General features: G+C 72.5%; 46 protein-coding genes and 2 pseudogenes (1 of these 48 cut by a window edge). 29 read left to right on the plus strand and 19 right to left on the minus strand.

Annotated elements, in window-relative coordinates:
• The 3 genes and pseudogenes from ACILR4_RS14110 to ACILR4_RS14120 all read right to left on the minus strand — a co-directional run.
• A pseudogene (locus ACILR4_RS14110) lies at positions 1–279 on the minus strand (hypothetical protein); the annotation flags it as partial.
• Positions 280–310: 31 nt separating this feature from the next.
• On the minus strand, positions 311–1,069 hold the full coding sequence (locus ACILR4_RS14115; RefSeq protein ID WP_395701501.1) for a hypothetical protein: 759 nt from the start codon (positions 1,067–1,069) through the stop codon (positions 311–313).
• Entirely contained in the window at positions 1,069–1,455 is a 387-nt protein-coding gene (locus ACILR4_RS14120) for a hypothetical protein (RefSeq protein WP_395701502.1), read from the minus strand. Before ACILR4_RS14120 ends, ACILR4_RS14115 begins: the two co-directional genes overlap by 1 nt.
• A 211-nt stretch (positions 1,456–1,666) precedes the next feature.
• Between ACILR4_RS14120 and ACILR4_RS14125 the strand changes: the two genes are divergently transcribed.
• Both ACILR4_RS14125 and ACILR4_RS14130 read left to right on the plus strand, forming a co-directional pair.
• Positions 1,667–2,092 (plus strand): hypothetical protein, encoded by a 426-nt coding sequence (locus ACILR4_RS14125; protein WP_395701503.1) that lies wholly within the window; start codon positions 1,667–1,669, stop codon positions 2,090–2,092.
• A gap of 51 nt (positions 2,093–2,143) precedes the next feature.
• Complete coding sequence (locus ACILR4_RS14130; RefSeq protein ID WP_395701504.1) at positions 2,144–3,688, plus strand: glycine betaine ABC transporter substrate-binding protein; 1,545 nt, start codon at positions 2,144–2,146, stop codon at positions 3,686–3,688.
• A gap of 15 nt (positions 3,689–3,703) precedes the next feature.
• Here ACILR4_RS14130 and ACILR4_RS14135 read toward each other — a convergent pair whose 3' ends face one another.
• Positions 3,704–5,818 (minus strand): ATP-binding protein, encoded by a 2,115-nt coding sequence (locus ACILR4_RS14135; protein ID WP_395701505.1) that lies wholly within the window; start codon positions 5,816–5,818, stop codon positions 3,704–3,706.
• Between the two features lie 21 nt (positions 5,819–5,839).
• Positions 5,840–6,589, minus strand: a complete 750-nt coding sequence (locus ACILR4_RS14140) for a winged helix-turn-helix domain-containing protein (protein WP_395701506.1) — start codon at positions 6,587–6,589, stop codon at positions 5,840–5,842.
• A gap of 174 nt (positions 6,590–6,763) precedes the next feature.
• Here ACILR4_RS14140 and ACILR4_RS14145 point away from each other — a divergent pair, with 174 nt between their 5' ends.
• From ACILR4_RS14145 to ACILR4_RS14170, 6 genes are read left to right on the plus strand one after another with little or no spacing between them, the layout of a single operon-like run.
• Positions 6,764–8,146, plus strand: coding sequence for an FAD-containing oxidoreductase (locus tag ACILR4_RS14145; RefSeq protein WP_395701507.1), 1,383 nt, complete (start codon positions 6,764–6,766; stop codon positions 8,144–8,146).
• A gap of 15 nt (positions 8,147–8,161) precedes the next feature.
• Positions 8,162–9,130 (plus strand): L-histidine N(alpha)-methyltransferase, encoded by a 969-nt coding sequence (egtD, locus tag ACILR4_RS14150; RefSeq protein WP_395701508.1) that lies wholly within the window; start codon positions 8,162–8,164, stop codon positions 9,128–9,130.
• A gap of 59 nt (positions 9,131–9,189) precedes the next feature.
• Entirely contained in the window at positions 9,190–9,720 is a 531-nt protein-coding gene (locus ACILR4_RS14155; protein WP_395701509.1) for a DoxX family protein, read from the plus strand.
• Between the two features lie 53 nt (positions 9,721–9,773).
• Positions 9,774–10,403, plus strand: a complete 630-nt coding sequence (locus ACILR4_RS14160; protein ID WP_395701510.1) for a class I SAM-dependent methyltransferase — start codon at positions 9,774–9,776, stop codon at positions 10,401–10,403.
• The gene (locus ACILR4_RS14165; protein ID WP_395701511.1) at positions 10,400–11,605 is read left to right on the plus strand and encodes a sensor histidine kinase; all 1,206 of its coding nucleotides are present in this window, start codon (positions 10,400–10,402) and stop codon (positions 11,603–11,605) included. The genes ACILR4_RS14160 and ACILR4_RS14165 overlap by 4 nt, the downstream gene beginning before the upstream one ends.
• Positions 11,606–11,615: 10 nt before the next feature.
• Positions 11,616–12,239, plus strand: a complete 624-nt coding sequence (locus ACILR4_RS14170) for a response regulator transcription factor (RefSeq protein WP_395701512.1) — start codon at positions 11,616–11,618, stop codon at positions 12,237–12,239.
• A 22-nt stretch (positions 12,240–12,261) separates the two neighbouring features.
• On the opposite strand, the gene ACILR4_RS14175 is transcribed toward ACILR4_RS14170, so the two are convergent.
• Positions 12,262–13,506, minus strand: coding sequence for a lactonase family protein (locus tag ACILR4_RS14175; protein ID WP_395701513.1), 1,245 nt, complete (start codon positions 13,504–13,506; stop codon positions 12,262–12,264).
• A 433-nt stretch (positions 13,507–13,939) separates the two neighbouring features.
• Positions 13,940–14,464: a MarR family winged helix-turn-helix transcriptional regulator gene (locus ACILR4_RS14180; RefSeq protein ID WP_395701514.1), complete on the minus strand. Its 525-nt coding sequence runs from the start codon at positions 14,462–14,464 to the stop codon at positions 13,940–13,942.
• A 76-nt stretch (positions 14,465–14,540) separates the two neighbouring features.
• On the opposite strand from ACILR4_RS14180, the gene ACILR4_RS14185 reads away from it, so the two are divergent.
• The 3 genes from ACILR4_RS14185 to ACILR4_RS14195 all read left to right on the plus strand — a co-directional run bounded on the left by ACILR4_RS14185 (position 14,541) and on the right by ACILR4_RS14195 (position 17,162).
• Positions 14,541–15,878, plus strand: coding sequence for a chloride channel protein (locus ACILR4_RS14185; protein ID WP_395701515.1), 1,338 nt, complete (start codon positions 14,541–14,543; stop codon positions 15,876–15,878).
• A 247-nt stretch (positions 15,879–16,125) separates the two neighbouring features.
• Positions 16,126–16,659 carry a peptidoglycan-associated lipoprotein Pal gene (gene pal / locus ACILR4_RS14190; protein WP_395701516.1) on the plus strand — a complete coding sequence of 178 codons (534 nt, stop codon included), beginning with the start codon at positions 16,126–16,128 and terminating at the stop codon, positions 16,657–16,659.
• Positions 16,660–16,859: 200 nt separating this feature from the next.
• Positions 16,860–17,162 (plus strand): hypothetical protein, encoded by a 303-nt coding sequence (locus tag ACILR4_RS14195; protein ID WP_395701517.1) that lies wholly within the window; start codon positions 16,860–16,862, stop codon positions 17,160–17,162.
• Positions 17,163–17,181: 19 nt separating this feature from the next.
• On the opposite strand, the gene ACILR4_RS14200 is transcribed toward ACILR4_RS14195, so the two are convergent.
• Positions 17,182–17,952 carry an SDR family NAD(P)-dependent oxidoreductase gene (locus tag ACILR4_RS14200; RefSeq protein WP_395701518.1) on the minus strand — a complete coding sequence of 257 codons (771 nt, stop codon included), beginning with the start codon at positions 17,950–17,952 and terminating at the stop codon, positions 17,182–17,184.
• 100 nt (positions 17,953–18,052) lie between these two features.
• On the opposite strand from ACILR4_RS14200, the gene ACILR4_RS14205 reads away from it, so the two are divergent.
• Complete coding sequence (locus tag ACILR4_RS14205; RefSeq protein ID WP_395701519.1) at positions 18,053–19,483, plus strand: aldehyde dehydrogenase family protein; 1,431 nt, start codon at positions 18,053–18,055, stop codon at positions 19,481–19,483.
• Here the strand turns inward: ACILR4_RS14205 and ACILR4_RS14210 are convergent.
• Complete coding sequence (locus tag ACILR4_RS14210) at positions 19,465–20,529, minus strand: mechanosensitive ion channel family protein (RefSeq protein ID WP_395701520.1); 1,065 nt, start codon at positions 20,527–20,529, stop codon at positions 19,465–19,467. The two genes, ACILR4_RS14205 and ACILR4_RS14210, sit on opposite strands and share 19 nt — an antisense overlap.
• Positions 20,526–22,361, minus strand: coding sequence for a glycoside hydrolase family 15 protein (locus ACILR4_RS14215; RefSeq protein ID WP_395701521.1), 1,836 nt, complete (start codon positions 22,359–22,361; stop codon positions 20,526–20,528). Before ACILR4_RS14215 ends, ACILR4_RS14210 begins: the two co-directional genes overlap by 4 nt.
• A 98-nt stretch (positions 22,362–22,459) precedes the next feature.
• On the opposite strand from ACILR4_RS14215, the gene ACILR4_RS14220 reads away from it, so the two are divergent.
• The 6 genes from ACILR4_RS14220 to modC all read left to right on the plus strand — a co-directional run bounded on the left by ACILR4_RS14220 (position 22,460) and on the right by modC (position 31,040).
• Positions 22,460–24,847, plus strand: a complete 2,388-nt coding sequence (locus ACILR4_RS14220) for a trehalose-6-phosphate synthase (protein ID WP_395701522.1) — start codon at positions 22,460–22,462, stop codon at positions 24,845–24,847.
• The gene (gene otsB / locus ACILR4_RS14225; RefSeq protein ID WP_395701523.1) at positions 24,837–25,631 is read left to right on the plus strand and encodes a trehalose-phosphatase; all 795 of its coding nucleotides are present in this window, start codon (positions 24,837–24,839) and stop codon (positions 25,629–25,631) included. The genes ACILR4_RS14220 and otsB overlap by 11 nt, the downstream gene beginning before the upstream one ends.
• 42 nt (positions 25,632–25,673) lie before the next feature.
• Positions 25,674–28,340 (plus strand): bifunctional acetate--CoA ligase family protein/GNAT family N-acetyltransferase, encoded by a 2,667-nt coding sequence (locus ACILR4_RS14230; protein ID WP_395701524.1) that lies wholly within the window; start codon positions 25,674–25,676, stop codon positions 28,338–28,340.
• Positions 28,341–28,511: 171 nt separating this feature from the next.
• Complete coding sequence (modA, locus tag ACILR4_RS14235; RefSeq protein WP_395701525.1) at positions 28,512–29,273, plus strand: molybdate ABC transporter substrate-binding protein; 762 nt, start codon at positions 28,512–28,514, stop codon at positions 29,271–29,273.
• 7 nt (positions 29,274–29,280) lie between these two features.
• On the plus strand, positions 29,281–29,961 hold the full coding sequence (gene modB / locus ACILR4_RS14240; protein ID WP_395701526.1) for a molybdate ABC transporter permease subunit: 681 nt from the start codon (positions 29,281–29,283) through the stop codon (positions 29,959–29,961).
• Complete coding sequence (gene modC / locus ACILR4_RS14245) at positions 29,958–31,040, plus strand: molybdenum ABC transporter ATP-binding protein (protein WP_395701527.1); 1,083 nt, start codon at positions 29,958–29,960, stop codon at positions 31,038–31,040. The genes modB and modC overlap by 4 nt, the downstream gene beginning before the upstream one ends.
• A gap of 18 nt (positions 31,041–31,058) precedes the next feature.
• Here modC and ACILR4_RS14250 read toward each other — a convergent pair whose 3' ends face one another.
• The gene (locus ACILR4_RS14250) at positions 31,059–34,049 is read right to left on the minus strand and encodes an ATP-binding protein (protein ID WP_395701528.1); all 2,991 of its coding nucleotides are present in this window, start codon (positions 34,047–34,049) and stop codon (positions 31,059–31,061) included.
• A 217-nt stretch (positions 34,050–34,266) separates the two neighbouring features.
• Between ACILR4_RS14250 and ACILR4_RS14255 the strand changes: the two genes are divergently transcribed.
• Genes ACILR4_RS14255 through ACILR4_RS14265 form a run of 3 tightly spaced genes read left to right on the plus strand, consistent with a single transcriptional unit; the run spans position 34,267 to position 36,921 of the window.
• Positions 34,267–35,109: a class I SAM-dependent methyltransferase gene (locus ACILR4_RS14255; RefSeq protein ID WP_395701529.1), complete on the plus strand. Its 843-nt coding sequence runs from the start codon at positions 34,267–34,269 to the stop codon at positions 35,107–35,109.
• A gap of 11 nt (positions 35,110–35,120) precedes the next feature.
• A complete protein-coding gene (locus ACILR4_RS14260) occupies positions 35,121–35,660 on the plus strand; it encodes a DUF3455 domain-containing protein (RefSeq protein ID WP_395701530.1) in 540 nt (179 codons plus the stop codon).
• Positions 35,661–35,685: 25 nt separating this feature from the next.
• On the plus strand, positions 35,686–36,921 hold the full coding sequence (locus ACILR4_RS14265; protein ID WP_395701531.1) for a vanadium-dependent haloperoxidase: 1,236 nt from the start codon (positions 35,686–35,688) through the stop codon (positions 36,919–36,921).
• Between the two features lie 20 nt (positions 36,922–36,941).
• Here the strand turns inward: ACILR4_RS14265 and ACILR4_RS14270 are convergent, their stop codons facing one another.
• The gene (locus tag ACILR4_RS14270; RefSeq protein WP_395701532.1) at positions 36,942–37,946 is read right to left on the minus strand and encodes an AraC family transcriptional regulator ligand-binding domain-containing protein; all 1,005 of its coding nucleotides are present in this window, start codon (positions 37,944–37,946) and stop codon (positions 36,942–36,944) included.
• Positions 37,947–38,068: 122 nt separating this feature from the next.
• On the opposite strand from ACILR4_RS14270, the gene ACILR4_RS14275 reads away from it, so the two are divergent.
• Genes ACILR4_RS14275 through ACILR4_RS14290 form a run of 4 tightly spaced genes read left to right on the plus strand, consistent with a single transcriptional unit; the run spans position 38,069 to position 41,573 of the window.
• Entirely contained in the window at positions 38,069–38,470 is a 402-nt protein-coding gene (locus tag ACILR4_RS14275) for a carboxymuconolactone decarboxylase family protein (RefSeq protein ID WP_395701533.1), read from the plus strand.
• Between the two features lie 20 nt (positions 38,471–38,490).
• On the plus strand, positions 38,491–39,546 hold the full coding sequence (locus ACILR4_RS14280) for a 3-keto-5-aminohexanoate cleavage protein (RefSeq protein WP_395701534.1): 1,056 nt from the start codon (positions 38,491–38,493) through the stop codon (positions 39,544–39,546).
• Positions 39,547–39,573: 27 nt separating this feature from the next.
• Complete coding sequence (locus ACILR4_RS14285) at positions 39,574–40,548, plus strand: tripartite tricarboxylate transporter substrate binding protein (protein WP_395701535.1); 975 nt, start codon at positions 39,574–39,576, stop codon at positions 40,546–40,548.
• Positions 40,548–41,573 (plus strand): YeiH family protein, encoded by a 1,026-nt coding sequence (locus ACILR4_RS14290; protein WP_395701536.1) that lies wholly within the window; start codon positions 40,548–40,550, stop codon positions 41,571–41,573. Before ACILR4_RS14285 ends, ACILR4_RS14290 begins: the two co-directional genes overlap by 1 nt.
• Here the strand turns inward: ACILR4_RS14290 and ACILR4_RS14295 are convergent.
• The 5 genes from ACILR4_RS14295 to ACILR4_RS14315 form a co-directional block, all read right to left on the minus strand.
• A complete protein-coding gene (locus ACILR4_RS14295; protein WP_395701537.1) occupies positions 41,563–42,378 on the minus strand; it encodes an alpha/beta fold hydrolase in 816 nt (271 codons plus the stop codon). The two genes, ACILR4_RS14290 and ACILR4_RS14295, sit on opposite strands and share 11 nt — an antisense overlap.
• Positions 42,375–43,730, minus strand: a complete 1,356-nt coding sequence (locus ACILR4_RS14300; protein ID WP_395701538.1) for an MBL fold metallo-hydrolase RNA specificity domain-containing protein — start codon at positions 43,728–43,730, stop codon at positions 42,375–42,377. The genes ACILR4_RS14295 and ACILR4_RS14300 overlap by 4 nt, the downstream gene beginning before the upstream one ends.
• A gap of 29 nt (positions 43,731–43,759) precedes the next feature.
• On the minus strand, positions 43,760–44,959 hold the full coding sequence (locus ACILR4_RS14305) for an efflux RND transporter periplasmic adaptor subunit (protein WP_395701539.1): 1,200 nt from the start codon (positions 44,957–44,959) through the stop codon (positions 43,760–43,762).
• A 286-nt stretch (positions 44,960–45,245) separates the two neighbouring features.
• The gene (locus tag ACILR4_RS14310) at positions 45,246–47,618 is read right to left on the minus strand and encodes an ABC transporter permease (protein ID WP_395701540.1); all 2,373 of its coding nucleotides are present in this window, start codon (positions 47,616–47,618) and stop codon (positions 45,246–45,248) included.
• Positions 47,619–47,628: 10 nt separating this feature from the next.
• Positions 47,629–48,369 carry an ABC transporter ATP-binding protein gene (locus tag ACILR4_RS14315; protein ID WP_395701541.1) on the minus strand — a complete coding sequence of 247 codons (741 nt, stop codon included), beginning with the start codon at positions 48,367–48,369 and terminating at the stop codon, positions 47,629–47,631.
• A gap of 115 nt (positions 48,370–48,484) precedes the next feature.
• On the opposite strand from ACILR4_RS14315, the gene ACILR4_RS14320 reads away from it, so the two are divergent.
• Genes ACILR4_RS14320 through ACILR4_RS14330 form a run of 3 tightly spaced genes read left to right on the plus strand, consistent with a single transcriptional unit; the run spans position 48,485 to position 53,219 of the window.
• Positions 48,485–51,016, plus strand: coding sequence for a cation-translocating P-type ATPase (locus ACILR4_RS14320; RefSeq protein WP_395701542.1), 2,532 nt, complete (start codon positions 48,485–48,487; stop codon positions 51,014–51,016).
• 11 nt (positions 51,017–51,027) lie between these two features.
• Positions 51,028–52,500, plus strand: a complete 1,473-nt coding sequence (locus ACILR4_RS14325) for a CHAD domain-containing protein (RefSeq protein ID WP_395701543.1) — start codon at positions 51,028–51,030, stop codon at positions 52,498–52,500.
• Positions 52,501–52,502: 2 nt separating this feature from the next.
• Entirely contained in the window at positions 52,503–53,219 is a 717-nt protein-coding gene (locus ACILR4_RS14330; protein WP_395701544.1) for a DNA alkylation repair protein, read from the plus strand.
• Between the two features lies 1 nt (position 53,220).
• On the opposite strand, the gene ACILR4_RS14335 is transcribed toward ACILR4_RS14330, so the two are convergent.
• Complete coding sequence (locus tag ACILR4_RS14335; RefSeq protein WP_395701561.1) at positions 53,221–54,039, minus strand: cytochrome P460 family protein; 819 nt, start codon at positions 54,037–54,039, stop codon at positions 53,221–53,223.
• Between the two features lie 105 nt (positions 54,040–54,144).
• Positions 54,145–55,266 (minus strand): annotated as a pseudogene (locus ACILR4_RS14340) (MFS transporter); the annotation flags it as partial.
• Positions 55,267–55,318: 52 nt separating this feature from the next.
• Here ACILR4_RS14340 and ACILR4_RS14345 point away from each other — a divergent pair.
• Positions 55,319–55,654 carry the 5' portion of a DUF4337 domain-containing protein gene (locus ACILR4_RS14345; protein WP_395701545.1) on the plus strand. Its footprint extends 279 nt past the window's final position, so 336 of the gene's 615 nt are visible here — the first part of the coding sequence; it begins with the start codon at positions 55,319–55,321; its stop codon lies off the right edge, out of view.

The following is a 55,654-nucleotide window of genomic DNA, read 5'->3' on the forward strand; positions in this document are numbered from 1 at the left end:
CTGGTACGCGATGGCATGCAGCGTGCCGCCGCCGCCGTGCAGGAACACGATCGCGCGGGACGCGCCCATCGGGCGATAGGCTTCCACCGCATGCGGGTAGCCGGCGATGGTGAAGCTGTCGATCTGGTTCTGGCTGGTCGGCGGTGGCGTGGTCGGCGGGGGTGTGGTCGGCGGTGACGGCGTCGCGTCGGCGTCGCTGCCACCGCCGCAGGCGGCCAGCACCGCCGCGCTCAGCAGCGAAAGGGTCAACGAACGGGAGGAAGCGGCGAGGAAGGGCATGTGACAACTCCTGGTCTCCATGCCAGCCATGCTAGGAAGCGGTGCCCGGCGGCACCGTCGGTCGGCGGTGGCGGTCGAGGTCGGCGGCCGAGGTCTCTTCGGGTAGGGCATCCCGCACAGCCGCCATCGCGTTGAGCAGCCAGCTGCCCAGCAGCGCCTGCGTTGCCGGCTGCGCCAACTGCTGCAGCAGCCAACCACCCAGCTGGCCCGGCCAGGGCGCGCACAGGCGCGAGAACAGCGGCCAGCGCCAGGGCCTGGTGGCCACCAGCGCGGCACCGGCGCCGGCGGCGGCCAGCAGGGTCAGCAGCGGCGCCTGGCGCGTGCTGCGGCGCAGCGCGCGCAACACCGGCCGCAGCGCGCCGGCGGGTAGCGCGGCGCCTGCTGCCGGCGTGGCCGCCAGGCGGCTGCCCTCGTCGGCCAGCCGCTGGCGCAGTTGCGCGAAGGGCGCCTGCACCGGCTGCCGCCACAGCATCAGGGCGCAGGTCAGCGCTGCCAGCAGCGGCACCGCGGGCACCACCGCCAGCAGCCAGGGCTGCGGCATCGCGGACAGCGGCAGCACCGCCACCAGCAGCAGCGCCATGCCGCCCAGGCCGGCGGCCAGCAGCAGGCACAGCACGGTCGCGCCGAGCAGCAGGCTGCGGCGCCGCCAAGCCGCGGCAGCGGCACCGGCATCGGCGGCGGCCAGCTCGGCATAGTCGCTCAAGTGAGCGGCCAGGTCCTGGCGTGGCGCGGCCAGCAGGCGCAGCAGCGGGGCGATCACGGTGGCGGCCGGCGGCAGGGGGTCGGGCATCAGACGCCGGACTGCGAATGGCGCGAGCGCGCCAGCCAGCCGATCAGCGCGGCCAGCGTGGCGCCGGCCGCCGCGGCGATCACCACCGACTTGACCGGCTCGTCGCGGATGTAGGCCACGCTGCGGTCATGCGTGTCGACGACCTTGTCGCGCACCTTCAGCGAGGCCTCGCGCGCACGGTCGATGCCGCGGCGGGTGAGATCTTCCACCTGTGCGCCCGCCTGGCGCCACACCGACGGTGCGGCATCGCGCAGCGCGTCGACGCGCTGGTCCAGCTGGTCGAGCGTGTGGTTGGCCGCGTGGCGGGTCGACTCGATCATCTGCGAGGCCTTGCCGGCGGCCTGTTCGGCGGCCTGTTCCACGGCGGCGGATGCGGTCTTGCTCATCGGAATCTCCTGGGTTGAGTCAAACGACGAGCCAGTCTAGGAAGGCACCCCCGCCCGGGGCCATCAGACAAGCGGCCGTCCGCTTGTAGGGCAGACGGAAGGCGCCGGCCGTGTCAGGCGATGCCGACCGGCGGCCGCGGCGACGGACGATGGCGGCCACCGGCATCGGCGCCTAGGCTGTGGGCATCCAAGCTTTCGTCCGGAGGTCCCGATGAAGATCCATGCCCTCACGCTCGTCTGCCGCGCCGCGCTGCTCACCGCGGCCACCACCGTGCTGCTGCCGGCGCAGGCGGCCACCGCGGGCCGCCCGCACGGCGAACACGCCGCCGACACCGCCGCCATCGAAGCCGTCTACCGCCAGGAGCGCGCGAAGTGCCTCGACGGCCGCTCGCCGCAGGACCGCGCCACCTGCCTGCAGGAGGCCGGCGCCGCGCGCGCCGAGGCCTTGCGCGGGCGGCTGGACAACCACGAGGACGCCGCCACGCTGGCACGCAATGCACTGCAGCGCTGCCAGAGCCAGCCCGAGGCCGACCGTGCCGACTGCGAGCGGCTGGCGCGCGGCGAAGGCGAGCGCAGCGGCTCGGTGGCGGCTGGCGGCGTGTTCAAGCAACTGATCACCCGCACGCCGGCGCGATGAGGCGGCCAGGCCGGCTTGACCCGGCCCGCCGCTTCACCGAAGCTGCGCGCCATGCTGCTGAACCTTCGCTGGCTGCGCCTGTGGTGTGCTGCGCTGTGCCTCGCCTGGCTGCCCGGCGCGATCAGCCCGGCGGCGGCGGCCGATGAGCCGATCCGCATCGGCTCCAAGCGCTTCACCGAGTCCTACATCCTGGCGCAGATCGTCGCGCAGACGGTGCAGCCGCATGCGCCGGTCGAGGTGCTGCAGGGCCTGGGCAACACCGCCATCGTCTACCAGGCGCTGCGGGCCGGCCGCATCGATGCCTATGCCGAGTACACCGGCACCATCGCGCAGGAGATCCTGAAAGACCCGCAGGCCGGCACGCTGGAGGCGATGGGCGCGCGCCTGGCGCCCTTGGGGCTGGGCGTGGCCGTGCGCTTCGGCTTCAACGACGGCTATGCGCTGGCGATGCGGGCCGAGCAGGCCGAGCGCCTGGGCGTTCGCACGCTGTCCGACCTGGCGCGCCAGCCGGCGCTGCGCTTCGGGCTGAGCAACGAATTCATCGGCCGCGCCGACGGCTGGGGCGGGCTGGCCCGGCGCTACGGCCTGCCGCAGCAGCCGCGCGGGCTGGACCATGGCCTGGCCTACGACGCCCTGGCCGGCGGCCAGGTCGACGTGATCGACATCTACACCACCGACGCGAAGATCGGCCACCTGAAGCTGCGGGTGCTGCAGGACGATGCTGCGTACTTTCCGCGGTATGACGCGGTGCTGCTGTACCGGCTGGACCTGCCGCAGCGCCAGCCCGCGGCCTGGGCGGCGCTGCAGAAGCTGGCCGGCAGCGTCGACGAGGCCGCGATGATCGCGATGAATGCGAAGGCCGAGCTGCAAGGCCAGGGCTTCGATGTCATCGCGCGCGATTTCCTGGCCGCGCGGGCCGCCGGCTCGGCGGCCTCGGCACCCGTGGCCTTGTCAGCGGCGGCCTCGGGCGGCACTGGCTTCTGGGCCAGGCTGTGGGGGCCGGACCTGGCGCGGCTGACGCTGCAGCACCTGGCGCTGGTCGCCGCGTCGGTGGCGCTGGCGGTGGCGATCGGTGTGCCGCTGGCCATCGCCGTGGCGCCGCATGCGCGCTGGCGCGCGCTGGTGCTGGGCAGCACCGGGCTGCTGCAGACGGTGCCTTCGCTGGCCCTGCTGGCGGTGCTGATCTCGCTGCTGGGCCGCATCGGCAGCCTGCCGGCGCTGCTGGCGCTGACGCTGTTCGCGCTGCTGCCGGTCATGCGCAACACCTGCACCGGCCTGGCCGAGGTGCCGGCCGGCCTGAAGCTGGCGGCTTCGGCGCTGGGGCTGACGCCGCCGCAGCGCCTGCGCCTGGTCGAGCTGCCGCTGGCGCTGCCGGTCATCGTGGCCGGCGTGCGCACGGCCACCAGCATCGCGGTGGGCACCGCGACGATCGCCGCCTTCGTCGGCGCCGGCGGCTATGGCGAGCGCATCGTCACCGGACTGGCCTTGAACGACCAGGGACTGCTGCTTGCCGGTGCGCTGCCGGCCGCGGCGCTGGCGCTGCTGTGCGAAGCCGGCTTCGAGCTGGCCGAGCGCGCGCTGCGTCGCGGCGGCTGACGCGTCTCTTGCGCGTCATTCGACGCGGATCGCGGTCTCGCGCCGGCGCTGCGCCTGCAGCCATTCGATCTCGGCTGCCGCGCGCGCGGTGAAGATGCGGCACACGGATTCGAGCAGGCGGTCCTCCGCCAGAGCCTGGCCGTGCAGGAAGGCCAGGTGGCCGATCACGCGGCCATCGCGGCTGAACAGCGGCAGGCCCAGGTAGCCTTCGCAGCCCGCCTCGCGTGGGAACTGCCGGCCCAGGCCGCTGCCAATGAAGCTGCGGCGGCCCTGCTGCAGCACCTGCTCGCAGGGCGTGCCGGCCAGCGGGTACTCGCCGCCGGGCCGCCAGCCGCCTCGCTGCCAGGCGGCGAGCGTGCGCGCGTGCCGCGCGCCCGCGTACTCGGTGATGAACACGCTGTCGACCTGCAGGGCCTGCGCGAAGTGCTGCACCAGCGCGCGGAAGAAGCCCTCGCCGCTGCGTGCCGCGGTGCCCTCGGCCAGGGCCTCGACCAGCCGCTCGATGCGCTTGGTGCGGGTGATGTCGGTGTCCACGCCGATCAGCCGGCTCGGCGTGCCGCTGGCATGGCGCACCAGACTGCCGCGCGACAGCACCCAAAGATAGCGACCATCGGCATGCCGCAGCCGCAGCACCTGCTCGTAGCGCTCGCTGCCGTCGGCCAGGACCTGCTGCAGCGCCTGCAGCACCGCGTCGCGGTCGTCCGGATGCACCAGGGCCTGCCAGTCGGCCAGCGCCAGCGTGGCCTCGCCGTCGGCCTGCCGCCCGAGCATGTGCTGCCAGCGCGCGGAGACCTGCAGCTGCCCTGCGCCCGGCGCCAGTTCCCACAGGCCGTCCTGGGCGCCCCGCAGCGCCAGCGCCAGGCGCTGCTCGGCCAGCCGGCGCGCCGCGTCGGCCTGTCGGCACGCCGCTTCGGCCTGCTGCGCCGGGCCCGCCTGCGGGTGCGGTGCACTGCCGGCCGCGCCGGGCGCGGGCCCTGCCGGCAGCGCCGCGGGCCAGCCGGCCGGCGGCCGCAGCGCCAGCGGCGCGTGGCCCGATGCCAGCGGCAGGTCGAAGCTGAACACCGTGCCCTGGCCCAGCGTGCTGTCGACGCGGATGGTGCCGCCATGCAGCGCGACGATGCGCTGCGTGATCGCCAGGCCCAGGCCGGCATGGTGCCGGGCCGCGTCGGCGCTGTCTTCCACGCGCTGCGCCTGGAAGTAGCGGTCGAACACATGCGGCAGGTGCTCGGGTGCAATGCCGCAGCCGGTGTCGCTGACGCTGATGCGCACCCGGCCCGGCGCCTGTGTGGCATCGGGCGCGATGTCGATGCCCACGCTGCCGCCCTCGGGCGTGTGGCGCAAGGCGTTCTCGACCAGGTTCTCCAGCGCACGCTCCACCAGCCCGATGTCGCCGCACACCGGCACCGTGCTGCCGATGAAGCCCTGCAGCCGCGCCTCGATGCGCTGGCCGCGTTCGCCGGCCGGCAGCGCGAACTTCTGCGCGATGTCCTGCGCCAGCTCGCCGAGCGAGAACACCTCCAGCGCCGCCGGGTCGGCCGGCCGCTCCAGCCGGGCCAGCTCGAACAGGTCGTCGACCAGCCGGCCCAGGCGCTCGGCATGGCGCGCGGCCACCTGCAGGCAGCCCTGCACCTCGGGCCGGCCCAGCTCGCCATGGCGCAGCAGCAGCGTGTCGAGGTAGCCGCGCATCAGCGTCAGCGGCGTGCGCAGGTCGTGCGAGACATTGGCCAGCAGCTCGCGTCGCTGCACGTCGTGCTGCTGCAGCTCGGCCAGCTGCTGGCTGATGCGGTCGCACAGCTCGCCGAAATCGTGCGCCAGGCGGTCGATCTCGTCGCCATCGTCACGCGCCCAGTGCAGCCGCCGCGGCTGCGTGAAGCGGCTGGCGCGAAAGGCCGCGATCTCCTGCGCCAGCAGGTGCAGCCGCCTTGTCAGCAGGTGGAACATCAGCAGCGCGGCCAGCAGCGCGAAGGCGATGGCCGCGGCCAGCAGTTCGGCCCCCAGCGTCAGCACCTGGCGCAGTTCGGGCATGTGCTGCGAGGCCGCCACCACCAGGCCGCCGCCCAGCAGGAACAGCAGCGCCAGCATCAAGGCCAGCCTGCGCGGCAGGTGGCTGGACAGCAGGCGTGGTGGCATCGCGGGGCCGATCGGCCTGGCTCAGGCCGCTGCGGCGCGCAGCGGTGCGCCGCGCTCGCGCGCATCGCAGCCGCGGTAGCCCACGCCCCACACGGTCTGGATGATCTCGGGCTGGTTCGGGTCGGCCTCGATCTTGGCGCGCAGCCGGTTGATGTGGGTGTTGACGGTGTGCTCGTAGCCGCTGTGGCCATAGCCCCAGACCTGCTGCAGCAGTTGCAGCCGCGTCATCACCCGGCCCGGACTGCGCGCGAAGTGCAGCAGCAGGTCGAACTCCTTCGCGGTGAGCTCGATCGTGCGCTCGCCCGCGCGCACCTCGCGCCGCGCGACGTCGATCTGCAGCCCGCCGATGGCCAGGCGCTCCTCCGGCGGCTGCACGACCGCGGCCGGCGCGGCGGCCTGCAGCGAGGCCATGCGCCGCAGCAGCGCCTTGGCGCGCGCCACCAGCTCCAGCACCGAGAAGGGCTTGGCCAGGTAGTCGTCGGCGCCCAGCTCCAGGCCGAGCACGCGGTCGAGCTCCGACGAGCGCGCGGTCAGCATCAGGATCGGCACGTGCGCGCGCTGGCGGCGCAGCTCACGGCAGATCTCCAGCCCGTCCAGGCCGGGCAGCGTGAGGTCCAGCACCAGCAGCGCAGGCGGCTGGGCCAGCGCGGCCTGCAGGCCGGCGCGGCCGTCCGCGAGCGTCTGCACCTGCAGGCCCAGGGTCGACAGGTGCAGCGCCGCCAGCCGGGCGATGTCCGGGTTGTCTTCGATGACCAGGATGTGGCGTTCCATCGGGCCGGCCTTTGCAGGGGATGACGTGACGATGGCCGGCGAGCATAGTGAGCGGACCTCGCCGCGCCCATTCGGAGCACTGCGCAGCCGGTTGCGGGGACTACGGAGGGCGCGATCTGTCAGGAACGGCCGGGCGGCACGACCAACGCCCAAGCCCTCGTCAAGGAGCCCCGCATGTCCCGCTCGTTCGATGCGATCGTCATCGGTGCCGGCCAGTCCGGCCCGTTTCTGGCAGCCCGCCTGGTGGCGGCCGGCCAGCGCGTGGCGCTGATCGAGCGCGAGCACCTGGGCGGCACCTGCGTCAACGACGGCTGCATGCCCACCAAGACGCTGGTGGCCAGTGCCCGCGCCGCGCACATCGCGCGCCGCGCGGCCGACTTTGGCGTGGTGATCCCGGGCCCGGTGACGATCGACATGGCGCGCGTGAAGGCGCGGGTCGACAACGTGGTGCACACCGCGCGCGACAACCTGCGCCGCTGGCTGGCCGGCCTGGACGGGCTGACGCTGATCGACGGCCACGCCCGCTTCACGGGCCCGCACGAGCTGGCCGTCGGCCGCGAGCGCTTCACCGCGCCGCGCATCTTCGTCAACACCGGCGGCCGCCCGGTGCTGCCCGACTGGCCCGGCCTGGCCGGCCTGCCGTACCTGACCAATACCAGCGTGCTGGCGCTGGACCGCGTGCCGGCCCACCTGCTGGTGGCTGGCGGCAGCTACATCGGGCTGGAGTTCGCGCAGGTCTACCGGCGCTTCGGCGCCGAGGTGACCGTGGTCGAGGTGGCCGACCGGCTGATCGCGCGCGAGGACCCCGAGGTCTCGCAGGCGGTGCGCAGCGTGCTCGAAGCCGAAGGCATCCGCTTCGTCACCGGCGCGCGCGAGGTGACGGCGGGCCGGTCCGCCGATGGCGGTATTCGGCTCGACCTGCAGGCAGGCGGACAGCCGCTCACCTTGCAAGGCAGCGACCTGCTGGTGGCCACCGGTCGCCGGCCGAACACCGACGACCTGGGGCTGGACCAGGCCGGCATCGAGATCGATGCGCGCGGCTTCATCCGCGTCGACGACCAGCTGCGCACCAGCGTCGAAGGCGTGTGGGCGCTGGGCGACGTGAACGGGCAGGGCGCCTTCACGCACACCTCGTACAACGACTTCGAGATCGTCGCGGCCAACCTGCTCGAGGGCGGCGCGCGCCGCCTCAGCGACCGCATCCCGGTCTACGCGCTGTTCACCGACCCGCCGCTGGCGCGCATCGGCATGAACGACGCACAGGCCCGCGCCTCGGGCCGTCGCGTGCTGGCCGGCATGCTGCCGATGACGCGCGTGGGCCGCGCCCGCGAGCGCGACGAGACCCAGGGTTTCATGAAGGTACTGGTGGATGCCGACACGCAGCGCATCCTCGGTGCCACGCTGTTCTGCATCGAGGGCGACGAGGCCATCCACGCCTTGCTCGACACCATGGCCGCAGACCAGCCCTGCACGGTGATCCAACGCTGCGTGCACATCCATCCGACGGTGAGCGAGCTGATCCCCACCTTGCTGGGTTCGCTGGCACCGCTGGACTGACAGGGAGACACCACCATGACCGGACTTGCCTTCGCCACCGACCGCGTGGCGCGGACCGACACACCCTTCGCGCGCGACGTGCTCGCGGGCCTGGCGCGGCGCGGCCGCTGCGTGCCCAGCCGCTGGCTGTACGACCACCGCGGCTCCGAGCTGTTCGAGGAAATCACCTTCCTCGACGCCTACTACCTGACGCGCGCCGAGATCCGCATCCTCGAACGCTTCGCGCCCGAGATCGGCCCGCTGGCCGGCCCGCGCGCCACGGTGGTGGAGTTCGGCAGCGGCTCCGGCCGCAAGACGCCGCTGCTGCTGTCGGCGCTGGACCGGCCGGGGCTCTACGTGCCGGTGGACATCTCGGCGCAGTTCCTGATCGAGTCGGTCGGCGCGCTCAAGAGCATCTACCCGCGCCTGCCGGTGCAGCCGGTGATCGGCGACATCACCAGCCTGCACACGCTGGCGCTGCCGCCGGCCAGCCATGGCCGGCGCGTCGGCTTCTTCCCGGGCTCGAGCATCGGCAACTACACGCCCGATGCGGCGGCCAACCTGCTGGTGCGCTTCGGCCGCATCCTCGGCCCCGGCAGCCTGCTGCTGGTGGGCGCCGATGCCACGCAGGACCCGGCGCGGCTGCTGCCCGCGTACGACGACGCGCGCGGCCTGGGCGCCGCCTTCCACCGCAACCTGCTGACCCGCATCAACCGCGAGTTGGCCGGCGACTTCGCGCTCGACCGCTTCGCGCACGAGGTGCGCTGGGACGCGCAGGAGCGCTGCCTCGAGCAGCACCTGGTGGCGCGCGAAGCGCACACGGTCGAGGTGCTGGGCCGCAGCTTCCACTTTGCCGAGGGCGAGGGCCTGCTCACCGAGTGCGCGTACCAGCACGGCGCGCTGCGCTTCCAGGCCATTGCGCGCCAGGCCGGCTGGCAGACGCGGCGCGTGTTCAGCGAAGCGGCCACGCAGTTCAACCTGTACCTGCTCGAACTCGGCGCGTGAAAGGTTTGGCGCCGTCGCCCGACCAAACCATCAAAGCAACCCCCCAACGGAGCCCGCCCATGCAGACCACCCCCTCCAGCGCCGCGACCACCGCCGGCCCGGCGCTGCCGATGAACACCTCGCCGCGCCTGCAGGACCGGGCGCTGGCCTTCGCCCGCTGGGCCATCCGCACGGCCGAGCGCTTCGCGCCGGCCATCGACCTGGTGATCCGCGTCTTCATCGCGATGGTCTTCTTCAAGTCGGGCCTGACCAAGATCGCCAGCTGGGACAACACCATCGCGCTGTTCGAGAACGAGTACATGGTGCCCTTCCTGCCGCCGGCGCTGGCCGCCGCGATGGCCACCGCCGCCGAGCTGGGCTTTCCGGTGCTGCTGGTGCTGGGCCTGGGCAGCCGCTTCGCCGCGGCCGGCCTGTTCGTGCTGAACATCGTCGCGGTGATCTCGTACCCCGACGTCGGCGAGGTGGGCTTGAAGGATCACCAGATGTGGGGCATGTTCCTGCTGGTGACGCTGCTGCATGGCCCGGGCAAGCTGTCGATCGACCACTTCATCCGGCGCCGCTTCGGTGGCACCGGCCGCGCCGCCGGCTGAACCGGCGCAACGCCCCGGGCCGGCGTGCAGGCCCGCTTGATCAGGAGGCTGCCATGCTGTCTGCCGCCCAGTACTACCGGTCCCGCGTGTTTCCGTGGATGAACGACCGGCTCAGCGCCGATCCCGAGCTCGACCGCATCCGCGACGAAGCGGTGCGTGCCGCCGCCGGCCAGGTCATCGAGATCGGCTTCGGCACCGGGCTGAACCTGCCGCACTACGGCGGCACGGTGCAGCGCGTGGTGGGCATCGAGCCCAATCCCGGCATGGTGGAGCGCGCGGCGTCGCGCATCGCGGCCGCGCCGTTTCCGGTGCAGATCCTGAACTGCGCGGCCGAGTCGCTGCCGCTGCCCGAGGCCAGCTTCGACACCGCGGTGAGCACGCTCACGCTGTGCAGCGTGATGGACCCCGGGCGCGTGCTGGGCGAACTGCGCCGCGTGCTGCGCGACGATGGCTGGCTGCTGCTGCTGGAGCACGGCCTGGCCGACGAGGCCGGCGTCGCGCGCTGGCAGCACCGGCTCGACTGGCCGCAGGGCAAGCTGGGCTGCGGCTGCCACCTGACGCGGCCGGTCTCGCGCCTGCTGGCCGACAACGGCTTCCGCTTCGCGACCGTGCAGCAGTTCTTCGCGCCGAAGATGCCGCGCACCCACGGCTGGGTGACGGTGGGGGCGGCGATCAAGGCATGATGCGCGGCGCCGGCGACGAGCAGCTGCTGCAGTGGATCGCGCGGGCCACCGCGCCGCTGACCGGCCAGGACTTCTTCCGCACGCTGATGCGCCACCTGGCCGAGGCCTTCGGGCTGCGCCGCGCCTTCATCGCCGAATGCGTGGACCGCCCGACGACGCGGGTGCGCACGCTGGCCTTCTGGTCCGATGCCGTCGACCTCGCCGGTACGCCCTGCGAACGGACGATCCAGGATGGCCGCGTCTTTTGCGTGCAAGGCGACCTGCAGCAGCGCTACGCCTGGGCCGAGCGCCAGGGACTCGACAGCTACCTCGGCGTGCCGATCCACGACAGCAGCGGCCGCCAGCTGATCGGCCACATGGCCTTCGAGACCACGGGGCCGATCGAGGGCGCCATCGCCGATCGCCCGCTGTTCCAGATCTTCCATTCACGCGCGGCGGCCGAGCTGCGCCGCAAGCATGCCGAAGAGCAGGGCCGCCGCCACCTGCAGCAGCTGGCGCATGTGGGCCGCCTGAGCGCGATGGGCCAGATGGCCAGCGCCATCGCGCACGAGATCAACCAGCCGCTCACCGCGCTGCGCACCTTTGCGCAGGCCAGCCAGCGCCTGCTGGCGGCCGGGGCCGCGCCGGCCGAGCTGTCCGACACGCTGGGCCGCATGGCGCGGCAGGCCGAGCGCGCCAGCGAGATCGTGCGCCGCCTGCGCGGTTTCCTGGCGCGGCAGGAGATCGTGCGCGCGCCGGTGGCGCCGGCCTACCTGGTGGCCGAGGTGATCGGCCTGGCCCGCGCCGATGCCGCGGCCAGCGGCGTGGACCTGCAGGTGGCGCTGCCGCCGACGCTGCCCCTGGTGGCGGTGGACGGCATCCAGATCGAGCAGGTGCTGCTGAACCTGGTGCGCAATGGCATCGAGGCGATGCAGCCGGTGCCGCGCGCGCAGCGCCGGCTGCGCATCGAAGGCGCGCTGCAGGATGGCGAGCTGCAGCTGGCGGTGCAGGACAGCGGGCCCGGCGTGCCGCCCGAGCAGGCCGAGCGCATCTTCGAACCCTTCGTCTCGCACAAGCCCGGCGGCATGGGCATCGGCCTGGCCATCAGCCGCTCGATCGCCGAGGCGCACCAGGGCCGGCTCTGGCTGGCCGAACCCGCGCCGGACCGCGGCGCGCGCTTCGTGCTGGCGCTGCCGCTGGAGGACGCGCCGATGGCGCGTTAGCATCATGGACATGCTGCCCAGCTCCTTGCCGCCGTGTGTCCACATCGTCGACGACGAGGCCGAGGTGCGCGATGCGGTGGCGCTGCTGCTGCGCTCGGTCGGACTGGCCAGCCTGCAGTACGGTTCGGCCGCGCAGTTCCTGGCCGAGTACCGACGCGGCGCGCCGGGCTGCCTGCTGCTGGACGTGCGGCTGCCCGGCCTGAACGGGCTGGACCTGCAGGAGCGCCTGGCCGCGGCCGGCATCCAGCTGCCGGTGATCGTGATGAGCGGCCATGGCGACATCCCGATGGCCGTGCGCGCCATGCGCGCCGGCGCGCTGGACTTCATCGAGAAGCCCTTCCACGACCAGGCGCTGCTCGACCGCGTGCACCAGGCGATCGAGCTGTCCGGCCGCGCCCACGCGGACGCCGGCGAGCACCAGCGCATCGCCGAGCGCTACGCGCGCCTGAGCGAGCGCGAGAAGCAGGTGCTGCAGGCCATCGTCGAGGGCCGGCCGAACAAGCTGATCGCCGACGACCTGGGCCTGTCGATCCGCACCGTGGAAACCCACCGCGCGCACCTGATCGAGAAGATGGAGGCGCGCTCGCTCTCGCAATTGGTGCGGATGGCGGTGCAGGTGCTGCCGCCGCGCTGACGGCAGCACCTGGCGCCTGGCCTCAAACGCCCGCCATTCCCTGCAGGCCCAGCTTCGAGCTGGTGCCGACGATCACCTCGCCCACCTTGCTCAGCGCGCCGGTGGAGGCATCGATCGCGTAGCTGACGATCTTGTCCGCGCCGAGGTAGGTGGAGTACAGGTACTTGCCGTCCGGGCTGACCCAGGCGTCGCCGGCCACGCTGTTGACGCCGGCCAGCACCGAGGGCTCCATCGCGGCGATCGACTGCAGCAGCGTCAGCGTGCCGTCGTTGCCGATGCCGTACGACGAGATCGATCCGCTGCCGTTGCCGACGTAGGCATAACGTCCATTGGGCGTGACCGACAACCAGCACGGCGCGCCGACGCCGGCGGCCATGGCCTGGCTCAGCTGCGTCAGCACGCCGGTGGAGGCCAGCGTGTAGGCGGTGAGCGAAACGCCGGTGATGCCGGTGGACAGGTAGATCGTGCTGCCGTTGCCGGTCTTCACGAACTGGCCGGCGAAAGGCGTCGTCAGCTGCGTGGTGTTGGCCACCGGGTTGCCCAGCGTGCCGTCGGCATTGACCGGGAAGGCCAGCACCGCGTTGCTGGCGGTGCCGGTGCTCAGCATCACGAAGCGCTGGTCGGGCGAGACCAGCAGCTGCGTCGGCGCCACGTTGGCCGGGTTCAGCGCGCCCATCTGCGCCACGTTGTACAGGCCCAGCTGCTGCAGCGAGCCGTCGTCCGCCAGGCGGTAGGCGCCCAGCTGCAGCGTGCCGCCCAGGAAGCTGGCGTAGACCACCTTGCCGGCCACCGCCAGGCTGTTGGGCCGCAGGCCCTGGGTCCGGGTGTTCTTCAGCAGCGTGGGCGTGCCGCTGGCGGCGTCGAGCGCGAACACCGAGATCGAGTTGTCGCCGCCATTGGCGGCCAGCAGCAGCTGGCGCTCGGGCACCGTCACCACGCTGAACTGGCTGCCCAGCGTGTTGGGCCCCGGCGTGCCGTTGATGCGGATGCCGTTGGTGCCCTGGCCGCCGCTGGCCACCGCGGCCACGCGCAGCAGCGTGCCATTCGCCGCGCGGCTGTACTGCAGCACGGTGTTGGTGGTTTCGTTGGTCTGCGTGTAGAGCTGGTTGGCCAGCATCGGCGCGGGCGGCGGGGTGACGGCGGCCGGGGCGGGTGCGTCATCGCCACCCCCGCCGCAGGCGGCCAGCAGCGTGGCGGCCGCGAGGCCGAGGGTGGTCAGGGTGCGGCGGCGGATCATCGGTGCCTCCAGTGCAGGGGGTTTGAACATGACGGCACTGTGGACAGGCTGCATCACGCGGTGATCCGCGAAAGATCACGTCTTGATCACGCCGGCGTCGATGCGCACGACCTCATTCGGACAAGACCAGAGTGGCGATCACGCCGACCCAGAACTCTCTGATCATCCGTCGCTTCAATCGTCGGGGTTGCCGCTGCGGCCCCAAAAGGCAATGCGAGCAGGACAGACCAAGGCACGCCTGCGCAACGCATGCACAGACAGCCACCCGGCGCGTGTACATGTGGACAAATGTTCTTGTAACATGCGGGCGACTGCAGCACCACCCTCGATGCTCGCCCGGGCCCTGAACCTCGATCGCCTGTTGGACACGACGACATGCAGATTCACCGAGTCGCGACCCGATCAAGGTCGAAGGCAATGCGGACGAATGCGGAAGCGCCGAGTACTTGACCGCGGGTCTTGGCTACTGGCCCAACGGAATGTTGGCTGCTCGTTCATCGGCATCCAGGGCGGTGATCAGCTTGGCCAGGTCTGCATCGAGGCGCATGAGCGTCTTGGCGTCCAGGCTGGCGAGTGCCTCGGGCAGGACGCCGGTCAGGGGCCCCGGTGCGCGCCGCAGCACAGCGGCTCCGGCTGGCAGGATGCGCAGTTGGACGGTGCGTCGATCCACGCCGTTCTTGGCGCCGGTGACGAGCCCGCGGGCGATCAAGGTCTTGACCAGGTTGCTGGCGGTCGACTGGTGGATGTCCATTGCCTGCGCCAGATCGTTGATGCCGATATTGGGTCGATCGCGCACGACGCTCAGCGCCCACAACTGCGCGCCGCCGACCCCGGCCTTCTTCTCGACCTGCTGGAAGTGCGTCTTGACGGCATTGAAGACCAGGCGGAAGCGCCGCAGTACCTGGGCGGCAGGGTCGCCGTTCCCGCTCCCGGATGGGCCTTGACGTGCCTGCTTCGGTGCAGCCGCTACGGCTCTTCGTGTGACCATGATTCCATGATAGGAGACCTGTGAAGATGATCGCGCCAAGGGTCGATTCGGCCCCGTTCGGGATGGCGAGCGAAGCATGAAGCACGACCTGCGCATTGCCGCGGCCTTCCGCCGCGAGTTTTCCGACTGGCGACTCTGGTTGGCACGCTCGATCGTGATTGCCGTGGCCGCTGCCGCGGGCCTCACTGTCGTCGCATTCACCTGGCTGACCGAACGCGCGTTGGAGGCGTTCTTTTCGATCCAAACGCGTTGGTGGTGGGCTCCACTCCTGTGGACGCCAATGTGCACCGGCGCCATCGTCTGGCTGACCAGGCACCATTTTCCTGGTGCGACCGGATCCGGCATTCCCCAGGTCATGGCAGCGCTCGACACATCGGTTGACACGTCGAGCCGTCCCCTGTTCGTTTCGATCAAGCTGACGCTGGCGAAGATCGTCTTGACTGCCTGGGGCTTGCTGGCCGGGCTCTCGCTCGGCCGCGAAGGCCCGTCCGTCCAGATAGCCGCCGGCGTGATGCATGGCGCCAGGCGGTGGCTGCCCAGGCGATCGGCCGTGACCGAGCACGGCTTGCTGGTGGCCGGCGGCGCAGCGGGCATCGCAGCGGCCTTCAACACCCCGCTGGGCGGGGTCATGTTCGCGATCGAGGAACTCTCGCGCACGCCAGAGCAACGCAGCAGCGGCCTGCTCATCTCGGGCATCGTGCTGGCCGGCCTGATGGCTGTGTCGACCTATGGCAATGGCACCTATTTCGGGGTCATCCATGTCCCGGCCGTCGGGCTTTCGTTGCTGCTGCCGGGTCTGCTCGTGGCGGTGGGCAGCGGCGTCGCTGGCGCGCTGTTCGCGCGTCTGCTCATTGCATCACTCAGCGGCGGCTCGGCCGATGGGCTGAGCCGGTGGCGGCTCGCGCGGCCGGTGTCGTTCGCGGTGGCCTGTGGTCTGGCGGTCGCCATGATCGGCGTGACCACCGATGGCGCGACCTTTGGCAGCGGGTATGCCTACACGCGGGCGATGCTGGAAGGTCAGCAACACGTGCCCGCGGTCTACGTTCTCTTCAAGTTCCTGGCGACCTGGCTCACGTCCTGGTCCGGCGTTCCTGCCGGCATCTTCGCGCCGTCCCTGGCCATCGGCGCAGCACTGGGCAACGACGTGGCCCAGCTGACTGCGTATCCCCATGCTGCGACCCTGATCGCGCTGGGAATGGCGGGGTTCCTTGCCGCGGCTACCCAGGCGCCTCTTACCTCGTTCATCATCGTGATGGAAATGGTGGATGGTCACGCGATGGTGCTCAGCCTCATGGCCTGTGCGCTCATCGCAAGCGGAATCTCAAGAGTCCTGTCGAGGCCCCTGTACGCCACGCTCGCGCAGATCCAGTTGCGCCGGCTTCCGCCGCGTCAGGATGCGCAGCCGCACGGCTAGAGGTGCAAAGAAAAGGAGCCCCGCGCGGGGCTCCAAGCAGGGCATGAACTCCTGGTCGCCCGTCACGAGCTCGAGTCGTCACAGGCCGAGAAAGTATATTTGTTGAAATATTGTCGTGTCGAGCTGGCCGGTGGCTTGGCGCGGCGCAGGGCAAGTCCCCTCCATGACGCTCGGCTTGGTGCCGCGGCGCAGACCCATGTGCTAGGCTCCCGGCCGTCATTGGCTACCGTGTTTGGGGGTTCCTCTCATGCGCACTTCCCTGTTGGCCCTGGCCCTGGTGCCAGCCCTGTTCGCCGCCTGTTCCAGCACGCCGCTGAACGAAGACAAGGGCGCCCCGGTGGCCACCGTCACGCCCACCGCGGTGCAGCCCGCGCAGCCGGCCACGCAGGCGCCGGCCGTCAGCACCGTGAAGCCGGTGGTCGCCCAGCCGACGACGACGATGGCGGCCAACGAGCGCGAGCGCAGCGTCTACTTCGACTTCGACGATTTCACCGTCAAGAACGACTTCATGCCGATGCTCGAGCAGCAGGGCAAGCAGCTGTCGGCCAAGCCCGGCGCCAATGTGCGCATCGAAGGCAACACCGACGAGCGTGGCAGCGCCGAGTACAACCTGGCGCTGGGCCAGCGCCGCGCGCAGGCGGTGCTCAAGGTGCTGAAGCTCTACGGCGCGAAGGACTCGCAGCTCGAGGCCGTCAGCTGGGGCAAGGAAAAGCCGCGCGCGCCCGGCCATGACGAGTCGGCCTGGGCGATGAACCGCCGCGCGGACATCGTCAACCATTGACGCGGGCCTGCGTCGCGGCGCGCTGACAGGGACCCTGCGGGGCCTGGCTCCACAGGGCACCTCCGGGTGCCTTGTTCGTTTGGGGGCGCTGTCGATCGTGACATCCGTGGCAGGGCGGGACGCGGCGCTTGCGCCGGGCTCAAGGCGCGGCCGACGCTGCCGTAACAGCGGGTGTCCTCGCCCTCACGGAGACCCCCGCCATGAAGACCCGTCTCGCACTGGCCCGCGCCCCCGCCGTGGCCGTGATCCTGGCCCTGAGCGGCGCTGCCGCGCTGACCGCCGGTTCGCACATCCCGACGCTCGACGAGCGCGTGATGTCCGGCACCAGCGAGCTGTCGCAGGTCGACTGGACCGCCTCGTTCGAAGGCGCCCGCACGCTGGCGCGCATGCACTACGGCAATCTGCCCGAGCAGGTGCGCCAGGGCGCGTCGGAGCTGGCGCGCGCGCAGTGGCAGCCGGCACCGGCCGAGCCGGTGCGGCTGGCCGCGCGCAGCACGCCCTGACCAGGCGCCGCAGGCGCGCTCAGCCGCGCGTCAGCCGCAGGCCGGCATCGAGCAGCAGCACCTCGCCGGTGGTCTTGGGCGCACAGGCGCCCAGGAACCACGCGGCATCGGCCACGTCCTCGGGCGCGATCACCGCGTCCAGCGCGGCGATCTGCTTGTAGCCCACGACATTGGCCGCATAGCGCTCCGCGCCCAGGCCCTGCTGCAGCCACGGCGTCTCGACCAGGCCCGGCGCGATCGCGTTGACGCGGATCGCCGGCCCCAGCGCGCGCGCCAGGCCGATCGTCAGCGCATTCAGCGCGCCCTTGCTGGCCATGTAGGCCAGTGAGGAGCCGCGGCCCATCATCGACGCGATCGACGAGATGTTGACGATGCCGCCGTGGCCCGAGGCTTGCAGCAGCGGCTGCAGCGCGCGCACCATCTGGTACGCGCCGATCACGTTGACCGCGTAGATGTCGTGGAAGTCCTGCGCCTGCAGGCCTTCGAGCTGCTGCGCGGGCACGAACCTGGTGGTGCCGGCGTTGTTCACCAGCACGTCGGCGCGGCCGAAGCGGGCCTCGACGGCGGCGCCCAGCCGGCGGCAATCGGCATCGTCGGCCACGTTGGCCTTGACCACCAGGGCCTCGGCACCGAACGCGCGGCATTCATCGGCCACGGCCTCGGCCGGCGCGGCCGCGCGCGAGTAGTTGATCACCACGTTCCAGCCGTTCTTCGCGTACAGCCGCGCGGTGGCCGCGCCGATGCCGGAAGACGAACCGGTCACCACGCAGAGCTTGCGTTCTTCACTCATCCCGGGCTCCTGGAAAGCATCACCCCGGTGACAAGCTTAGCGGGGGGCGCGGCCTAGAATCGATCGCATCCATCCCGACACCGTCCCGCAGGAGACACTCATGCGCGAATACCTGAAGTTCTACATCGACGGCCGCTGGGTCGAGCCCGCCGTCGCGAAGACGCTGGACGTCATCAACCCCGCCACCGAGAAGCCGGCCGGCCGCATCTCGATGGGCTCGGCCGCCGATGTCGATGCCGCGGTGAAGGCCGCACGCCGCGCCTTCGCGAGCTACTCGCAGACTTCCGTGGAGGAGCGCATCGCGCTGCTCGAGCGTGTCGTGGCCGAGTACCAGAAGCGTTATGCCGACATGGCCGCCGCCATCACCGAAGAGATGGGCGCGCCCGCCGCGCTGGCGCAGAAGGCGCAGGCCGCGATGGGCCTGGGCCACCTGCAGACGGCGCTGGCGGTGCTGAAGAACTACCACTTCCGCGAGGAACGCGGCACCACGCTGCTGGTGAAGGAGCCGATCGGCGTGTGCGGCCTGATCACGCCGTGGAACTGGCCGGTGAACCAGATCGCCTGCAAGGTGGCGCCGGCGCTGGCGGTGGGCTGCACGATGGTGCTGAAGCCTTCGGAGCTGTCGCCGTTCTCGGCCCAGGTCTGGACCGAGATCCTCGATGCCGCGGGCGTGCCCGCTGGCGTGTTCAACCTCGTCAACGGCGACGGGCCGACGGTGGGCGCGGCGATCGCCAGCCACCCGGAAGTGGACATGGTGTCCTTCACCGGCTCCACCCGCGCCGGCGTGGAAGTGGCGCGCAACGCGGCGCCCTCGGTCAAGCGCGTGCACCAGGAACTGGGCGGCAAGTCGCCCAACATCATCCTGCCCGATGCCGACTTCAAGCGCGCCGTCACCGCCGGCGTGCGCAGCGTGATGAGCAACTCCGGCCAGTCGTGCAACGCGCCCACGCGCATGCTGGTGCCGCGCGAGCGGCTCGACGAGGCGCTGGCCATCGCCAAGGCCGCGGCCGAGGCCACCACGGTGGGCGCGCCCGACAGCGGCGCGAGCGTCGGCCCGGTGATCTCGGCCACGCAGTGGGACAAGATCCAGACGCTCATCCACAAGGGCATCGAGCAGGGCGCCACCGTGGTGGCCGGCGGCCCCGGCAAGCCGGCGGGCCTGGAGACCGGCTACTACGTGAAGCCCACCGTGCTGGTGGTGAAGGACAACCAGAACATCGTCGCGCGCGAGGAGATCTTCGGCCCGGTGCTGACCGTCCTGCCCTACGACACGGTGGACGAGGCGGTGGCCATCGGCAACGACACGCCCTATGGCCTGGCGGCCTACGTGTCGGGCACCGATGTCGAGGCCACGCGCCGCGTCGCGTCGCGCCTGCGCGCGGGCCAGGTCAACATCAACAGCGCCGCGCCGGACCTGATGGCGCCCTTCGGCGGCTTCAAGCAGTCGGGCAATGGCCGCGAATGGGGCGACCACGCCTTCGCCGAGTTCCTGGAAGTGAAGGCGGTGCTGGGCTACGTGCCCAAGGCCTGAGCCGGCTCGCGCGGCAGTTCGGCGCGCAGCCGCGGCAGCGCCTGCGGATGGTGCTGGTGCAGGAAGGCGATCAGGCCTTCGCGCACCGCGCAGCGCAGGTCGAAGCAGGCACCCGATGACGCGGCACTGACCAGCACCCGCACCTGCATCGCGCGTTCGCTGGTCTCGGTGACCTGCACCACGCAGACGCGGCGATCCCAGTTCGGGTCGCGCTCGCACAGGCGCAGCGCCTCCGTGCGCAGTGCGGCCAGCGGTGTGCCGAAGTCCAGCCACAGCATCACCGTGCCCAGCAGCGCGGCATCGCGCCGCGTCCAGTTCTGGAACGGGTGCTCGATGAACCATTGCAGCGGGATGATCAGGCGCCGTTCGTCCCAGATGCGCAGCACCACGTAGGTGGCGCTGATCTCCTCGACACGGCCCCATTCGCCCTCGACGATCAGCACGTCGTCGATGCGGATGGGCTGCGCCATCGCGATCTGCAGGCCGGCCAGCAGGTTGCTGAAGACCGAGCGCGCGGCAATGCCCGCGACCAGTCCCACCACGCCGGCCGAGGCCAGGATGCTGGCGCCGACCTGCCGCGCCTCGGGAAACGACATCAGCATGAACGACAGGCCGATCGTGATGATCACGCCCACCGCGATGCGCCCCAGCACGCGGGTCTGCGTGTTGACGCGCCGCGCCGCCAGGTTGTCGGCCACGTCCACCGGGTGCAGCGCGATCACGCCTTCGGCCACGCCGCGCACCGCGGCCGCCAGCGTCCAGGTGCATGCTGCGATGAGCGCCAGCGCGCTGGCATGGCGCACCGCGCCGATGCCGCGCAGCGCGTCGTCGACACCCTGCCACACCAACTGCAGCGCCAGCACCGGCAGCAGCCAGGCCAGCGGCGCGTCGATGCGCCGCAGCACCGACGCCAGCAGCACCGTGCGGCTGCCCAGGCGCAGTGCCAGCGGCCGCAGCACGCGGTGCGCCACCCAGGCCAGCAGCGCACCCAGCCCGGCGGCCAGCAGCGCCGGGCCCCAGGCCTCGAGCCCTTGCGCGAGATTCATACCGCCGTGTCCCACGGCGCCGAGAGCCGCGTGGCGCCGTTGATGATGCCCACCATCGAGTAGGTCTGCGGGAAGTTGCCCCACAGCTCGCCGGTGGCGGGCGCCAGGTCCTCGCTCAGCAGGCCGACCGGGTTGCGCGCGGCCAGCAGCGCCTCGAAGGCCTCGCGCGCCTGGCCGTAGCGACCGATGCGCGCCAGCGCGTCGACGCGCCAGAACGAGCAGATGTTGAACGCCGTCTCGGGCTTGCCGAAGTCGTCGGCGGCCTCGTAGCGGCGCATGAAGTTGCCGTCGACCAGCGAGCGCTCCATCGCATCGACGGTGCTGATGAAGCGCGGGTCCTGCGGCGGCAGGAAGCCCACCTCGGACATCAGCAGCACGCTGGCATCGAGGTCGCGCCCGCCCAGGCTTTCGACGAAGGCCTGGCGCTCGGGATTCCAGGCCTGCTCGAGGATCAGCGCCCGGATCGTCGCGGCGCGGGCGTGCCACAGCTTCTGCCGCTCGGGCTGGTCCAGCACGCGGGCGATGCGGGCGAGCCGGTCGCAGGCCACCCAGCACATCAGCGCCGAGGAGGTGTGCACCCGGGCCCGCGTGCGCAGCTCCCAGATGCCGGCATCGGGCTGGTCGTGCAGTACCCAGGCGCGCTCGCCCATGGCCTCGAGCGCGAGGAAGTCGTGCAGGTCGCCGCGCTTGAGCAGCCGGTGGTCGTGGAAGGCCTGCGCCGCACCGAGCACGATGCCGCCGTACACATCGTGCTGGAAATGCTCGGCTGCCTGGTTGCCCACCCGCACCGGGCCCATGCCGCGATAACCCGCGACATGAGCGACCGTGGATTCCGGCAGCGCGTGCTCCAGCCCCAGCCCGTACAGCGGCTGCACATGGCCGGTGGTGGCGCCGCGCACCACCTCGTACAGCCAGCCGAGGTAGGTTTCCATCGTGCCCATCTCGGACAGGCTGTTGAGCGCGCGCACCACGAAGAACGCGTCGCGCAGCCAGCAGAAGCGGTAGTCCCAGTTGCGGCCGCTGTTCGGCGCCTCGGGCAGGCTGGTGGTCATGGCCGCGACGATGGCGCCGGTCTCCTCGAACTGGCACAGCTTCAGCGTGATGGCGGCGCGGATCACCGCGTCCTGCCACTCCAGCGGCACCGCCAGCCGGCGTGTCCAGTGGCGCCAGTAGCTGGCGGTGAGTTCCTCGAACTCGCGCGCGGTGTCGTCCACGTCGCCGCCCAGCGTCTCGTCCGGGCCCAGCAGCAGCGCCACCGGCCGGCTCAAGGTGAACCAGGTGCCATCGACCACGTAGGTGAGCGGCACGCTGGTGTTCAGCCGCAGTACCTGGTCGGGCAGCACGAAGCGCAGGTGGTGGCTGCCGCGCGTCAGCGCCACTGGCGCGGTGCCCCATTGCGCGCGTGGCTTGACCGTCATGCGCACACGCGGCCGGCCCTGCAGCGGCCGCACCCGGCGCACCAGCTGCGCGGGCCGGAACACGCGGTCGCGGTTGACGAAGCGCGGCGCGAAGTCGGTCACCTCGATGCCCTGGCCCTGGTCGTCCCACAGCTCGGTGCGCACGATCGCGGTGTTGGGTTCATAGCGTTGCACCTTACGGGCCAACCCTTGCAACTCGATCGTCATCGCGCCTTCCTCGGGCAGACCATCGGCGCTGTCGAGCAGCGCGTCGAACACCGGCGTGGAGTCGAAACGCGGCAGGCAGCACCAGACGATGCGCGCGCTGTCGTGCACCAGCGCGGCAATGCCGCAGTTGCCGATCAGGGCCAGGGCCAGGTCAGCCTGCGGCCGGGCAGGCATGCCGCTTGCCCCGGGTTGGCTAGGTGTTTGCATGGGAGAACGGATCGATGGTTGAACTTGTGGGTCGACTCGGTACTCGGAACCTGGATGAGCATAAAATTCCCCGCCATCCTCGCAGTAGAAGGGCCGGAATGGCATTGAAGACCATCCGACTGCAACTGCGATTCCTGCTGCCGCTGGTGGCCACGCTGATCGGCGCCTCCTACCTGGCAGTGCCCCTGATGGACCAGGTCACGCTGCGTTGGTTCAGTCGCGACCTCAACAGCCGCGGCCAGCTGGTGGCCAATGCGATGTCCGACAGCGTGGCCGACGCGCTGGCGGCCGGCCGCATGCAGCGGCTGCGCGACCTGCTGGAACGTACCGCGCAAGATGAGCGGCTGTTCGCGCTGGCCCTGTGCGGGCCCGACGGCCGGCTGCTGGCCGCCACCGAGCGCTACCCGGCCCAGCTCGACTGCACGCAGGCGCTGGAGATCTCGCAGCGCGCCACGCCCCAGCTGGCGCTGGCCGGCGGCGGCGTGCACGTGGGCATGCAGGAGATCTTCGGGCAGGCACCGACACCGGCACCCGCGCCGCCGGCCCGCGGTGGGCCGGTGACGCAGGTCGATGGTGCCGACGCGCTGCCGCCCGGCAGTGCGCTGCCGGACCCGGCGCCGCCACCGGCGGACGCGGCTGCCGCCGCGGCACCGGCCGAGATGCCGCAGATGCTGATGGGCCGCCTGGTGCTGCTGCACGACATGAGCTTCATCGACCGGCGCAGCCAGGACACGCGCCGCTACCTGATCGGGCTGATCACCGTTCTGGGCCTGGTGATCGCGGTGATCACGGTGGTCGTCGCGCAGCTGAGCTGGCGCGGCTGGGTCAACGGCGTGCGCGCCATCATGCGTGGCGAAGGCCTGCTCAAGCCGCTGCTGCCGGCGCCCGAGCTGGCACCGTTCGCCCACGACCTGCGCGAGCGGCTGCGCGAGCTGGAGGACGAATACCGCCGCGCGCTGGGCCCGGACCTGGCCTGGGACGCCGACCGCCTGCGCGCGCTGCTGCGCTCGCAGTTGAGCGGCGACCAGGTGATCGTCGTCTCCAACCGCGAGCCCTACATCCACGAGAAGGGTAGCGACGGGCAGGTCATCGTCAAGCGCCCGGCCAGCGGCCTGGTCACCGCGGTGGAGCCGGTGATGCGCGCCTGCTCGGGCACGTGGATCGCGCACGGCAGCGGCAGCGCCGACCGCGAGGTGGTCGACCGTGCCGACCGCGTGCGCGTGCCACCGGGCGAGGACGCCTACTGGCTGCGCCGCATCTGGCTCACGGCCGAGGAAGAAGCGGGTTATTACTACGGCTTCGCGAACGAAGGCATGTGGCCGCTGTGCCACGTGGCGCACGTGCGGCCGGTGTTCCGCGAATCGGACTGGGCCGCCTACCGCGAGGTGAACCAGCGCTTCGCCGATGCGGTGGTGGCCGAGGCGCGCAGCGAGGACCCGGTGGTGCTGGTGCAGGACTACCACTTCGCGCTGCTGCCGGCGATGGTGCGCGAGAAGCTGCCCAAGGCCACCATCCTGACCTTCTGGCACATCCCGTGGCCGAACCCCGAGTCGTTCGGCATCTGCCCCTGGCGGCGCGAGATCCTCACCGGCATGCTGGGCAGCACCATCCTCGGCTTTCACACCCGCTTCCACTGCAAGAATTTCATCGAGACCGTCGACCGCTTCCTCGAGGCGCGCATCGAGCACGAGCATTCGACCATCGCCTACCGCCGCAAGGAGACCTACGTCGAGAGCTACCCGATCTCGATCGAATGGCCCGGCGAGGCCGAGGTCGCCACCTGGGCGCCGGTGGACGAATGCCGCCGCCGCGTGATCGAGCGGCTGAAGCTGCCGGCCGACGCCTGCATTGCGCTGGGCATCGACCGCTTCGACTACACCAAGGGCATCCTCGAACGCCTGAACGCGGTGGAGCGCCTGCTGGAGAAATGGCCCGAATGGGTGGGTCGCTTCGTCTTCGTGCAGGTGGCCGCGCCCACGCGCAGCGCGCTGGACGAGTACCGCAGCTTCCAGGACCGGGTGCAGCGCGTCACCGAGCGCATCAACCGCCGCTTCGGCCGCCACGACTACCAGCCGGTGCACCTGCTGGCCACGCACCACGAGCATGACGCGGTGATGGAGCTGTGCCGCGCCGCGAACATCTGCGTCGTCACCAGCCTGCACGACGGCATGAACCTGGTGTGCAAGGAGTTCGTCGCCGCGCGCGACGATCTGCAGGGCGTGCTGGTGCTCAGCCGCTTCGCCGGGGCCGCGCGCGAGCTGTCCGAGGCGCTGATCGTGAACCCCTATCACGTGGAAGAAACGGCCGATGCGCTGCAGCGCGCGGCCACCATGCCGGCCGCCGAGCAGCGCGAGCGCATGGCCAGCCTGCGCAGCACGGTGCACGAGTTCAACGTGTTCCGCTGGGCCGGCCGCATGCTGTCCGACGCCGGCCGCTGGCGCCTGCGCGAGCGGGTGGAAGCACGGGTGCGCCGCCATGCCGCCTGAGGCACCGCTGGAGCCGCCCGCCGGCCTGCAGCACCTGTTCAGCCCCGAGGGCGACGTGGCGATGTCGCAGGCGCTGGCGCAGCGGCCGCTGCTGGCCTTCGACTTCGACGGCACGCTGGCGCCGATCGTGCCGCACCCGGACGACGCGCGCATCGCGCCCGCGGTGGCCGAGCGGCTGCAGGCGCTGATGCGCCGGCTGCCGGTGGCCATCGTCACCGGCCGCGCGGTGGACGATGTGCGCGGCCGCCTCGGCTTCGAGCCGAGCTACGTGGTCGGCAGCCATGGCGCGGAGGATGCGCTCGACCCGCAGGCCAGCGCCGCCTATGCGCAGGCGCTCGATGCGCTGCGTACGCTGCTGCGCGTGCAGCGCCCGGCGCTGGACGAATGCGGCGTGTGGGTGGAGGACAAGCGCCAGTCGATCGCGCTGCACTACCGCCAGTCGCCCGAGCGCGAGAGGGCGCAGGCGCTGATCCTCGAGCTGCTGTCCTGGCGCGAGGACGAGGTGCTGCGCATCTTCCCCGGCAAGATGGTGGTCAACGTGATGGCGCGCGAGGCACCGGACAAGGCCCATGCGATGCAGGCGCTGGTGGCGCGCAGCGGCGTGCGCTGTGCGCTGTTCGCCGGCGACGATGTCAACGACGAGCCGGTGTTCATCAGCGCCCCGCCGCACTGGCTGACGGTGCGCATCGGCCGCGACGCGCGGCCCACGCAGGCCCGTTTCTACCTCGACAGCCCGGCCGAGACCGCGCTGATGCTCGAACGCCTGCTGGCCCGGCTTGCGTGATCGCAAGCCCGCCGTCATGGGAGGCGCTTAACCTCGCGCCCCATGAGCATCCGCAACCTCGAATACCTGCTGGCCCCGGCTTCGGTGGCCGTGGTCGGCGCCTCCTCGCGCGCCGGCAGCGTCGGCGCCACCGTCTGGCGCAATGTCCGCGCCGGTGAGTTCGGCGGCCCAGTGTGGCCGGTGAACCCCTCGCACGAGCAGCTGGACGGCCAGCGCTGCTTCGCCCGCATCGCCGATCTGCCGCAGGCGCCCGAGCTGGCGCTGGTGTGCACGCCGCCGGCCACCGTGCCGGGCGTGATCAACGAGCTGGCCGCGCGCGGCTGCAAGGCCGCGGTGGTGATGACCGCGGGCCTGGACAAGGTGCAGAAGCAGGCCATGCTGGACGCCGCGCGGCCGGCGCTGCTGCGCATCCTGGGCCCCAACTGCCTGGGCCTGCTGGCGCCGCATGCGGGGCTGAACGCCAGCTTCGCGCACACCGAGGCGCTGCCGGGCGAGATCGCCTTCGTCTCGCAGTCGGGCGCCATCGTCACCGCGGTGCTCGACTGGGCGCGCTCGCGCCGCATCGGCCTGTCGTGCATGGTGTCGATGGGCGAGCATGCCGACGTCGACGTCGGCGACTTGCTGGACCACCTGGCCAGCGACCCGAAGACGCGCTCGATCCTGATGTACCTGGAATCGGTGGAGGCGCCGCGCAAGTTCATGTCGGCCGCGCGCGCCGCGGCACGCAACAAGCCGGTGATCGTCGTCAAGGCCGGGCGCGCCGGGCGCGGCATGGCAGCCGCGGCCTCGCACACCGGCGCGCTGGCCGGGTCGGACGCGGTGTACGACGCCGCCTTCCGCCGCGCCGGCATGCTGCGCGTGGACACGCTGCAGCAGCTGTTCATCGCCGCCGAGACGCTGGCGCGCTTCGGCGCCAACCGCGACGAGGTGCTGACGGTGATGACCAACGGCGGCGGTGCCGGCGTGATGGCGGCCGATGCCGCCGCGCTGGCCGGCATTCCGCTGGCCGAGCCCAGCGCTGCGCTGATCGAGCGCCTGGGCGCCGGCCTGCCCGGCACCTGGTCGCACGGCAACCCGGTGGACATCATCGGCGACGCGCCGGTCGAGCGCTACACCCACACGCTGAACACGCTGCTGGCCGACCCCGCGGCCGGCGCGGTGCTGTTCGTGCACGCGCCCACGGCCATCGTGCGCAGCGACGACATCGCGCGCGCCTGCGCGCCGATCGCACGCCAGGCCCGCCACCGGCTGCTGGCCTGCTGGCTGGGCGACGGCGCGGTGGCCGATGCGCGGCGCATCTTCCGCGAGGCCGGCATCGCCGACTTCGAGACGCCCGAGGACGCCGTGGCTGCCTTCGGCCTGCTGCGCACCTACCGCCGCAACCAGGCGCAGCTGATCGAGGCGCCCGGTGCCGCCCCGGTGGTGGCGGGCAATGCCGAGGCCGCGCGCACGCTGATGCAGCGCGCGCTGGCCGATGGCCGCACGATGCTGGACGAAGCCGAGGCCAAGCAGGTGCTGCAGGCCTACGGCATCCCGGTGGTCGAGACCCGCCGCGTCGCCGCCGAGGCGGAAGCCGCCGCGCAGGCCGCGCAGGCCTGCGGCTTTCCGGTGGCGCTGAAGATCCTGTCGCGCGACCTGAGCCACAAGTCCGACGTCGGCGGCGTGGCCCTGGACCTGCAGGACGCCGCGACGGTGCGCGAGGCCGCGCAAACGATGCTCGCGCGCATCGGCCGCATGCGGCCGGAGGCGCGGCTCGAAGGCTTCACCGTGCAGGCCATGGTGCGCCGGCCCCATGCGCAGGAGCTGATCGTCGGCGCCAGCGTCGACCCGCTGTTCGGCCCGGTGCTGCTGTTCGGCCAGGGCGGCACCGCGGTGGAACTGGTGGCCGACCGCGCGCTCGCGCTGCCGCCGCTGAACCGTGCGCTGGCACGCGAGCAGATCTCGCGCACCCGCGTCGCCAGACTGTTAGGCGGCTACCGCGACCGGCCGCCGGCGCAGCTGGACGCCATCGCCGATGCACTGGTGGCGCTGTCGCAGCTGCTGGCCGACCTGCCCGAGATCGCCGAGCTCGACATCAACCCGCTGTGGGCCGACGAGCAGGGCGTGATCGCGCTGGACGCGCGCATCCGCATCGATCCGCACGGACCGGCCGGCCGCGCGCACTTCGCGATCCTGCCGTACCCGGCCGAGCTGGAGGAAACCGTGTCCTGGCAGGGCGCGCCGCTGCTGCTGCGCCCGATCCGCCCCGAGGACGAGGCGATGCACCGCGAATTCCTCGAGTCGCTGGACCCCGAGGACCTGCGGCTGCGCCTGTTCAGCAGCCGGCGCGAGATGCCGCGCAGCGAGCTGGCGCGGCTGGTGCAGATCGACTACGCGCGCGAGATGGCCTTCGTCGCGGTGCGGGCGCAGGCCGATGGCACGCCGCGCATCATCGGCGTGGTGCGCGCCGTGAGCGACCCGGACAACGACGAGGCCGAGTTCGCCATCATCATCCGCTCGGACCTGCACCGCCAGGGCCTGGGCCGGCTGCTGATGCGCAAGATGATCGGCCACCTGCGCGCCAGCGGCACGCGCCGCATGGTCGGCGAGGTGCTGCCCGAGAACCGCAGCATGAGCGCGCTGGCGCAGGCCGTGGGCCTGCAGGCCGAAGGCGTGCACCGCGGCGGGGAAGGGCGGTTGTTCGCGATGGCGCTGCAGGCGCGGGACTAGCCGGGCAGGACATCGGACGGCGCGGCCGGCGGCCTGCGCTTCGCCGGTTGGGGTGTCGGGCACCTCGTTATAAACTCCCGTATACATCGGAACCACAGCAGCCGGCCCTGCCGATGACGCGACGCCCTGCGGGATGCTCGCCGTGGCCGCATGAACGTGCAGGACAGGACGATGCCGATCAACCCCCGCGCCGCGCGCGCGCTGGCCGCCGCGCTGCTGGCACTGCCCGGCGCGGCCGCCCGCGCCGACGACGTGACGGTGGCCGTGGCCGCCAACTTCGCCGGCCCGCTGGCCCGCATCGCCGAAGGCTTCACGGCCGCCACCGGCCACACGCTGAAGCTGTCGTCCGGCGCCACCGGCAAGTTCCACGCGCAGATCGTCGCCGGCGCGCCGTTCCAGGTGCTGATCGCCGCCGACGACGAGACACCGAAGAAGCTGATCGCCGAGGGCCACGCGGTGGCCGGCAGCAACTTCACCTACGCCATCGGCAAGCTGGTGCTGTGGAGCGCGCAGCCGGGCTTCGTCGACGACCAGGGGGCGGTGCTCGGCACGGGCCGGTTCGCGCACCTGGCGATCGCGAACCCGAAGATCGCGCCCTACGGCCAGGCCGGCCTGGCAGTGCTGAAGGCGCGTGGCCTGGCCGATGCGGTGGCGCCCCGGCTGGTCACGGCCGAGAGCATCGGGCAGGCCTACCAGTTCGTGGCCACCGGCAATGCCGAACTGGGCTTCGTGGCGCTGTCGCAGGTGGTGGTGCCGGGCAAGCCGGTGACGGGCTCGTACTGGGTCGTGCCGGCCTCGCTGTATGGCGAGATCCGGCAGGACGCGGTGCTGCTCAAGCCTGGCGAGAAGAGCGCCGCCGCGGCCGCCTTGCTGGCCTACCTGAAGGGCCCGGCGGCCCAGGCCGTGATCCAGGCCTACGGCTACGGGCATTGACACGCCGATGACGCCGGCCGACTGGAGCGCGATCCGCCTCACGGCCCAGCTGGCAGCATGCACCACCGTGCTGCTGCTGCTGGTCGGTGCGCCGCTGGCCTGGTGGCTGGCCCGCACGCGCTCGGCGTGGAAGCCGCTGTGGGCCTCGGTGGTGGCCCTGCCGCTGGTGCTGCCGCCGTCGGTGCTGGGCTTCTACCTGCTGCTGCTGATGGGCCCGCAGGGGCCGGTGGGCCAGCTCACGCAGGCCCTGGGCTGGGGCCGGCTGCCCTTCAGCTTCGGCGGGCTGCTGCTGGCCTCGGTGCTGTACTCCATGCCCTTCGTCGTGCAGCCGCTGCAGCAGGCCTTCGAGGCGATCCCCGAGCGCACGCTGGAGGCCGCCGCCACGCTGCGCGCCGGCCCCTGGGACCGCTTCTTCAGCGTGGTGCTGCCGCAGGCGCGGCCGGGCCTGCTGACGGCCAGCGTGCTCGGCTTCGCGCACACGGTGGGCGAGTTCGGCGTGGTGCTGATGATCGGCGGCAACATCCCGGGCAGCACGCGGGTGCTGTCGGTGGCGATCTACGAGCATGTCGAGGCCACCGAGTTCGCCGATGCGCACCGCCTGGCCGCCGGCATGGTGGTGTTCGCGCTGGTGGTGCTGGTCACGCTGTACGTGGTGAACCGGCCGCCGCGCGAGAAGGCCGCCCGATGATCGAGGCCCAGCTGCACCTGGCGCGGCCGGGCTTCGCGCTCGAGCTGTCGCTGGCGCTGCCGGACCAGGGCGTCAGCGTGCTGTTCGGCCCCTCGGGCTGCGGCAAGACGACGGTGCTGCGGGCGCTGGCCGGGCTGGAGCGGGCCGCCGGCCGCGTGGTGGTGGCGGGCGAGCGCTGGCAGGACGACGCCAGCGGCCACTGGCTGCCGACCCACCGCCGCCCGCTGGGCTACGTGATCCAGGAAGCGGCGCTGTTCCCGCACCTGGACGTGCGGCGCAACCTGGACTATGGCCGGCGGCGCATCGCGACATCGGCGCAGCGCATTGCGCTGGACCAGGTGGTCGAGCTGCTGGGCCTTGGCGCGCTGATGTCGCGCCGGCCGGCCACGCTGTCCGGCGGCGAGCGCCAGCGCGTGGCCATCGCCCGCGCGCTGGCCACCAGCCCGCAGCTGCTGCTGATGGACGAGCCGCTGGCCGCGCTGGACGCCGCGCGCAAGGCCGAGATCCTGCCCTACCTGGAGCGCCTGCACCGCACGCTGGCGCTGCCCATCGTCTACGTGACCCATGCGATGGACGAGGTGGCCCGCCTGGCCGACCACCTGGTGCTGATGGACGCGGGCCGCGTGCGCGCCGCCGGCCCGCTGGCCGAGCTGCTGTCGCGCGTGGACCTGCCGCTGGGCCGCCAGGACGAGGCCGGCGTGGTGATCGAGGCCGAGCTGCTGGCGCACGACACGGCCTACGCGCTGTCGCGCATCGGCTTTGCCGGCGGTACGCTGTGGCTGGGCGCCGCGCCGCAGGCTGTCGGCGAACGGGTGCGCGCACGGGTGCTGGCACGCGATGTGAGCGTCACCCGCCAGCCGCCGGCCGAGACCAGCATCCTGAACGTGCTGCCGGTGCGGCTGGAAGCGCTGCAGGCCGAAGGTGGCACCGCGCTGCTGCGCCTGGCGGTGGGTCCGCCGCCGGCGGGCAGCCGCGGTGTGCACCTGCTGGCGCGCATCACCCGCAAGAGCTGCGATGCGCTGCACCTGGCGCCGGGCGACCTGCTCTACGCGCAGGTCAAGGGCGTGGCGCTGATGTAGCCCGACACCGGCCGCCGGTCAGGCCGCCGCGCCGGCCGCGGGGGGCGCCAGCAGCGCGCCGTAGCCCGTGGCGGCGCCGGCGATCGTGCGGTGGACGAGCTCTTCGAGCGTCAGCATCAGCGGCGGGTCGTCTGCCGGCTCGCCCCACAGCGCCAGCGTCCGGCGCATGCGGTCGCGGTCCGGCGCGGTGGTGAGCGGGTGACGCGCCGCCAGCGCCAGCACGCGGCGTGCGGCCGGGCGTTCGCCCTGGGCTTCCAGCGTCTCGGCCAGCGGCAGCAGGCCGATGCTGAGCAGCGACTGCGCACCCAGCGCCAGCGCCAGCTGCAGCGCGGCGGCGGTGTGCTGGCGCGCCTCGGCCCAGTGGCCGCGGCGCAGCGCCAGGCGGGCCATCACCTGCAGCATCCAGATCTCGATGCTCTTGTAGCCATGCAGGCGGCTCGCGGCCAGGTTGCGCTCGGCCAGGGCCTGCGCGCGAACCAGGTCGCCGCGGTCCAGCGCGGTGTCGGCCAGGTTGGCCAGCAGGTAGCCCTGGGTGCCCACCAGGCCCTCGCGTTCGCACAGCGCCAGTCCTTCCTCGAAGTGGGCCTGCGCGGCGTCCAGGTCCTGCCGCACCAGGTGCAGCGTGCCGAGGTGGTTCAGGCACAGCGCGATGTTGGCGTGCGCGCCGGCGCGGCGCAGCATCACCAGCGCGGCCTGCGACAGGCGCAGCGCCTCGTCGTAGCGGCCGGCGTGCTTCTCGACGATGGCCCGGTTGTCCAGCATGCCGGCGGCGCTGAGCGTGTCGCCGGACTCGACCGCCGCCTCGTGCGCATGGCCGAAGTGGATGCGGGCACGGTCCAGCCGGCCCAGCTGCAGGTGCGCGGCGCCCAGCAGACGATGGCATTGGGCCCAGGCCCGCTGGTCTTCGTTGCCGGCTTCGGTGGCCAGCAGCGCTTCGGCTTCGATGATGGCTTCCTCGTAGCGGTCCAGCCGGTAGGCCAGGTGTGCCGCATAGGCCAGCAGCCGCGCCTGCACGCGGGGCTCCAGCGCCAGCGCGGGGGCTTGCGCCGCATCCGCCAGCAGCCCGCGCCCCTCGGCCGCGCGGCCGCGGTGGTCGCAGTGGTGCATCAGCCCCACGGCGCTGCGGCCGATCAGCTCGCAGAGGCCGGCCTGGGCGGCATGGACCCAGGCGGCGCGGAGGTTCTCGAACTCGAGGTCGGTCTCGCGCATCGCCTCGCGGTCGGCCCGCCGCAACAGCGGCGCCAGCGTGGCCAGTCGGTTCAGGTAATGCTCGGCGTGCGCGGTGGCCGCCTGCTGCTGCTCGGGCCCGGGCGCCAGGCGTTCGGCCGCGAACTGCTGCAACAGCGGATGCAGTTGCAGGCGGCCGCCGTCGGCCTTGCGCAGCAGCGAGCGGTCGGCCAGCGAGGCCAGCACCGGCGGCGAGGCGCCGGCCACCTGGCGCGCGGCAGCGGCACTGAAGCCGCCCCGGCATACCGACAGCGCGGCCAGCGCGCGCCGTTCGGCCTCGCCCAGCTGCGACCACGATTGCTCGAACACCGCCGCGATGCTGGCCTGCCGCGCCGGCCGCGTGGGGTCGGCGGTGCTGAGCAGCTCGGTGCCACGGCGCAGCTCGTCGGCGATGGCCGCGCAGGGCATCGCGCGGGTCCAGGCCGCCGCCAGCTCCAGCGCTAGCGGCAGGCCGTCCACCAGGCGGCAGATCTCGGCGATGGCCGCGCCCTCGGCCGCCGGCGCGAAGCCCGGCTCCACCCGCTGTGCGGCGCGGATGAACAGCCGCGTGGCGTCGAAGGCCTCCAGCCGGTCTTCGTCCTCGGCATCGGGGCAGGGCAGTCCCTGCAGCGGGAACAGCTGCTCCTCGGCCAGCGCCAGCCGCACGCGCGAGGTGGCGATGACGGTGAGGCCCGGGCAGGCCTGCAGCAGCCGGGCCAGCAGCTGGGGCGCGCCGGCCAGGTGCTCGAGGTTGTCCAGCACCAGCAGCAGCTGCCGCGGCTTCAGCGCGGCGACCAGCTCCGCCAGCGCCTCGCCGCGGCCGGCCAGCGGGACGCTCATTTCGCGTGCCAGGCGCGGCGCGATCTGCGTCGCGTCTGGCAGGTCTTCCAGCGGCACGAACACCGCGCCATCGGCATGGCCGGCCTCGAGCTCGTCGAGCGCCTGCCGGGCCAGCCGCGTCTTGCCGATGCCGCCGGGGCCGAGCAGAGTGAGCAGCCGGCAGCCGCCGGGCTGCAGCCAGGCGCGGATGCGCTGCAGCTCGGCCGAGCGGCCGATGAAGCCGTCGTCGGCCGCGCTGCGCGGCGCCGCGGGCGCTGCGGCCGGCACGCCGCTGGCGGCGCGGCCCGACCATTGCGCATGCCAGGCGCGCAGCTCGGCCGAAGGCTCGACCTCCAGCTCCTGCCGCAGCCGCGCGACGAAGTCCTGCCAGGCGGCTGCTGCCCGTGCCGGCTGGCCCGCCTGCAGCAGGGCCTGGGCATGCAGCCGCAGCGCCGCCTCGTCGAAGGCATCGAGGCCGAGCACTTCAGCCGATAGCGCGATGCGCCGTGCGGGTTCGTCCAGCGTGGGCAGCAGGTCCAGCGCGGCGCCGCGCCACAGGCTGCGCAGCCGGTCGCGCTCCTGCTGCAGCCATTGCGTCCAGGCCTCGTTGGCCGAATCGTCGAAGCCGGCCAGGAACTCGCCGCGGCGCAGCGCCAGCGCCTCGGCGCTGCGGCCTTCGCGCAGCGCCTGCTCGAAGGCGGCGACGTCGGTGGCGGCGTCGAACTTCAGCGCATTGCCCTGGCTCTCGATGGCCGGCGCCCAGGGCAGCTCCTGCAGCCGATGCAAGGCCTTGCGCACATTGGTGTAGGCCAGCTTGTCGGGCTGCTCGGGCCACAGCAGCGCCGCCAGTTCGCTGCGCGGCACCCAGCCGCCGCGCAGCGCCAGGCAGGCCAGCAACTGGTGACGTCGCTCGAACGGCAGGGTCTCGGCGCTGCCGTCGATCACGAGCGAGGGCGCGCCGAAAAGGTGCAGGGCGATGGCCATCGCGGGCAGGGCTGGACGGGGAGGGGATTGGTGGCACGGATGGTAGTCGGCGTGCCGTCCGACGTCGACCCGCACGGGCGCTGTGGCGGCGCTTGAAACACGGCTGAAACAGCGCGGAACGTCGGTGGAACGCCGGTCTCGCGACCATGCGTCCCGTCGATCGAAGCCCTGTCCGGCCAGCTCGACATCCCGCCCTCAACCTGAACGGAAACCCCCCATGAACTCTGCTGTCCTCCAGACCCCCGCCGCTCCCGCCACGCCCGACCTGGCCGCCATCAAGCTGCGCCAGCAGGCCACCTGGGCCAGCGGCGACTACGCCGTCGTCGGCACCACGCTGCAGCTGGTCGGCGAACTGCTGGCCGAAGCCTGCGACGTGCTGGCCGGCGAGCGCGTGCTCGACGTGGCCGCCGGCAACGGCAACGTCACGCTGGCCGCGGCGCGCCGCTTCGCCCGCGTCACCTCCACCGACTACGCGCCCACGCTGCTGGCCAAGGGCCGGCTGCGCGCCGAGGCCGAAGGCCTGGCGGTGCACTTCCAGACCGCCGATGTCGAAGCGCTGCCGTTTGCCGATGGCAGCTTCGACGCCGTGCTGTCCACCTTCGGCTGCATGTTCGCGCCGGACCATGCCCGCACGGCCAGCGAGATGCTGCGCGTGACGCGCTCCGGCGGCCGCATCGGCATGGCCAACTGGACGCCGGACGGCTTTGTCGGCCGCATGTTCAAGACCATCGGCAAGCACCTGCCGCCGCCGGCCGGGCTGCAGAGCCCGGCGCTGTGGGGCACCGAGGCGCACCTGCAGGCACTGTTTGGCGCGGACGCCTCGGACATCCAGGTGCAGCGCAGGCATTTCAAGTTCCGCTACGCCTCGGCCGCGCACTGGCTGCGCATCTTCCGCGACTTCTACGGCCCCACGCACAAGGCCTTCGCGGCGCTGGACGACAACGGCCAGCAGGCGCTGGCCCAGGACCTGGAGGCGCTGCTCGGCTCGCTGAACATCGCCGGCCCGGATTCGCTGGTGGTTCCCAGCGAGTACCTCGAGATCGTGATCACCAAGCGCTGAGCCAAGCCATGATGCACCGACCCCTTCCGCGCTTCGAGCGGCGCTGCGTCGCGGCCGGGCTGCTGGTGGCGCTGCTGGCGGCCTGTGCGGCCGTGCCGCAGGGCGTGCCCGCGCCGCTGCAACCCGGCGGCAGCAGCTCGCCGGCGCTGACCCTGGCCGCCCGCGGCGTGCAGGTCTACGAGTGCCGCAGCGCCGGCACCGCCGCGGCGCCGGCCTGGGCCTTCGTGGCCCCGGAGGCCGAGCTGCTGGACGCGCAGGGCCGGCTGGCCGGCCACCATGGCGCCGGGCCGTTCTGGCAGCTGCGCGACGGCAGCCGCATTGCGGGCAGCGTCGCGGCGCGTGCGGACGCGCCCGAGCCCGGCGCGATCCCGTGGCTGCTGCTGACGGCCCGCGCCGAGTCGGCGCCCGGCGCGCTGGCGGCGGTGACGCATGTGCAGCGCATCAACACCCGCGGCGGCGTGGCACCGGCCACAGGCTGCAGCCCCGCGACCCTGGGCGCGCAGGCCCGCGTGGCCTACCGCGCCGACTACCGATTCCTCGTCGCCCGCTGAGGCGACCCTTTCAAGGACCATCGACATGACTCCCTCGATCCGACCCCTGGCCATGCGCCTTGCGCTGGCTGCCACGCTGGCGGCGGGCTGGCACCTGCCGGCGCAGGCCGACGCCGTCACCGACTGGAACGCGCGCAGCGCCACGCTGATCGCCGACAGCAAGCTCGGCACGCCGCCGGCCGTGCGCGTGATGGCGCTGGTGCAGACGGCCGCGCATGCGGCGGCCAGCGCCATCGACCCCGCGGCCGGGCCCAGCGCCTTTGCGCCCGAGGCGGCGCCGGGTGCCTCGGCCGACGCGGCGATCGCGGCGGCGCACCGCGCCGTCTTTTCGCGCCTGCTGCCGGCACAGCAGGCCGCCATCGACGCGGCCTACCAGGCGGCGCTGGCCGCCGTGCCGGAAGGGCCGGCCCGGCAGGCCGGCATCGCGGTGGGCGAGAAGGCCGCCGCACGGGTGTTCGCATTGCGCGCGGCCGATGCCATCGGCGGCGACGACTACCGCCCGCACACCGGCCCCGGCGCCTACGTGCCCACCGCCACGCCGGCCGCGCTGCCGTGGCCGCAGCGCAAGCCCTGGCTGCTGGCCAGTGCCGCGCAGCTGCGCCCCGAAGGCCCGCCCGCGCTGGGCAGCGAGCGCTGGGCGCGCGACTTCAACGAGGTGAAGGCCCTCGGCAGCCGCAGCAGCAGCCAGCGCACGCCCGAGCAACTGGAAGTCGCGCGCTTCTGGGAATACTCGCTGCCGGCCATCTACCACGGCGTGCTGCAGTCGGTGGCGCAGCAGCCCGGCCGCAGCCTGGCGGCCAATGCGCGGCTGTATGCCGCCGCGGCGCAGGCGATGGACGATGCGCTGGTCGCGGTGTTCGACGCGAAGTACACCTACAACTTCTGGCGCCCGGTGACCGCCATCCGCAACGGCGATGCCGACGGCAACGACGCCACCACGCGCGATGCCGGCTGGAGCCCGCTGATCGACACGCCCATGCACCCCGAGTACCCCAGCGCGCACAGCATCCTGGCCGCCGCGGTGGGCGAGGTGCTGAAGGCCGAGGTCGGGTCGGAGCCCATGCCGCTGCTGGCCACCAGCAGCCCCAGCGCGAAGGGCGCGACGCGCCAGTGGCGCAGCGTCGACGACTTCGTGCGTGAGGTCGGCAACGCGCGCGTCTGGGAAGGCGTGCACTACCGCTTCTCGACCGAGGTGGGCCAGGCGATGGGCCGGCGCATCGGCGAGATCGCGGCGCAGCGCCTGCTGCCGCCGGTGCCTTGAGTGGACGTGCTTTTTGAATGCTATCGGCCGGCGTCGCGCCCGCGCAGCAGCGTGCGCGCCGCGTGGCCGAAGCGGGCGCGGTGCCAGCGCGAGAACGCGCTGGCCTCCGAGAAGCCCAGCAGCGCGGCCACCTCGCCCAGCGGCCGCGCGCCGTCCTTCAGGTAGCGCGCCAGCAGCTCGCCGCGCACGCCGTCCACCAGCGCGCTGAAGCTGGCGCCTTCGGCCGCCAGGTGGCGCGCGACGGTGCGGCGGTCCACGCCCAGGTGCTGCGCCACGGTCTCGACGCGGCAGTGGCCGCGCGGCAGCAGCAGCACGATGAGCTCGCGCACCCGGTCCACCGCGCGCGGGCGCTGGCGCGGCACCTGGGCCAGCAGGCGCTGCGTGTAGCGTGACATCACCGGGTCGGCGCCGGGGTTCGGCGCGTCCAGGTCGGCGCTGTTGCAGACGATGCCGTCGAACTCGTGGCCGAACTCCACCGCGCTGCCGAACACGCGCCGGTGCACCGCCAGCTTCGCCGGCGCGCGGTGCGTGAAGCACACCAGCCGCGGCCGCCAGTGCGCGCCCATGAACAGCGACAGCACCCGGTAGGTGACGCCCACCACCAGCTCCACCGCCTGGCGCCGCGCGGGCTGGCCTTCGGTGTCGAGCTGCTCGCGCAATGTGACCAGGCCGCCGAGCTCTTCCACCCGCAGCGACAGCGCCTCGTTCTGCAGGTGCAGGTGGCCGGTGATGGCCTCGAGCGCGCTGCGCAGCGTGGGCTCGTCGCGCACCAGCAGGCCCAGCGGGCCGAGGTTCGAGAGCTGCCGCGTCTCGGCCATGCGCAGGCCGAAGGCCGGCTCGCGGCCGCGCTCGGCCGCCAGCTCCAGCAGCTGGCCGACGCGGCGCGCCGGCACCATCAGGTCGGGCTCGTCCAGCGCGGCCGTGGGCAGGCCCACCTCGCGCAGCAGCGCGCGCGGCGCCAGGCCGCAGGCCGCGCACAGCTCGGCAAAGCGGGTCAGGCTGGCACTGCGGACCAGGGCGGTCATCGGCTCGTCAGGGGAATTCCGGGGTGTCCCGAAATGGTAAGTCGATGTCCCGATTCGTCAAGTACGAATTGACCCGAACTCAAACAATGGCGCCCATCCCAGCCACCCGAGCCGAGCCCGCGATGACACCGCCCACCCCGCCAGAAACCGCGACGCCGCTGTGCGACCAGCTGCGCCGCGCCGGCCACTGGAACCCGCTGTGGGACCCGTTCTACCAGCTCGACCCGGCGTGGACCGAGCGCTTCATCGCGATGGGGATGATGCCGATGCGCAGCGGCGTGCTCGATGCCAAGACCATCGAGTTCATCGCCATCGCGGTGGATGCCTCGTGCACCCACCTGTATGCACCGGGCGTGCGCCGCCACATCCGCCAGGCGCTGGCGCTGGGCGCCACGCCGGCCGAGATCACCGCGGTGCTGCAGTGCGTGTCGGTGCTCGGCATCCACACGATGAGCGTGGGCGCCCCGATCCTGCTCGAAGAACTTGCCGCGCTGGAAGCAGCGCAACCCGCCACCCCGGCCTGACCCCCAACGAAGGACCCACCATGCAATTCCTCGACGATTCCCTGCTGCCCGAGAACCAGGCCCCGCTGGTGATCCAGGTCGCGCCCTACGGCCCGCAGTTCCTGCCCGGCGATTCGGACGACATCCCGGTCACGATGGCCGAGCAGGTGCAGAAGGCGGTGGACTGCTGGAACGCCGGCGCCACCGTGCTGCACGTGCATGTGCGCGAGGCCGACGGCCGCGGCAGCAAGCGTCTGTCGATGTTCAACGAGATGCTGGCCCGCCTGCGCGAGGCGGTGCCGCAGATGGTGCTGCAGGTCGGCGGCTCGATCTCCTTCGCGCCCGAAGGCGAGGGCGCGCAGGCCAAGTGGCTGACCGACGACACGCGCCACATGCTGGCCGAGCTGGACCCGCGGCCCGACCAGGTGACGATCGCGATCAACACCAACCAGATGAACGTGACCGAGCTGCTGACGGCCGAGGACTGCGGCGACACCACGCTCGGCCAGGCCGCGTACTTCCAGGCCTACAAGGAGATGTGGATTCCCTCCGGCCCGGCCTTCGTGGAAGAGCACCTGCGCCGCCTGCAGGCGGCCGGCATCCAGCCGCACTTCATGCTCGGCGACGTGGGCCAGCTCGAGACGGTGGAACGCCTGGTGCGCCGCGGCGTCTACACCGGCCCGCTGGTGCTGAACTGGGTGGCCATCGGCGGCGGCGCCGACGGGCCCAACCCGCGCAACCTGATGGAGTTCATCAACCGCTGCCCCGAGCATGCGGTGCTGACGGTGGAGGGCCTGATGCGCCACGTGCTGCCGCTGAACACCATGGCCATCGCGATGGGCCTGCATGTGCGCGTGGGCATCGAGGACAACCTGTGGGGCGCGCGCGGTGAGCGCATCAGCTCGGTGCAGCAGGTCGAGCAGATGGCGCGCATCGCGCGCGAGCTGCACCGCCCGGTGGCGAGCGGCTCGGAAGCGCGCCAGCTCTACCGCCTTGGCGAGCACTACGCCACCGCCGACGAGACGCTGGCCCGCGTGGGCTGGCTGCCCAACCGCCAGCCGGGCCAGCGCGGCACGCCGCTGCGCCGTGCTGCCTGAGTTCCTAGCATACAACAGGAGACAACCATGGCTTTCAACAAGCTTCTCGGCGCCATTGCCGCCACCTTGCTGTGCGCCGCCACGGCCACCGCGTCCGCCCAGGGCTTCCCGGACAAGCTGGTGCGCATCGTCGTGCCGGCGCCGCCCGGCGGCTCGCAGGACGTGGTGGCCCGGCTGCTGGCCGAGCAGCTGCAGCCGGCCTTCGGGCAGCCGGTGATCATCGAGAACAAGCCCGGCGCGGTGGGCATGCTGGGCGTGCAGGAGCTGCTGAACGCGCCGCACGACGGCTACACGGTGCTGATGCACATCAGCGGCATCGTCAGCGAGATCCCGTACCTCACCAAGCCGCGCTACGACCCGTTCAAGGACATCAAGCCGCTGGTGCAGCTGGCACGCAGCGGGCTGGTCTTCGTCGGCAACCCCCAGCTGCCGGCGCCGGCGCTGAAGGACGTGGTGGGCTACGTGAAGGCCCACCCGGGCAAGGTGAGCTTTGCCTCGTATTCCAGCGGTTCGCTGTCGCACACGCTGGGGGTGGAATTCAACCAGCTCGCCGGCCTGGACATGACGCACGTGGGCTACAAGGGCTCGCCGCCGGCGCTGCAGGACGTGATGGGCGGCCATGTGCAGTTCATGTTCGACGGGCCCGGCACCTCGGTGCCGATGGTCAAGGCCGGCAAGCTCAAGGCCTACGCGGTGACCACGTCGCAGCGCATCCCGGCGCTGCCGGACGTGCCCACCTTCACCGAACTCGGCTACCCGGCGATGACGGTGGTCAGCTGGTTCGGCCTGTGGCTCACGCCCGACGTGCCGGCGCCGGTGCAGGCGCGCCTGCGCGACGCGGCGCTGAAGGCCATGCAGTCGCCGGTCTACCGTGAGCGCCTTGCCGCGCTGGGCATGGAGCCGGGCCTGCCGGCCACGCCCGAGGACCTGGCCAAGAGCCTGCGCATCGCCTACGAGCGCCAGGGCTCGCTGCTGAAGTCCATCGACTTCAAGCCCGAGTGATGAGCCTGGCCCTGGCGCGGCGGCACGCGCAGCCGCTGGCAGCGTTGTTCCCCGGCCTGGCGGCCAGCGCGGTGGTGGCGCTGGCGGCCACCTTCCTGTCGCAGCACTACGGCGCGCCGGTGATGCTGTTCGCGCTGCTGCTGGGCCTGGCGATGAACTTCCTCGGCCAGGCCGGGCCCTGCGCGGCGGGCATCGAGTTCAGCGCGCGCCGGCTGCTGCGCATCGGCATCGCGCTGCTGGGCTTGCGCATCACCGCGGGCCAGGTGCTGGCGCTGGGTTGGGCGCCGGTGCTGATGGTGCTGCTGTCGGTGGTGCTGACGATCGCGGTGGCCATGGGGATGGCCCGGGCGCTGGGCTTCCAGCCGCTGTTCGGCCTGCTCACCGGCGGCTCAGTCGCGATCTGCGGCGCCTCGGCCGCGCTGGCGCTGTCGGCCGCGCTGCCGGCCCATCCGCAGAAGGAGCGGGCCACCGTGTTCACCGTGGTCATCGTCAGCACCTTGTCGACCGGCGTGATGCTGGCCTACCCGCCGCTGCTGCAGTGGCTGGGGCTGGGCGACCATGCAGCCGGCGTGTTCCTGGGCGCGACGATCCACGACGTGGCGCAGGTGGTGGGCGCCGGCTACGGCCGCTCGCGCGAGACCGGCGACGTGGCCACGCTGGTCAAGCTGATGCGGGTGGCGATGCTGCTGCCGGTGATCGTGTTCGCCGCCACATTGACGCGCCTGCGCAGCCCGGCCGATGGCGAGGCGGCGGGGCCGCGGCCGCCGCTGCTGCCCGGCTTCGCGCTGGCCTTCGCGCTGCTGGTGGCGGTGAACAGCCTCGGCTGGGTCGGCCCGGGGCTGCAGGCCCTGGGCAGCGAGGCTTCGCGCTGGCTCCTCGTGATCGCGATGGCCGCCATCGGCATGAAGACCCAGCCGCGCGAACTGGCCACCGTGGGCTTCCGGCCGGTGGCGCTGATGCTGGCCGAGACGGCGTTCCTGGCGCTGCTGGTGCTGGGGTGGATGCGCTGGACGCCTAGCGCTTGATCGGAGCGGCCTTGGCGCGACCCAGCCAGTCGGCCACCAGCGCATTCACCGCCTCGGCCGCCTCGTACTGCACCCAGTGGCCGGCGCCGGGGATGATGTGCGCTTCAGCCTGCGCGCAGGCCGCGGCCAGCGCAGGGGCCAGCGCGGCGGGCGTGCCGGTCACGTCGTGCTCGCCCCAGAGCAGCAGCACCGGGCACTGCAGCCTGCGCAAGGTGTCGGCCAGGCCGCCGCGGCGCGAGAGGGTCTTGCTGTGGAAGCGGGTGCGCAGGCAGGCGTCGGTGTGCAGCCGCACCGCTTCTGCATCCGCCGGGTGCGCCAGCATGTGCAGCTGCAGGTTGTGGGTCATGATCGCGCGCAGCGCGGCCTCGTCGCCGCTGTCCAGTGCCTCGCGCCACGATCGCAGCGTGCCGCGCGGGCGGCGTGCGCCGCCGTGGCCGGCCGGGCCCAGCAGCACCAGCGCCTCGACACCCGGGCGCAGCGCGGCCAGGTGGGCGGCGGCCAGGCCGCCGAACGAGAAGCCGACGAGCCGTATCGGCGTCAGCTCACCGACCGCGGCATCCAGCGTCTCGCGCAGGTGGCTCAGCAGTGCATCGAGCGTCGGCGCCGGCGGTGGCGACGAGTCGCCATAGCCCGGCATGTCCGGCACCCATACCCGGTGCGTGCGCGACCAGGGCTCGATGTTGCGCTGCCAGTGCTGCCAGCTGCCGTGGCCGCCGTGCAGCAGCACCAGCGGCGGGCCCTCGCCCACGCTGCGCCAGCTGACATGGCCGCCGCCGGCGCAGGGCAGGTCTTGGCGCCACCTCAAACCGTCACCCGTTCCAGGTACTCCGGCACCGAGCAGGCCCAGCGCTGCTTTTCCTCGATGGCCTGGCGCAGCGCATCGGCGGCCTCGGGCTCGCCATGGGTCACGTACACATGGCGCGGCGCGTGCTGCAGCTTTGCCAGCCAGGCCAGCAGCTCGTTGCGGTCGGCATGCGCCGACAGGCCGGGCAGGTTGGCCACCTCGGCACGCACCGGCACCCATTCGCCGTGGATGCGCACCTCCTTCGCGCCGCCCACCATCGTCGAGCCGCGCGTGCCGGCGGCCTGGAAGCCGGCGAACACGATGGCGTTGCGCGGGTCGGGCGCCAGCGCCTTGATGTGATGCACCACGCGCCCGCCGGTGGCCATGCCGCTGGCCGAGACGATGATGCTGGGGAAGCGCTGCTGGTTCAGCGCACGCGAGGCTTCTTCGGTGTTGACGATGGTGACGCCCGCGCACATGGCGCGGCATTGCGCCGCGTCGAGCCGGTGCTCGCCGGCATGGCGCCGGAACAGCGTGGTCACGTCGGCGGCCATCGGGCTGTTCAGGTACACCGGCAGGTCGGGGATGCGCCGCGCATTCTTCAGCTGGTGGATCGCGTACAGCAGCATCTGCGCACGGCCCACCGCGAAGGCCGGCACCACCACCACGCCGCCGCGCGCGGCGGTGCGGCACACCACGTCGGCCAGCTGCGCCAGCGGGTCGCCTTCATCATGCAGGCGGTTGCCGTAGGTCGACTCGACCAGCACCACGTCGGCGGCCTCGGGCGGCGCGGGGGGCTGCATCAGCAGGTCGTGCTGGCGGCCGAGGTCGCCGGAGAACAAGGTCGAGGTACCGTCGCAGCGCAGGTGCAGGCTGGCGGCGCCCAGGATGTGGCCGGCGGAATGGAACATCGCGCTGAAGCCCGGCAGCGGCTCGAAGCGTTCGCCGAAGGGCCGCTTCTGCAGCCGCTTCAGCGCCTTGCGGGCCGCGGCCTCGGTGTACAGCGGCAGCGCCGGCGTGTGCTTGGAGAAGCCGTGCTTGTTGGCGAAGCGGGCCTCTTCTTCCTGCAGGTGGCCGGCATCGGGCAGCAGCAGCCCGCACAGCTCGGCCGTGCCTTCGGTGCAGAACACCGGGCCGTGGAAGCCCAGCTCCATCAGCCGCGGCAGGAAGCCGCTGTGGTCGATGTGGGCATGCGTCAGCACCACCGCGTCGATGCTGTCGGCCGGCAAAGGCAGCGCCGCCCAGTTGCGCAGCCGCAGCTGCTTCAGGCCCTGGAACAGCCCGCAGTCGACCAGCAGGCGCTTGCCGTTGTGTTCGACCAGGTACTTCGAGCCGGTGACGGTGCCGGTGCCGCCGAGGAACTGGATCTGCATGGTGTCGATGCTCGGTTGGAGGGCCTTGTTCACACGCTGCGCAGTGTGACGCGCAAACCATCGCGCAGGGCAGCGGGCGGGTAAACGATGACCTGGCTGCCGGCCGCCGGCCCCTGCTTGAGCCAGGCCTCGTTGCCGTTGCGCGCACCCAGCTGCACCGGCTGCAGGTGGGCACGCCCGCCCTCGAGCCGGTACACCGCCATGCCGCCGCCGGGCTGCGGGAACACCGCGCTCACCGGCACCTTCAGCACGTTGTCCAGCGCCAGCGTGATCACGCGCACGCTGACACGGTAGCCATCGCCCAGCGCCTGCCAGCGTTCGGCCGGGCTGGTGATGTCGATGATCACGCGCACCCGCTGTTCCTCGACGCCCAGCGCCGACACCTTGGTGAAGGCACCGGGCTCGACGCGCCGCACCCGGCCTTCGAGCACGCCGTCGCCGCCCCAGCGGTCGATCAGCACGCGGCTGCCGGGCCTGGCCTGCAGCGCATCGGTGGTCAGCAGTTCGGCCACCACCTCGAGCGCGCGGATGTCGCCCAGTTCGATCAGCGCGGTGCCGGGCGCCACGGTGGCCTCGCTGGGCTGCAGCACGCGCAGCACCTGGCCGGCGATCGGCGCGCGCAGCTCGAAGTTGCGCACGGCCGCCGGCTCGCCGCCGCGCACGATGCCCAGCGCGGCGCGCGCCTGCTCGAGGTCGTGCTCGGCCACGTGGCGGTCGGAGGCCGCGGCCTCGACTTCGCGCTGCGCACCCTGCGCGGCCAGGCGCTGCGTATCCAGCTGGGTCGGCGAGACGAAGCCCTGGCGCGCCAGCTGCTCGCTGCGCTGCAGCTCGTTGCGCGCCTGCTGCAGCGCCACGCGCGCGGCCTCGGTGCGTGCCGTGGCGCGCTGCACCATGGCCTGCGCCGCCTCCACGCGCGCCTGCTGCTCGCGCCGCGAGCGATCGTCCAGCATCGGCGACAGCACCGGCCGCAGGCTGCCCACCACGGCATCGGCCGCCACCGTGTCGCCCTCGCGCAGCGTGATGCGCGACAACACGCCCGCCAGCGGTGCCGACACCACGTAGCGATCGCGCAGCCGCGTCTTGCCGTCTTCCTCGATGCTGGCCTCGAAGCGGCCGCGCGTCACGCTGGCCGCTTCCACTTCCAGCGGCCGCGGCGCGAAGGCCCAGGCCAGCAGCGCGACCACGAGTACGCCGCCGCCGGCCAGCGCGAACAGGGTTGTCTTCTTCATCTTCAGGTTTCCAAGCTGGGCCGCTCGCGGCCCCTTGCGGTCGTCAACAGGGCGCGCGGGAAGCCGATCGGCAGCGGCCGAGCGCGCAACGCCCCAGGGGGCGGGCCGGGTTCCTCATGCGTCCCCAAATCGTCACCCGGCCGGCCCTGGCCGCGCTTCGCGCCGTTCGTCGAACGTATGCTTCCCATGTCGATCAACGGCCGCAACGGGCCGAGAGCAGCCCACCGATGCCCGGCGCCGAAAGTGAGCGCCATGACAAGCGGGGCGGAGTGCCTGCAATTCACCATCAATCCCTCGTCTTCAGCGCCGCCACCAGGTCCAGCCGGTCGATGCGCCGGCGCACGACAAGCGCGCTGGCCACGCCGGCGGCGGCCACGCACAGGGCGGCCCAGGCCTGGGTGCTGGCGCGCACGATCACCGGGAAGTGGAACTGGTCGGACTTCAGCAGCTCGACCACCAGGTGGGCCAGGCCCACGCCCAGCAGCAGGCCCAGCGGCAGAGCCACCGCGATCACCAGGCCCAGCTCGCCCAGCAGCAGGGCCGAGACCTCGGCGCGGGTGAAGCCCAGCACGCGCAGGCTGGCCAGCTCCCAGGCGCGCTCGGCCAGCGCGATGCGGGCGTTGTTGTAGACCACGCCGACGGCAATCACCGCGGCGAAGGTGGTCAGCAGCGTGCTCATGATGCGCACGTTGCGGGCGCTGATCTCCTCCATGTTGCGCAGCATCGTCGCCTTGCTCCAGGCGCCGGCGGCACGCGGCAGCTGCTTGCTCGCTTCCAGCACCTCGTTCAGGCGGCCCGGCTGCACCGACAGCACGAAGCCGGTGGCGACATCGCCATCCCCCAGCAGCCGGTTCAGCGCCGTGCGGTCCATGTAGGCGTTCAGGCCCATCATCTCGTTCACCGTGCCGCCCAGCGGCACTTCCAGCGTGCGGGCGCGGCCTTCCAGCACCTCGATGCGCACCGGGTCGCCCGGCCGCAGGCCCAGCTTGGTGGCGAGACGGTCGGTCATCACCAGCCCGCGGCCTTCCAGCAGCAGCTGGTGCTGGGACGCGTCGATCACGCGATAGAGATCGGCGCGCGGCGCATAGCCGCGGATCATGCTGCGCTCGCGCCGCGGGCCGTTGACGAAGTTGACCAGCGCGAAGCGCGTCGATTCCACCGCATCCACGCCCGGCAGGCGTGCCAGCTCGCGCCGCACGCCGTCGTCGGCCGGCTCGGCGGTCCAGATCGTCACGTCGCCGCGCAGGCCCAGCGTCAGCTGCGTGTCCAGCACCACGTCGATCGCGTCGCGGAAGAAGAAGCCCATGATCACGATGGCCACCGCCGCGGCCACGCCCGTGACCGACAGCAGCGTGCGCAGCGGCCGGCGCTCGAGGTTGCGGATGATCATGCGCAGCGCCGGCGGCATGCCGCGGATGCCCATGCGCTCCAGCAGCGTGGCCCGGTACTGGCCCGGCGACGGCGGGCGCATGGCCTCGGCCGGCGGCAGGCGCACCGTGGCGATGATGGCGTTCAGCGTGCCCGCCACCGCGGTGGCCAGCGTGATGCCCGCGCTCACCAGCAGCAGCTGCGGCGAGATGCGGTGCTCGAAGCGCGGGAAGCGGAAGAACTCGGCGTACAGGCCGGTGAACATGGTGCCCAGCCGGTCGCCCAGCAGCACGCCCAGGCCCAACCCGAGCGCCACGATCAGCAGCACCAGCTTCAGGTAGTGCGCGCCGATCGCGCGGTTGTCGTAGCCCAGCGCCTTCAGCGCCGCGATCTGCTCGCGCTGCGTGGCCACCAGCCGCGCGATCACCACGTTCAGCAGGAAGGCCGCCACGGCCAGGAAGATGGCCGGCAGCACGGTGCCCAGCACGCGCTGTTCCTTGATCTCGTTGTCCAGCATCGCGTTGGAAGGCTGCTGGTCGCGGCCATAGGCCTCGCGCCCGCCGTAGCGGCCGAGCTGGCGCGTCAGCGCGTCCACCACCGCGGGTTCGGCCGCGCCGGGCGCGAGCTTCAGCGCCACGCGGTTGAAGGCGCCGCGCATGTCGTAGGCGGCGGCCAGTGTGTCGCGGTGGATCCAGAAGATGCCGAAACCGCGCGTGTCCGGCATGCCCCAGAGCCCCGCGAAGATGAACTCGGGCGACAGCGCGGTGCCGACGATCAGCAGCGTGCGGCGCCGACCCTGCATCAGCACGTCCAGCCGTGCGCCGGGCTTGAGCCGGTGCGATTGTGCGAAGCCCTCGGACACCAGCGCCTCGATCGCGCCGTCGGCGCGCTGCGCGCCCAGCGGCTCGAGCCCCCGGCCGCTGCTGACCGAGACCTGGTTCAGCCGCATCGGCTCGCGCGGGTCCAGGCCGATGACCTGGCCGATCACCGGATCGGGCGTGTTCGGCAGCTCGACGCGCACGATCTGCTCCAGCGTGGTCTGCACGTCGGCCACGCCGGGCAGCGCGCGCAGCGGTTCGACCAGCGTGTTCGGCGCGCGCTTGACCGCGGCGAACACGTCGGCGAAGTGGCCGTCGACGTAATAACTGTCACGTGCAGCGGCCAGCGAATCCACCGCCGACAGGCTGGTCAGGTAGCCGCCGATGCCCGAGGCCACCACCAGCGCGATGGTGAGCGCCTGGCTCCACAGCTTGACCAGGTCGCGCAGCAGCTTGCGGTCCAACGCTTTCATGTCCGCGTGCTCACCAGTGCAGCTCTGCGGGCGTGAGGCGCCGCGGCGGCTTCTCGATGCGCTGGATGCGCCCGTCGCCGAGGTACACCACGCGGTCGGCCATGCCGGCGATGGCGGCGTTGTGCGTGATCACGATCGCGGTGGTGCCCTGTTCGCTGTTGACGCGGGCAATCACCTCCAGCACCAGCTTGCCGGTCTGGTAGTCCAGCGCGCCGGTGGGCTCGTCGCACAGCAGCACCGCGGGCCGCTTGACGATGGCCCGTGCAATCGCCACGCGCTGCTGCTCGCCACCCGAGAGCTGCGCCGGAAAATGGTCGCGCCGCGGGCTCAGGCCCACCAGCGCGATGGCCTCGTCCACCGGCATCGGGTGCTCGGCGATGTCGGTCACCAGCGCGACGTTCTCGCGCACCGTCAGGCTCGGGATCAGGTTGTAGAACTGGAACACGAAGCCGACATGGCGGCGGCGGAACTGCGTCAACGCCGACTCGCCGGCCTGGCCCAGGTCCTCGGCGTTGAACTGCAGCGTGCCGGCGGTCGGCACGTCCAGCCCGCCCAGGATGTTCAGCAGGGTCGACTTGCCGCTGCCCGAAGGGCCCAGCAGCACGATGAACTCGCCGCGCTGCACGTCCAGGTCCACCTCGCGCAGCGCGTGCACCACCAGTTCGCCGCTGCCGTAGGTCTTGCTCAGCCCGCGGGCGTGGAACACGGGGGGTGGCGCAGCGCTCGCGGGGGTGTCGGGCAGGTCGGTCACGGCCTTGGCATGCTAGGCAGCGGCAGTCCGCCGGTCTTGATCTTGCGCAAGCGCCGTGGTGGCGTGGTGCGGCGCTGTCATCGGCCGGGGCCGGGCGCGACCGGACAATCCGCCGATGACGATGGCCGATGGTGACACCTCCGCAGGGCTCAGCGACGCCGAAGCGCTGGCCCGCCTGCAGCGCGACGGGCCCAACCGGCTGCCGCCGCCCGAGCACCACAGCCTGGCGGCGCTGCTGCTGCGCGCCACGCTGCAGCCGATGGCGCTGCTGCTGCTGGCCTGCACGCTGCTGTACGCGCTGCTGGGCGATGGGCTGGATGCGGTGGTGCTGGGCGCCTCGATCATCGGCGTGGTGGCGATCTCGGCGCTTCAGGAGCTGCGCGCGCAGCGCGTGATCGAGGCGCTGCGCGACCTGGCCAGCCCGCGCAGCACGGTGTGGCGCTCGGGCCGCCTGCTGCGCATTGCCAGCCAGGACCTGGTGCAGGGCGACCGGCTGGTGGTGCAGGAGGGCGACCGCCTGGCCTGCGATGCCACGCTGCTGCGGGCGCATGGGCTGCGGCTGGACGAATCGTTGCTCACCGGCGAATCGGTGCCGGTGGACAAGCAGGCCGCCGCGGACGGCGCGGACGATGCCGGCGCGCAGCTGCATGCCGGCACGCTGGTGGTGCAGGGCGATGGCGTGGCCCGGGTCACCGCCACCGGCGCGCGCACCGCGCTGGGCCGCATCGGCGGCTCGCTGGCGTCGGTGGCACCGCGGCCGAGCCGGCTGCACCAGGACCTGCAGCGCCTGGTGCGCACCATCGCGCTGCTGGCCCTGGCGGTGTGCCTGCTGGCCTCGACGCTCTTTGCCTGGCGCAGCGGTTCGTGGACCAGCGGGCTGCTGGTGGGCCTGACCCTGGCCATGTCCATCGTGCCCGAGGAGTTCGCGGTGGTCTGGAGCGTGATGCTGGCGCTCGGTGCCTGGCGCCTGGCGCGCGGCGAGCAGGTGCTGACACGGCAGCCCCAGGCCATCGAGGCGCTGGGCGCCACCACCGTGCTGTGCGTGGACAAGACCGGCACCTTGACGCGCAACCGCATGGCCGTGGTGGCCCTGCACGACGGTCTGCAGGGCGTGGACGGCGGCGCGCTGGATGCGCCGCCCGCCGCGCCCGTGCCCGCCGCGCTGGCCCCGCTGCTGCAGGCCGCGCGCCTGGCCAGCGTGGCCGAGGGGCTGGAGCCGATGGACCAGGCGCTGCTGCGCCTGCGCCTGGCCGGCGAAGGCGAGGGCGATCGCGAGGGCGCCCGCCCCGCGCTGGCCCTGCTGCGGCGCGAGGGCGTGGTGCCGGGACGGCCCTTCGTGCGCCAGTGCTGGCGCGCGCCCGACGGCAGCACGCAGATCGTGGCGCTCAAGGGCGCGCCGGAGGCGCTGCTGCCGCGCTGCGCCGACGCGCCGGCCCGGCTGCAGGCCCTGCAGCAGCGCGCGCGCGACTGGGCCGCGCGCGGCTGGCGCGTGCTGGCGGTGGCCGAGGCGCGCTGCCCGCTCGAAATGGACGCGCCGGATGCGGGTTATCTGGCGCTGGGCCTGCTGGCCTTCGAGGACCCGCTGCGCGAGGATGTGCCGGCCGCGCTGCAGGCCTGCCATGCCGCCGGGCTGCGGGTGGTGATGATCACCGGCGACGCGCCGGCCACCGCGCTGGCCATTGCCACGCAGGCCGGCCTGGCCACCGGCGGCGGCGTGCTGGCCGGTGCCGAGCTCGACGCCCTGAACGAGGCCGCGCTGGAGCTGGCGGTGCGGCGCGTCAGCGTCTATGCCCGCGTCACGCCGGCGCAGAAGCTGCGGCTGGTGCAGGCGCTGCAGCGCCGCGGCGAAGTGGTGGCGATGACCGGCGACGGCGTCAACGACGGGCCGGCGCTGCGCGCCGCCGATGTCGGCGTGGCGATGGGCCAGCGCGGCACCGACGTCGCGCGCGAGGCCGCCAGCCTGGTGCTGCTGGACGACCGCTTCGGCGCGCTGGTGGCCGCGGTGCGGGCCGGGCGCCGAATCTTCGCCAACCTGCAGAAGTCGCTGGCCTACCTGGTGGCCGCGCACGTGCCCATCGTCGGCCTGGCGCTGATGCCGCTGCTGCCGTGGCTGGGCGGGCCGGTGCTGCTGTTGCCGCTGCACGTGGTGCTGTTCGAGCTGATCGTCGACCCCGCCTGTTCGCTGGTGTTCGAGGCCGAGGCGCTGGGCGCCAACGGCATGCATGTGCCGCCGCGCCCGGCCACCGCGCCGCTGTTCAGCGCCGCTGCCGCCGCGCGTGCGCTGGGCGTGGGTGCGCTGGGGCTGCTGGGCACGGCCGCCGTGCAGGCGCTCGGCCATGCGCTGGGCTGGAGCGACGCCGGCCTGCGCGGCGCGGGCCTGGCCAGCCTGGTGCTCGGCAACCTGCTGATGCTGGCCTGGTTCCGCCGCGGTGCCGGGCCGGCGGCCGAGAACGCGGTGTTCGTCGGCCTGGTGGCGGCGATCGGCGCGCTGGCGCTGCCGCTGATGGCGGTGCCGGCGCTGCGCGATGCGCTGGCCATCGCCCCGGCGCCGACCGGCTGGCTGCTGCTGCCCGCAGCCGCGCTGGCGTGGGCCGCGGGGGCGGCCTGGCGGCTGCGGCGGGCACGCGCGCGCAAGCCCAAGTGGTGAGAATGCCGGCCATGGTTGAACTGGAACTGAAGTTCAGGGTGCCGCCCGAGGTGCTGGACGGCCTGCGCGCGGCACTGCTGCAGCACGGCGCGCGCCCGCTGGCACTGAAGGCGCGCTACTTCGACACCGCCGACGGCCGCCTGGCCGCCCACGGCATGGCGCTGCGCCTGCGCCGCGAGGACGGCGACTGGGTGCAGACGCTGAAGGCCCTGGGCAGCAGCGCGGTCAGCCGCCTGGAACATGAAGTGAGCGTCCCTTGCGAGCCGGATGCCGAGCCGGTGCTCGACGTGCAGCGCCATGCCGGCACCGCGCCGGGCGAGGCCTTGCTGCAGCTGCTGGCCGGTCTCGAGGGCGGCGCGCAGGCCCTGGTCGAGCGCCAGCGCATCGACGTGACGCGGCTGCGCTGCCCGGTGCGCGATGCCGCAGGCACCGAGATCGAGGCGGCGCTGGATGAAGGCCAGGTGCGCGCGGCGGGGCGTGAACAGGCCATCGTCGAGCTGGAGCTGGAACATCTGCGCGGGCCGCTGGCCGGGCTGTTCGGCCTGGCCGAGGCCTGGGTTGCGCATGGGGGCCTGAGCCTGTGCAGCACGCCGAAGTCCTTGCGCGGTGAACGCCTGTGGCAGAACCAGGTGCCGCTGGCGCCCACCCGCATGCCGCGCTTGCCGCATCACCCCGACGGCGACGCCTTGATGCGCGGCGTGCTGCAGGCGCTGCTGGACACGCTGCTGGCCCATGCCAGCGAGGTGGCCGAAGGCTGCTGCGAACCCGAGCGGGTGCACCAGCTGCGCGTGGCCCTGCGTCGCCTGCGCACGGCGCTGCGCGAACTGGCCGCGCTGTGCCCGGCGCTCGATCCTGCCTGGGACGCGGTGCTGGCACAGACCTTCGGCGCGCTCGGCCTGCAGCGCGACGCGGACGTGCTGGCGCAATCGGTGCAGCCCTTGCTGCAGGCGGCCGGCGCACCGCTGGCGCTGTGCCGCCCGGCGCTGGCCGGGCCGGCACCGGACGAAGCGGTGCGCGAACGCGACTTCCAGCAGGTGCTGCTGAAGCTGCTGGCGCTGCTGCATGCCGAGCATCCGCTCTCGACGGCCGATGCCCGCGCCGTGCGCCGCCACCTGCGCCAGCGCCTGGACCGGCTGCACGAGCAGGTGTGCGCCGCCGGCCGCGGCTTCGAGGGCCGGCCGATCGAGGCGCAGCACCGCGCACGCAAGCGCCTGAAACGCCTGCGCTACCTGGCCGAGCTGGTGGCGCCCCTGTGGCCGGCCGACGCGCTGGACGCCTACCTGGCCCGGCTGAAGCCGGCGCAAGACGCGCTGGGCCGCCACAACGACGTGGGCATGGCCGCTGCCGCGTTCCGCGACGAGGCCGCGCGCGATCCCGCGGCCTGGTTCGCCGCCGGCTACCTGCAGGCGCACGGGGCGGTCACCGGCCGCGCCGCGCGGCGCCGGTTGCGTGCGCTGGCGCAGGCGCCGCGCTTCTGGCGCTGAGCATGGCGGTCAACACTGCATTGGTCCACGCGCTGCGCAGCAGCTTCGCGGCGCAAGCCGACGCGGCCAACGCCCCGGCGATGCAGGCCTACATGAAATCGGCGCTGCCGTTCTGGGGCATTCCCGCGCCGCTGCGGCGCACGCTGACCGCGGCGGCGGTGAAGGCGTACCCCTGCGCCGACGCGGCCGCGCTGCACGACACGATTGCAGCCCTGTGGCGCGAGGCCTCGCGGCGCGAGGAGCGCTACGCCGCGCAGGAGCTGGCGCGCACCGGTACCCCGCACCGCCGGCTGCGCGGCCTGCACCTGCTGCCGCTGTACGAGGAAATGATCGTCAGCGGCGCCTGGTGGGACTTCTGCGACGACATCTCCGCCGAGGCCATCGGCCCGCTGCTGGTGGCGCAGCCCGCGGCGCTGCGGCCGGTGCTGCAGCGCTGGTCCACCGGCCCGGACCTGTGGCTGCGCCGCGCGGCGATCCTTTGCCAACGCAAGCTGAAGGGTCCCGACTTCGACGCGCGGCTGCTCTACGCCTGCATCCGGCCGTCCATCGGCAGCAGCCCCTTCAACCGCGAGTTCTTCATCCGCAAGGGCATCGGCTGGGCGCTGCGCGAGCGCGCCTACGCCGCGCCGGACGAGGTGAGGGCCTTCTGCGCCGAGTACGACGAACAGCTGGCGCCGCTGACGAAGCGCGAAGCGCTGCGCGTGATCGAGCGGCGTTGACTCAGGGCTTCGATGCCGCGGCTTTCAGGTGGTCCAGCGTGAAGGTGTAGCTCGCGGCGGCCATTGGCTTGTGGCAGGCCAGGCACTCGGCCTGGTTCACGCCGGTGCGGCGCTGCTTGTCCGGTGCGAAGACGGCGTAGTTCCAGTCTTCGTTGCGCAGCATCTCGGGAATGTCCCGGCCCCAGCCGGCGCCGCGCGCCATCGCCACGTAGGCCAGCAGCTGGTCGGGCTGGTACAGGCCGTCGGCGCCGACCACCGGGTTCTTGTCGGCATCCAGCTTGGCCGCGTAGGTCTGGGCCAGCAGGTAGGCCCCGTCGGGCAGCGGCTTGCCTTCGCGCGCCGCCTGCCAGGCCACCGGGTTGGCGTAGAACACCTGCACCCGCTTCGCCGCCGGCAGGTTGATCGCGTGATAACGCCTGAAAGTGGCGGCATGGTCTTCCGGGAACGGCACCGCGGTCTTCGCCAGCTGCGGCAGGAAATCACTCTTCGTGCCCACCGCGCTGGCGCCGGGCAGCGAGCCGAAGTACGCGGCCAGGTTGGCGATCTCGTCGTTGCCCAGCTGCCCGCCGATGGCATTCATGATCGGGTTCTTGCGCGAGCCGTCCTTCCAGGCCTTCAGCTGGGTTTCCAGGTAGGCCACGCGCTGGCCCGCGAGGTTCGGGATGGCGTCGCTGACGCTCACGCCGTTGGCCCCATGGCAGGCCGCGCACACCTGGCTGGCCTTGGCCTTGCCGGCCTCGATGTCGGCGGCAGTGCCCCGCGTGGGCAGGCAGGCCGCGGCGGCCAGCAGCAGCGCGCCGGCCCGGGATGTCGTGATCATGGTCCGGTCTCCTCGGATGTCAGACCGCGCGGATTCTCGGCCACCCGGTGGGCGGTGGCCGGCACCAGCAGCAACAACCCTGCCAGCAGCCAGAAGGCCCCGGTGGGCGGTGGCCGGCACCAGCAGCAACAACCCTGCCAGCAGCCAGAAGGCCATCGGCAGCCCCAGGCCCTGCGCGACGAAGCCGATGCCCGCCGGCCCGGCCAGGATGCCGGCATAGCCGCAGGTGGTGATGGCCGCCACCGCCAGCCCGGCCGGCATGGCGCGCTGGCGGCCGGCGCGGCGGAACAGCACAGGCACCAGGTTCGAGGCACCCAGCCCGATCAGCCCGAAGCCTGCCAGCGCCAGCGCACTCACCGGCGCCAGCAGCAGCAGCACGAAGCCGGCGATGGCCAGTGCGCTGCCCCAGCGCAGCGTGCGGCGGTCGCCCAGGCGCGCGGTGACCGCGTCGCCGCCGAAGCGGCCGACCGTCATCGCCACCGAGAACAGCACGTAGCCCCAGCCGCCCTGGGCCGCGGCGACCCGCCCGCCGTCGGTCAGCAGCAGCGCGCCCCAGTCGAGGATCGCGCCTTCGACCAGGAACATCACCGCCGCGAGCCCGGCCATCAGCAGCACCACGCCGCGCGGCCGCACGAACAGCGGGCCATCGGTCACCGGTCTCGACTGCAGCAGGCGCGGCCAGGCCAGGGCCATGGCCACGGCCATCAGCGCGGCGCACCCCAGCGTGCCGGCCAGCGGGTTGACCTGCAGCGACAGCAGCGCGCTCATCAGCGCCGAGCCCAGCAGCCCGCCGACGCTGAACAGCGCATGGAAGCCCGACATCAGCGGCCGGCCCGCGGCCTGTTCCACCGCCACCGCATGCACGTTCATCGCCACGTCCAGCGAGCCCAGTGCGGCGCCCAGCGCCAGCAGCGTGAGGCCCAGCGTCAGCGGCGTGCCGGCCACGGCCAGCAGCGGCAGCACCGCCACCATGCCGAAGCCGCCGCACAGGATGATGGCGCGGCTGCCATGCCGCGCGCTGAGCACGCCGGTGAGCAGCATCGCGCCGACCGAGCCGATGCCGATGCACAGCAGCAGCAGGCCCAGCAGTCCGTCGTCGACCTGCAGCCGCTGCTTGGCGAAAGGCACCAGCGGCGCCCAGCAGGCAATGCCGAAGCCGGCGACGAGAAAGGCCAGGCGGGTGGCCAGCCGGGTGGCGGGGGTATCGGCTGAAGGGTCGGACAGCATCGTGACAGGTGGCCAGGCAAGGCCCGCATCATCGCTCGGGCACAGTGAGGCCATGGACATCGACCCTCATGACGTGATCGACCAGGCGCAGCAGGCGCGCGAAGCGGCCGCCGTCCGGGCTGAGCGCCGCAGCGCACGCCTGAACGCGATGGTGGCCGTGACGGTGGCGCTGCTGGCCACCTTCATGGGCATCTGCAAGGTGAAGGACGACAACATCGTGCAGGCCATGCAGCAGGCCCAGGCCGACAAGCTGGACCACTGGAACTTCTACCAGGCGCGCAACCTGCGGCAGGAAGTGGCCGAGGCCACCGTGGTGCAGCTGGAACTGGCGCGCGCCCAGGCGGCTGACAAGACGGCCTATGACGCGTCGATCAAGCGCTATCGCGAG

The sequence above is a fragment of the Aquabacterium sp. genome (assembly GCF_044226965.1).
Taxonomy (GTDB): Bacteria; Pseudomonadota; Gammaproteobacteria; order Burkholderiales; family Burkholderiaceae_C; genus Pseudaquabacterium.

Excerpts from the sequence above, each read along its gene's own strand:
- ACILR4_RS14115 (WP_395701501.1), bottom strand. The coding sequence starts at position 1,069 with ATGCCCGACCCCCTGCCGCCGGCCGCCACCGTGATCGCCCCGCTGCTG.
- ACILR4_RS14120 (WP_395701502.1), bottom strand. The coding sequence starts at position 1,455 with ATGAGCAAGACCGCATCCGCCGCCGTGGAACAGGCCGCCGAACAGGCC.
- ACILR4_RS14125 (WP_395701503.1), top strand. The coding sequence starts at position 1,667 with ATGAAGATCCATGCCCTCACGCTCGTCTGCCGCGCCGCGCTGCTCACC.
- ACILR4_RS14130 (WP_395701504.1), top strand. The coding sequence starts at position 2,144 with ATGCTGCTGAACCTTCGCTGGCTGCGCCTGTGGTGTGCTGCGCTGTGC.
- ACILR4_RS14135 (WP_395701505.1), bottom strand. The coding sequence starts at position 5,818 with ATGCCACCACGCCTGCTGTCCAGCCACCTGCCGCGCAGGCTGGCCTTG.
- ACILR4_RS14140 (WP_395701506.1), bottom strand. The coding sequence starts at position 6,589 with ATGGAACGCCACATCCTGGTCATCGAAGACAACCCGGACATCGCCCGG.
- ACILR4_RS14145 (WP_395701507.1), top strand. The coding sequence starts at position 6,764 with ATGTCCCGCTCGTTCGATGCGATCGTCATCGGTGCCGGCCAGTCCGGC.
- egtD (WP_395701508.1), top strand. The coding sequence starts at position 8,162 with ATGACCGGACTTGCCTTCGCCACCGACCGCGTGGCGCGGACCGACACA.
- ACILR4_RS14155 (WP_395701509.1), top strand. The coding sequence starts at position 9,190 with ATGCAGACCACCCCCTCCAGCGCCGCGACCACCGCCGGCCCGGCGCTG.
- ACILR4_RS14160 (WP_395701510.1), top strand. The coding sequence starts at position 9,774 with ATGCTGTCTGCCGCCCAGTACTACCGGTCCCGCGTGTTTCCGTGGATG.
- ACILR4_RS14165 (WP_395701511.1), top strand. The coding sequence starts at position 10,400 with ATGATGCGCGGCGCCGGCGACGAGCAGCTGCTGCAGTGGATCGCGCGG.
- ACILR4_RS14170 (WP_395701512.1), top strand. The coding sequence starts at position 11,616 with ATGCTGCCCAGCTCCTTGCCGCCGTGTGTCCACATCGTCGACGACGAG.
- ACILR4_RS14175 (WP_395701513.1), bottom strand. The coding sequence starts at position 13,506 with ATGTTCAAACCCCCTGCACTGGAGGCACCGATGATCCGCCGCCGCACC.
- ACILR4_RS14180 (WP_395701514.1), bottom strand. The coding sequence starts at position 14,464 with ATGGTCACACGAAGAGCCGTAGCGGCTGCACCGAAGCAGGCACGTCAA.
- ACILR4_RS14185 (WP_395701515.1), top strand. The coding sequence starts at position 14,541 with ATGAAGCACGACCTGCGCATTGCCGCGGCCTTCCGCCGCGAGTTTTCC.
- pal (WP_395701516.1), top strand. The coding sequence starts at position 16,126 with ATGCGCACTTCCCTGTTGGCCCTGGCCCTGGTGCCAGCCCTGTTCGCC.
- ACILR4_RS14195 (WP_395701517.1), top strand. The coding sequence starts at position 16,860 with ATGAAGACCCGTCTCGCACTGGCCCGCGCCCCCGCCGTGGCCGTGATC.
- ACILR4_RS14200 (WP_395701518.1), bottom strand. The coding sequence starts at position 17,952 with ATGAGTGAAGAACGCAAGCTCTGCGTGGTGACCGGTTCGTCTTCCGGC.
- ACILR4_RS14205 (WP_395701519.1), top strand. The coding sequence starts at position 18,053 with ATGCGCGAATACCTGAAGTTCTACATCGACGGCCGCTGGGTCGAGCCC.
- ACILR4_RS14210 (WP_395701520.1), bottom strand. The coding sequence starts at position 20,529 with ATGAATCTCGCGCAAGGGCTCGAGGCCTGGGGCCCGGCGCTGCTGGCC.
- ACILR4_RS14215 (WP_395701521.1), bottom strand. The coding sequence starts at position 22,361 with ATGCAAACACCTAGCCAACCCGGGGCAAGCGGCATGCCTGCCCGGCCG.
- ACILR4_RS14220 (WP_395701522.1), top strand. The coding sequence starts at position 22,460 with ATGGCATTGAAGACCATCCGACTGCAACTGCGATTCCTGCTGCCGCTG.
- otsB (WP_395701523.1), top strand. The coding sequence starts at position 24,837 with ATGCCGCCTGAGGCACCGCTGGAGCCGCCCGCCGGCCTGCAGCACCTG.
- ACILR4_RS14230 (WP_395701524.1), top strand. The coding sequence starts at position 25,674 with ATGAGCATCCGCAACCTCGAATACCTGCTGGCCCCGGCTTCGGTGGCC.
- modA (WP_395701525.1), top strand. The coding sequence starts at position 28,512 with ATGCCGATCAACCCCCGCGCCGCGCGCGCGCTGGCCGCCGCGCTGCTG.
- modB (WP_395701526.1), top strand. The coding sequence starts at position 29,281 with ATGACGCCGGCCGACTGGAGCGCGATCCGCCTCACGGCCCAGCTGGCA.
- modC (WP_395701527.1), top strand. The coding sequence starts at position 29,958 with ATGATCGAGGCCCAGCTGCACCTGGCGCGGCCGGGCTTCGCGCTCGAG.
- ACILR4_RS14250 (WP_395701528.1), bottom strand. The coding sequence starts at position 34,049 with ATGGCCATCGCCCTGCACCTTTTCGGCGCGCCCTCGCTCGTGATCGAC.
- ACILR4_RS14255 (WP_395701529.1), top strand. The coding sequence starts at position 34,267 with ATGAACTCTGCTGTCCTCCAGACCCCCGCCGCTCCCGCCACGCCCGAC.
- ACILR4_RS14260 (WP_395701530.1), top strand. The coding sequence starts at position 35,121 with ATGCACCGACCCCTTCCGCGCTTCGAGCGGCGCTGCGTCGCGGCCGGG.
- ACILR4_RS14265 (WP_395701531.1), top strand. The coding sequence starts at position 35,686 with ATGACTCCCTCGATCCGACCCCTGGCCATGCGCCTTGCGCTGGCTGCC.
- ACILR4_RS14270 (WP_395701532.1), bottom strand. The coding sequence starts at position 37,946 with ATGACCGCCCTGGTCCGCAGTGCCAGCCTGACCCGCTTTGCCGAGCTG.
- ACILR4_RS14275 (WP_395701533.1), top strand. The coding sequence starts at position 38,069 with ATGACACCGCCCACCCCGCCAGAAACCGCGACGCCGCTGTGCGACCAG.
- ACILR4_RS14280 (WP_395701534.1), top strand. The coding sequence starts at position 38,491 with ATGCAATTCCTCGACGATTCCCTGCTGCCCGAGAACCAGGCCCCGCTG.
- ACILR4_RS14285 (WP_395701535.1), top strand. The coding sequence starts at position 39,574 with ATGGCTTTCAACAAGCTTCTCGGCGCCATTGCCGCCACCTTGCTGTGC.
- ACILR4_RS14290 (WP_395701536.1), top strand. The coding sequence starts at position 40,548 with ATGAGCCTGGCCCTGGCGCGGCGGCACGCGCAGCCGCTGGCAGCGTTG.
- ACILR4_RS14300 (WP_395701538.1), bottom strand. The coding sequence starts at position 43,730 with ATGCAGATCCAGTTCCTCGGCGGCACCGGCACCGTCACCGGCTCGAAG.
- ACILR4_RS14305 (WP_395701539.1), bottom strand. The coding sequence starts at position 44,959 with ATGAAGAAGACAACCCTGTTCGCGCTGGCCGGCGGCGGCGTACTCGTG.
- ACILR4_RS14310 (WP_395701540.1), bottom strand. The coding sequence starts at position 47,618 with ATGAAAGCGTTGGACCGCAAGCTGCTGCGCGACCTGGTCAAGCTGTGG.
- ACILR4_RS14320 (WP_395701542.1), top strand. The coding sequence starts at position 48,485 with ATGACGATGGCCGATGGTGACACCTCCGCAGGGCTCAGCGACGCCGAA.
- ACILR4_RS14325 (WP_395701543.1), top strand. The coding sequence starts at position 51,028 with ATGGTTGAACTGGAACTGAAGTTCAGGGTGCCGCCCGAGGTGCTGGAC.
- ACILR4_RS14330 (WP_395701544.1), top strand. The coding sequence starts at position 52,503 with ATGGCGGTCAACACTGCATTGGTCCACGCGCTGCGCAGCAGCTTCGCG.
- ACILR4_RS14335 (WP_395701561.1), bottom strand. The coding sequence starts at position 54,039 with ATGATCACGACATCCCGGGCCGGCGCGCTGCTGCTGGCCGCCGCGGCC.